This window comes from Collinsella sp. HCP28S3_B9 (assembly GCF_052066095.1).
GTDB lineage: Bacteria > Actinomycetota > Coriobacteriia > Coriobacteriales > Coriobacteriaceae > Collinsella.
Genome location: NZ_JBQHST010000005.1, coordinates 1 through 57,671, shown reverse-complemented (window position 1 = coordinate 57,671; position 57,671 = coordinate 1). Strand labels below are relative to the sequence as shown.

The following is a 57,671-nucleotide window of genomic DNA, read 5'->3' as shown; positions in this document are numbered from 1 at the left end:
GTGTAGTTCGCCTCACGGGCCGTGCCGGTCCAAGCGAGCTTATAGGTGTTCGCCGAATGGCCGACCTTGGTCTGGCTGCCGGTGACACGGAAGTCGACCGTCTCGCCGTTGACGAGGCCGGTGATAGCGCCATCGGCCGTCAGAGCCTTGCCGTTGTAGACGCGCGCGGCGCTCTCGGTCTTGATGGAGACCGGCGCCGGCTTAATGCGGTAGGTCCTCGAGACCGTGCCGGTGTAGTTGCCCTTGCCGACAACCGCCACCGTAATAGAACCAGCGTTGATAAAGTCATCGGTGTCGTAGGCGAGCGCGTAGTCCACGCCCTCCTTGAGCTCGGTACCGGCGTAGTCCTTCACCTCGGGAGCCCACTTATGGGTCTGGCCGTCATAGGTCAGGTCCGCGGGATTGCCCACCTGGAGCTTGTGGTACGACGGGTCGTTCGGGTTCACGGACTGGGGCGTAACGACGAGCTTGCCGAGCGTATCGGAAGCGATCGTGTAGTTGCCTTCCTTGGCGGTACCCCAGGCAATGGTGTAGCCGTTGTCGCTAGAGCCGACGTTGGTCTGCATGCCGTTGGTCACGACATCGGCGTGCTCGCCGGAGACCAGGCCGCGAATGGCACCGTTCTCGTTCGTGAGCTCCTCGCCGTCGTATACCTTGGTGGCGCCCTCGGTCTCGACCGTGATCTTCTTCGGGCCAACCGTGAGCGTGCCGGTCTTGACGGTGACGTTCGCGAACATGTCGGTCACGTCGTTGCCCTTGGCGTCGAGGATCTCGTAGCTCTTGACCGTGTTCTCGGAGGAGCCGGCGTCGGTCTGAGCGCCGTCCATCTCGGCCTTGACCGTAAAGCCCTCGGGCAGGCCCTCGGCCTTAATCTCATCGCTCGTCAGGGCATGGCCGCTGTAGGCGTGCAATGCAGAGCCGCTCGTAAGCGTCACGGCCTTGTTGGACGGCGTGACCTTGAGCGTACCGAGGACATCGGTCACCTTGTAGTTGGATTTCTTGGTGTCCTTCCAGTTGATCTCGTAGGTGTTGTTAGAGGAACCGACCTTGGTGCGGCTGCCGGTGGTCTTGGCAGAGACGGAGTCCTTGCCCTTGAGGCCCTCGACCTTGATGCCGTCGACGGTCAGTGCCGTGCCGTCGTACTCCTTCTCGCCGCCGTCGGTCGTAACCGTCAGCGGAGCGGGATTGACCTTGATTGTCGCAGTGCCGCGCTTGATGTTGAGCTTGGACGTAACGTCCTTGCCCTGCGCGTTCACGATGACGAGCTCGTCGACCGTGGCCTTAACCTCGCCGTCGGCAACATTGGTCGCCGTGGCCTTGGACTCGGCCTTCTTGACGGTGTAGCCCTTGGGCAGGCCGGTGACCTGGACGGTGGTGCCATGCGCGCTGCCGTCGTAGGTCGTCTCGACATTTACCGGCGTGGCCGTGATCTGGTCGGCCGTCTCGCTCACCACGAGCTTGCCGATCGTCTCGGTCTTGATGGTGTAGTTGTCCTTCTGGGCAGAACCGTCCCAGGTGATGGCATAGCCGTTGTCGCTCTCGCCGACCTCGGTCTGGGAGCCCGTGGCCTGGATCGTCGCGGTCTCCTTGTTCTTGAGGCCCTTGATGGTGGCGACGTCGTGGGTCAGCGCTTCGCCGTCATAGACCTTCGTGGCGCCCTCGGTCTCAACCGTCAGCGGGGCGGGGGTGATCTGGTAGGTGCGTTCGACGGAACCGGCGTAGTTGCCCTTGCCGGTGACGGTCACCTTGATCTCGCCCGTAACGTTCGTGAAGTCGTCCTTGCCGTAGGCGACCGTGTAGTCGGTGCCCTCGGCGAGCGTCTTCTCGCCGTCCTTGACGGTCGGCGCCCACTTATGGGCGTTGCCGTCGTACTCGACAGACTCGGGCTTGCTGACGCTCATGCCGTAGGTGGCGTCATCGATGGAGCGAGCGGTGACCTTCAGCTTGCCAACCGTCTCTTTAATGATGTAGTTGGACTTCTTGGCAGTACCGTTCCAGGCGAGCGTGTAAGCGTTCGCGATCTCGCCAACATCCGTCAGGGTACCGGTTACCTTGAACTCCGCGGTTTCGCCATTGACCAAGCCGGTCATGGAACCATCGGCGGTAAGCGCCTTACCGTCATACGGCTTCTCGGCGTTCTTGGTAGCAATGGTCAGCGTTGCTGGATCAACCGTCAGAGTCTCGGCCGCCTCGACAAAGCCGCTAAAGTTCTTCTCGCTCGAAGCGCGGACGTAAACAGTCTTGCTGCCCGCGTTCGTCAGCGCAACCTCGAAGCGATTCTCGGTCCACCTCTTATGATCGGCACTGTACTCGACCTTGATATCGTCACCCGTGGCGGCGGTAGCCTTAGCCTCGCCCGCCTCGAGGGCGTGACCGTCATAGGTCTTGGACTCGTCCTTGGTCGTAAGGACGATGTTGTCCGTTGCGGCTGCCTTCGTAACCGTCAGCTTGCCGTTCACGACCTTGACGTTGTAGTTCTTCTCGAGATCGGTGCCCTTCTTGGCGGTGTAAGTAAAGGTGTTCTCGACAGCCTTGGTCGTAACGTCCCTCACTGTGGCAAAGTTGCTATAGTCGACACCCTCGCCGGTAGCAAACCCATCGCGAGTCACGCTAACGAGCGTTTCCTGATGATCCTTGCCGTCATAGGTCCAGGTGTGATCGGCAGACGTCAACGTAACGGCGCGCTTGGTGATCTCATACTTCTTGGTAACCACACCGCTGTAGTTGCCCTTGCCGCTAATGACCACGGTGATAGTACCGGCGTTCTTGAAGTCGTCGGAAACGACATCGTCGCGCTTATAAGCAACCTCGTAGTCCTTGTCGACAGTCAGCTTGTTTCCATCGGCATCGGTAACCGTCGGAGTCCACTGGTGCTTAGAACTGTCATATATAGTCGAAGCGGGGTCATCAATCTTGATGCCCTTGTAATCCTTCTTGTCCTTCTCGTCGATAGACTGCTTAGAGACCTCAAGTTTGCCGAGCGTCTCCTTCACGGTGTAGTTCGATTCCTCAGCAGAGCCGTTCCACGCAAGCTCATAGGTGTTCGTAGACTCGCCCACTTCGGTCTGAGAACCGGTCGTCTTAAAGTCGACCGTCTCGCCCTCGACCAAGTTGGAGATAGAGCCCTCGGCCGTCAAAGCCGTGCCGTCGTAGACCTTGGAATCGCTCGGGGTATTAACCGTCACGGTACGCGGGGTCACCGCAAGGTAACCATCAGCCTTTTCGATCTTAAGCTTGGACGTTACGTCCTCACCCTCAGCATTCAGAATCACCAGGTTGTCGGCGGTAACCGCAATGCCCTGGTCGCTATCCTTGCGAGCATTCACATCCTTAACCGCAGCGTTGGACGAAGCATCGCGCACGCTGTAGCCCTCGGGCAGGTTGTAGACGTTGACCGTCGGCACGTGCGTCAAGCCATCGTACTCAAAGCGACCACCCGTCGTAGCGACCACAATGGTCTGTTCGGACTCGGTGATAGTCAGCGTACCCAGCTTCTCCGCGGCAATACGATAGTTGCCGCTCTTTGCCGTGCCGTTCCAGTTGATGTCATAGGTGTTCAAGCTCGAGCCGACGCTCTTCTGCTTGCCAGTCGTCTTAAAGTCGGCCGTCTCGCCAGCAACAAGACCCTCCAGCTTGCCGGGAGCCGTCAGTTCGTGACCGTTGTACACATGGGTCGCGGACTCCGTGACGACCGTCAGGGGGGCGCGGGTAATGTTGTACGTGCGCTCAATCGTGCCTGCGTAGTTGCCCTTACCGGTAACGGTGATCGTCACCGTTCCGACGTTCGTGGCATCTTCACTATAAGAGAGCGTGTAGTCAGTACCCTCGACCAGCGTCTTATCGCCGTCCTTGACGACTGGCTTCTGCTTTTGAACCTGACCGTTGTAAACAACATCGACCAAGTTGGAAATCTCCATACCAGACGAAATCAGGTTGCGAGGCAGCACCTTGAGCTTGCCCTCGGTGATCGTGACCTTGTAGTTAGAATCCTTATAGGAAGCGTTCTTGGTGTAGGTGATGTTATTAACCACCTCGCCCGGCTCGGTAATGGAGCCATTGGCCTTAAGGTCAGAGACCTCACCATCCACAAAGTTGTACTCACTCGTTACAACAACGGCATCGTCCTCGAGAGCTGTTCCGTTATAGCTCCTCGTGTGGCCATTGCTCACCAAGGTGACGGGGCGCTTCTCAATTTTGTACTGGATGCCAGCCGTACCGCTATAGTTGCCCTTGCCGGCGACCGTAATAGTCACCGTGCCGGCATTTACCACATCGTCGCTAAAGGACAGATCATAATCGACACCCTTGACGAGCTTCTTCGACCCATCCGTCACGATCGGCTCGAACTCTTGTTTCTTGCCGTTGTAGACCGTATCCGACGGGGCCTGAACCTTCATGTCCTTTGCCGCGACATTCTTCGGCGTAACCGTCAGCTTGCCGCAGGCGTACTCGATAACGTAGTTATTCTCGTTGAACTTCTCGCCCTTATCGAAGGTGATGGCGTTATCGACAGTACCGGGGTTCGTAATAGAACCCGTAGCGCGAATATTGGAAACCTCGCCGGACACGAACGTATCCTTGCCCGTCTCAACGACCGTCGAATCAGTCAGAGCCGAACCGTCGTAGACCTTGCTGCAAGTGTTGCTGCTCAGCTTCACCTCGCGCTTGGTAATCTCGTACTTCCTGGTAACGGTGCCGGTGTAGTTGCCCTTGCCGGTGATGGTCACCGTAATCTCACCCGTGACGTTCGTGAAGTCGTCCTTGCTGTAGGAGACGGCGTAGTCGGCACCCTCCTTAAGGGTCTTATCTCCGTCCTTTACGGTCGGAATCCACTTATGGGCGTTGCCGTCGTACTTGACGCTCTTCGGAGCGTCGACGTTCATCTTGTTGTGCTTGTCGCTCGGGTCGGGAACGATGCTCTTGGCGGTAACGGTCAGGGTTCCGTCCGCCTTGTTGATCTTGTAGTTGTCGAGGTTCGTGTTCTCGCCAGCCTTGACGGTAAAGGAGTTAGCGGTGCTGCCGACGACGGTCTGCTCGCCTGTGAACTCGTATGTGAAGCTCTCACCCTTGGCGAGCGAACCGGCGGTCACGCCGGCCTCGTGCTTGGTAAGCGCGCTGCCGTCGTAGACCTTGGAAGCCGTGGCGGAGGCAACCGTCACGGGGCGCTTGGTGACCTCGAGCGTCGCCTTGCCGGTCGAAACGTTGCCAAACTGGTCGGTGACGTCCTTGCCAGCGGCGTTCTTGATGGTATAGGACTCAACTTCGACCGTCGCGCTGCCGACGTTAGTGACGGAACCCTTGGTCTTAGCCGTAAGTGTGTAGCCAGAAGGCAGGCCGTAGGTGGTCACGCCGTCGCTCTTGAGGGCCTCGCCGTCGTAGACCTTGCTGCCGCCGTTCGGGATAACCATGACGGCGGTCATGTTCTTGGTGACCTCAAGGGTGCCAAGCTTCTCCTCGACGGTGTAGTTGGACTCCTTGGCGGTGTCGTTCCAGTCGATCTTGTAGGTATTCTTGCTCTTGCCGACTTCGGTCTGGGAACCAGTGGTGGTAAAGGACGCTGCTTCGTTATTCACAAAGCCTGTGACCTCGCCATCGGCGGTGAGCGCCTGGCCGTTGTACGCGGCCTTCGCACCGCACGTGGTGACCTTGAGGGTCGCCGGCGTGATCTCGATAGTTCCGACGCCCTTCGTGATGTTGAGCTTGGACGTGACGTCCTCGCCCTGGGCGTTAACGATGACGAGATCGTCGACCTCGGCCTTCACCTTGCCCTCAGTCACGTCGGTCGCCGTGGCGTTGGAAACGGCGGACCTGACGGTGTAGCCCTCGGGCAGGCCGGAAACCGTGACATCGACGCCGTGGGCCTTGCCGTCATAGACACCCTTGTAGCTTCCGGGCGTCGCGACGATTTCCTTGGCGGACTCGGTCACCGTGAGGGTTCCGAGATTCTCACTGACGCTGTAATTGGACTTCTTGGCGGTGCTCTCCTTGGCGCCCCAGTCGATGGCGTAGGTGTTGGTGCTGGAGCCGACCTTGGTCTGAGAGCCCGTGGTGGCGAAGGCGGCCGTCTCGCCGTTGACGAAACCGGAGACGGTGCCCTCGGCGGTCAGGGCCTTGCCGTTGTAGACCTCGGATTTGCTGGGCGTGGTGACGGTCAGCGTGGCCGGAGTGATCTGGTAGGTGCGCTCGACGGAGCCGGCGTAGTTGCCCTTGCCGGTGACGGTGATGGTCACGGTGCCGACGTTCTTGACGTCCCTGGAGAAGGAGACCTCGTAGTCGACGCCCTCCTTGAGTGCCTTGTCGCCATCCTTGACCTCGGGCTTCTGTGCCTGGTCGCGGCCGTTGTACGCAACGTCGCTCAGGGCGCCAACCTCCAGGGCGGCAACGCCCTTGGCGGTAACGGTCAGGACGCCGTCCTTCTGCGACTGAATGTAGTAGTTGCCCTCCTTGGCGGTACCCCACTCGACGTTGTCGATGTCAACCGTGTTGTCGGAGCTTCCGACCTCGGTCTGGGAGCCCTTGGTCTTGACGGTCGCCGTCTCGTCGCCCACGAGGCCCTCGATGGTGCCGCCGGCGGTCAGGGCACTGCCGTCGTAGACCTTCGAGGCGCTCTCGGCGCTAACCGTGAGGGGGGCCTTGGCAATCTTGTAAGTCTTGGTGACAGAACCGCCGTAGTTGCCCGTGCCAGTGATGGTCACAACGATCTTCTTCGCATCGATAAAGTTGTCGGTGTCGTAGGAAACCGTGTAGTCGGTGCCCTCCTTGAGCGCATTACCCTCAGCATCCTTGACCTCGGGCACCCACTTGTGCTCATTGCCGTCGTAGACGGAGTTGGAGGGACTGCTGATGGTGACGCCCTTGTAGCCGTCCGGGTTCTCCGGATCGGGAACGATAGACTGAGCGGTCACGGTCAGGGTACCCAGCTTCTCGGGCAGGATATTGTAGTTGTGAGCGACACCTTCCTTGAGCTTATAGGAGATGGTGTTATTGCTATTACCAACCTCGGTCTGAGCACCGGTTGCATGAACGTCTTCCGCAAGATCACTCTTGATAAAGCCCTCGCGCGAAACAGCAACCTGGTCGTTGACGAGCGGCGTGCCGTCGTAAATCTTAGTGGCGCTGGCACTCTTGAGCTCAACGGTGCGCTTATCAATAGTGAGCGTCTGCTCAGCGTACTTATAACCGCTGTAATTGGCGGCAGAAGCGCGGACCTCAATCACGGTTTCGCCAGCATTGACCGCAGTGATTGTTGCGGGATCGCTAGTCCAGTTGTCATCAGTGGTGCCCTTGACGCGATACTCAAGGTTCACCTTGGTGCCACTTACAGAGGCATCAGCAGTGGCGGCAGCCGCGGCGTGCTTCGTTGCGTCATACGGATAGTCGACACTATTCGGTGTAATGGTAAGACCGTTCTCGGCAGAGAGCTCAGTGATACTGAGCTTGCCCTCATTCTTGGTAATGTCGTAGTTACCCGATTTGAATGCATCGCTCTTGTCAAACTCGATGGCGTTGGCAACCTCACCCTCGGCAACCGTGGTCACGGAGCCGGTGGCGCGGATGTTGGCGACCTCGTCCTCGACGAAGCCATCGCCTGCCACGGTCACAACGGGTTTGGTAAGCGGCGTGCCGTCGTAAGGCTTCGATACCGTCTCACTGGTCAGAACCACGGAGCGCTTGGTGATCTGATAGGTCACCTCATCTTTGCCGCTATAGTTGCCCACACCGGTAACGGTAACCTTCACCGTTCCGACGTTCGTGGCATCTTCACTATAAGAGAGCGTGTAGTCAGTGCCCTCGACCAGCGTCTTATCGCCGTCCTTGACGACAGGCTTCTGCTGCTGGACTTTTCCGTTATAGGTCACATCGGCCGGCTTCTCAACCGTCATGTCCTCACTCTTAATACTCTTGGACGTAATAGAGAGCTGGCCATCGACAATCACGAACCTGACCTTAGAGAAGTTCTGATTGTTATTGGTGAAGTCGCTGGGCTTAAGTTCCATCTTGTAGGTGCCAACATTGGTGCCCTTGGCGGTGGCGTCACCGGTGAAGGTAAAATCGGTTTTCTTATAAAGCTCGTTGGAAGCCTCGAAATCGTAGCCCGAGACAGTTTTCTCGGTGCCGTCGTATTCAACGCTATCGCTATGCTCGGTTATGGTGACAACAACTTCGTTGGCGTCGGCAGTCACAATGAGCTTACCGTACCTGGGGGTCACCCAGTAATCGGCTTCAATTGTGCCTTGCTTGAATTCATAGGTAAAGGTGTTATCGCTCTCGCCCTTCTCGGTCTGGGAGCCAGTAACCTTGATGGTCACGCCCTCGCCATCGACAAAGCCGATGCCTTCGCCCTTGGGGGTTGCGGTAACAGTCTCGTTGATGAGTGCCTTGCCATCGTAAGGCTTGGTGGCACCTACGGAGGTCAGAGTCACAAGGCGCTTGCTAATCGCGATGCCCTCTGAGTCCGTGGCGTACTGGTCCTTGGCATAGTTTGATCCCGTTGCGCGCAGCATCACGCTCTTATAGCCAAAGTGGGTCAGCACAATCTCGGACGGATCACTCGTCCAAGTCTTTCCCTCATTGGCGCTGTACTCAACGTGCAGGGCGTTGCCATGCCTGTCAGTCGCGCTTGCGGTATAAGCGGCAAGCGGCGTACCGTCATAAACCTTCTGGGAGTCGTGTTTATTCCATACGACCCCTTTCTGGTCAATCTGGCCGGGCGTAATCTTGAGAGCGCCGTCTACGGTCTTGACATCAAACTGATCCGTAACATCGTTACCCTTGTCATCCTTCACCACGGCGGTGCCGGTAACGTTGTTGGCGTAGGTACCAGCATCTGTCGCTGTCGGATTCGCGGTTTCTAGACCGGAGACTTTGTACTTTTGATCATGGACCGTGAACTCGGTTTTTTCGAAGCCCTTGACGGAGTGCGGGTTGCCGTCGTAGGCAACTTCATCCGATTTGGCGGTAACCACGATCTCGTATTTGGCTTCACGTTTGGTGACGGTCAGCTCACCCTCGGCCTTGGTGATCTCGTAGTTGTCGAGGTTCGTGTTCTTACCCGCCTTGACGGTGAAGGTATTGGCGCTGGAGCCGACGAGCGTCTGGGAGCCGGTGAAGTCGTAGGTCGCGCCCTCACCCTCAACGAATCCAGTCTCGGTCACGAGCTTGGTCTCACCATTGGTGAGCGGCGTGCCGTCGTACTGCTTGGAGAGGTCGGCGGACTTAAGCGTCACTTTGCGCGCAGAAATAACAACCTTCGTCTCAGCAGTCAGCTGTGTGACTTTGCCATCGACCGTCACGTCAGCGCGCACGGAAACGGGATATTCACCAGCATCCTTGAATGCGGGCGCCGTGGTGGTCCAGTCGGAATCTCCGTACTTGTACTCCACGTCGCTGCTCAGCTTTATATGCTCTTTTGCCTGATTCTTATACTTATCCTCCAGCTCGCTGCCATCGTTGATGGCAGCATCAACTTTCACGCCGTGCGGTTTACCATCATACGTAACATTTTCACCCGTGACGGAAAGGCTCGCCCACAGGGCATCGAGGCGGTAGCCCTTATTATCACTATATATATAAGTAACTTTGTCGCCCGCCTTGCAAATTGCAGAGGCCTGATTGTCGCGGGCCTTATCAAGCCAGCCGATAAATACCTTATCTTTCGCAACGGGCACGGCAGGCGTCACGTCAAACGTGTCGTCCTTTGCAAAGCCATAGTTGTATTTATATTTGAGGTCTTTATTCCACGAAACCAGGTCGGATGGAGTGCCGCCAGACCACGTTGCGCCAGGGACAGACAGATAATAGCCGGCTTCGCCTTTTTTCGCGTTGTAGTAGAACACGATTACGTTATTCTCGCCAGCAATGGCCGTTTGGGTGTTCTTGGACCCCTCGTCGACCTCGTACCCCTTGATCTTCTTGGGACCCCTGGTAACCTCTTGCCCCTTTACCAATCCGGTCACGATCTCGGAGTCAACCACCTTGTCCGCAGCCTTGTCAACGTATTTCACAGTGACAGTTTGATCTTGCGCAACGTACTTGGCGTAGTAGTTAACATTGCTCGAGGCAGTTGCCGGGAAACTCACCGGCTTGCCCGAAATGTTCGGGTTGTCGTACCAGCTATAAAGTTTGTACTTGACCCCGTTATATTCTTTTGTCTTCTCAAGTGCCTGCGCGGTCTCGCGCACCGATACACTATCTCCATCAAGACGATAAGTTTGCGTATCGATCATCTCGTAGCCCGTGTTGCCCGGATTCCACACCCAGAAATCGGCAGTGACGGTAGATTTAGCGACGATCTCAACCGTGCAATCAAGGTGATAGTAACCCGGCTTGGAAATCTTATACGGTTTCAGGATGATGTCCTTCACGTCATCCGGATTTGTGATGCCGTACTCGGACTTATAAGCATCAAACAGCGCGCGCCAGTATTCGCTTTCGCGCGAGAGTACCAATCTGTCGGCGGACGGCTTACCCCAGTCCTTCGGCCATGACACCACACGATTTACAACGTTATCGTATAAGTTGCCAGCTGGTTGGCCATCGGTCTTCATACCAGTAATATTGATACTGCCCATGTTCCATTTCGTTTGGGCGCCGGCTGCCGGATACCAGTCGGCGGCCTGATTGGACGAAGGCAGGGAGCCCTGCCTCACAAAAAAGAAGTAAGCGTCCTGGACGCCCGTCCCCGACGCAGCTGTCACGGTGATTTCCTTAGTGGCAGTCAGCAGCTCGCCATTGGTGCCAGCCCTCTGTGCGGTAATAATCGCCTTTCCTTGCGCGATGCCCTTAACGTTGCCCTGTTGGTCAACGGTAGCGACACGGGTGTCGTCCGAGGTCCACGTGACACCGGATGCATTCGTCGTAAGCTGAATAGTTTCGAACTGCCTGACCGAACTTTCGCCCGAAATGGTGAGGCTGGTAACGACATTGTCGGAGACCACTACGGTAAAGGTCTCCGTGGCCTTCTTGTGGTCTTTATCCGTATTGTACTTCCTCTTGCAGTATTTGTGCTCGATCGTGTAGGTACCAGCACTCTTAAACGAGACCGACGCATTGCTTCCGTTACCGGTAATATCTGCATCGTTCTTGTTCTCACTGGTAACTTTCCACTCATGGGAGTAGCCACGATCGATCCACCAGTAACCGATGTTACTCGTTCCGTTCAGGGTCACCGGCTCGCCGACTTTGGCGTTAATGGTCTCTCCGGCCTTGCCGCTCACATCGCTCGCAACAGAGACATTTTCCTCATTAGCCGCAGCCGCGGCATCGTTCGACGCAGCATTGTTCGAGCCGCCATCGACGCCCTCGGCGTCCTCGATCGGGGTGGCTACCTTTGCCGGCTCGGCGGCCTTTTTCTGCTCGGTCTCGAGCGTGACGCGCGGAGACTGTGCCACGTCGGCAGCGTCTACGGTGTACAAGCCATTGGCATCGGCCTTGAGTTCGCGGTCGGTGCCGCTAACCGTGAGGGTGACCTTGCTCAGCTTGTAGCCGTTGTCCGGCTGAACGGTGAACTCAAAGCTGTCGCTCGTAGGCGCCGTCACCTTTTGGGCCGGCTGTGCAACAACCTGACCCTTGTACGTGATGGAGGCGTTGTTGAGCGTGAGGGCGATATCGGCCGTTGCCGTCTGCTGGGAGGGTTGAGCAGACGGGGCGGGCTGGTCCGACGTAGAGTTATTCTGCGCAGTGGCAGCATTGTCCTGCGAGCTGGGCTGAGCCGCTTGCTCGGACGCCGCCTGAGGCTGTTCCTGCGTATTCGACTGAGCAGTTTCCTGCTGCCCGCTGCTCGACGCACTCTGGTCCGTCGAATCTTGCGCGGCAATAACGCCTGCCTCTTGCAGACCCTCGGCAATCACCCTTGTCGGCACGCCCGAGACCAGCATTGCTACCGTCACGACCACCGTCATAGTCTTGATGCCAAAGGCCTTTGCCAGGCGTGCGGCACCGACAACGTTCAATTCCTGCTCGAATCGATCGTTCTTGCGCATAGTTCCTTACTCCAACAGGTCCCCCGTTCCCTCACACGGGATAGCGTCACCCGGCAAGCCACCGCGCCCTCACGCAGATCATGCCGCCCGAGCAGGTCACCGCGCCCTCACGCGGTCCCTGCCAACGACCAAATTGAACGCGCCGTCTGGCAGAACGACGCAAATCAACAGAATCAGACATAGTCAATATACTACAGAGATAGACCAAATTTGGACGTTAAACATCATTGCTGGGCCAGCATTTCGATAACGTCGCACAACGTACCTTTTGTCATAGGCCAAAATGGCAGCCACCCATGGCGCATGAGCGTCTATACTCAACCGAATGAGCGTTTCTTTTACACATAGGGCACGTCCCGGGGTACGCATCGTCTGTGCGGTGCTGCTGGCGCTTGTCGCGCTAACGCTCACCGCTTGCGGGGACTCGTCGGACGAAACCTCTGGGGCAGATTTCTCGACACCCAAGCATATCTCCCCGTCGGCCTTTCATGCCGATGCGGCACAATCATCCAACGGCGCCTCTATCGACACCTCGTGCGTAAACGCCGGCTACGTTGGAGCGGCGGCCGCCAACCAGCAACGACTTAAGTTTCTCGTCACCAGCGGGCAGGCTACTTACAGCTACGACCTGCCGCAGGACGGCGCGGCCATCATTTTGCCCCCTCACGTTTGGCGACGGCGCTTATAGTTTCGTGTGATGCAAAACACCTCGGGCGACAACTATGTCGAGCTGCTCAGCGCAACTGCCTCGGTAGCGTTGAGCGATGAGCGGGCGCCCTTTACCGTGCCCAACGTGTATTGCAATTACACCGATACCAGCGCATGCGTTAAAAAAGCGCGCGAACTGACCAAAGGCGCCCAAAACCAGGGCGATGCCGTAAAAGACATCTGTCAGTGGGTGGTAGATAACGTTTCCTACGACAACGACAAGGCATCCAAACTTAAGCAGGCCACGGGCTATGTCCCCAATCCCGACAAAACCCTGACAAGCAAAAAAGGCATCTGCTTTGATTACGCCAGCCTGAGAGCCGCTATGCTTCGTAGCGTGGGCATCCCCACAAAAATTGTCACCGGCTATGTATCCCCCGACCAGATCTATCATGCGTGGATCATGGTCTATATCGATGGTACCTGGAAAAGCGCGCAATTTAGCGTAGACAGAAACACGTGGTCGCGCGTGGACCTGACATTCGCCGCGAGCGGGGATAACAAAAACGTGGGGGACGGAAAGGAGTACACCGATCGTTATGTATACTGAGCAGTGTCAAATAGCTTGTACGAAAGCAGGGAGATAAATGGCGAAAAGGTTATTGGAGAGCAGCGCGGTCAGCGCTTTTTGCGACAGTATCGCCACCATGCTTTCCGCAGGCATTCAGACCGAAGAAGCCGTCTACATGCTTGCGGAAAAACGCGAGCAGTCGCACTTTAAAACAGTATGCGATGGCGTGTATGCCAAGCTCATCCATGGCGCCGGACTCGCGACCGCCATGGAAAGCACGGGCGCTTTTCCAGAATACGCCGTCGAGATGGTGCGTATTGGTGAGGCATCCGGACGCATTGAGCGCGCCCTGCGCAGCCTGGGACGCCACTACGACAGCGAGGGTCGTATCTTTAATAAATTGCGCAACGCCGTGGTCTATCCGGCAGCGCTCCTGTGCATTATGAGCTGCATCCTTATATTTACCGTAGCCTTCATTTTGCCGACGTTCACCGACGCCTATTCCAATATCTCTGGCTCTCTTACGTCTGGCTCGTTCTCCATGATCGGCGCATCCGCCGTGATTGGCTGGATCGCGCTTGTCGTGGTGCTTGTGGCCACGGCCATCGCGCTCGCTGTGGCCGTACTCGCGCGCACCGAAACCGGCCGTATCCGCGTTATCAAGATGTTCGAAAAGTTTCCGCTCACCAGGGACGCCATGTACCAGCTGGCCGTCTCGCGCTTTGCCAGTGCGCTTTCGGCCTTTGTCGCCTCGGGCGTACAAGACGGCATTGCCGTGGAGCGCGCAGCGGCGGCGGTCGATCACGGCGAGCTGAGCGCCAAGCTACAGCGGGCGCATCAGAGCATGGTCAGCTTGGACAACCCGCGCAGCCTGGGCCAGGCAATCAACGAAAACAACGTGTTTGAGCCCATCTACGGACGTATGCTCACCGTGGGCATCCACTCCGGCTCCGCTGACGAGGTGCTCGGGCAGCTGGCCGGCATCTTCTTTGACGATGCCATCTCGCAACTCGACGCCGTGGTCGATAACGTCGAGCCGGTGCTTGCCGGGTTTTTGACCGTCGCCGTGGGAGCCACGCTCATCGCCGTCATGCTGCCGCTCATCGGTATCATGGGTTCTATCGCCTAGCTGCAGAAAAGACGTTTTCGCATGTTTCACGAGATAACCGACAAAGAGCTGCGGGCACGCAAGCGGCGGAGCATTATAGCCGCCGCGGTGGCCGTGCTTCTTGTTGTCGCCATCGCCGGCGGGGCGTTTTTTATCCGCCGCGCGCAGCGCGAACAGGGAGCCGTGGCACTTCGCAATTCCATTCTTAACTCCGCACGGCAATGCTGCGCCATAGAGGGTAGCTACCCCAAGACAGTCGAGCACCTCGAAGAGCACTACGGCCTCATCATCGACCATGACGACTACGTTGTAAGCTACGAGCACCTCGCGGACAATATCGTGCCTAGCGTGGTGGTGATGCCGCGATGAGCCATGTCGACGAAACCGCAGGCAGCAACCGCATCACCGCACTGTCCAAGCTATCCGAAGCCTCTGCAAGGAGCAATACCGAGCGCAAGCATCGCAGGCTCTTCCCGCTGCTGCTGCTCTGCGTGTTCTTTATCGCACTACTGCTGGCCCTGATCGCCGGCGTCAACGTGTATCGGCACGTCTCCGACGTACAGGCCGCTAACGTTTCCCATCGCGAGGGTATCGAGCTTATCTGCAATATCGTGCGCGCCAACGACGCCAAGGGCGCCGTCGCCGTCGGAGACGGTCCCGAGGGCAAATCGCTTGTGATTGTCCAAAACCTCGATTCTGGCACCTACGAAACGCGTTTGTATCTTTACAAGGGCAGCATCGTGCAGGAATACAGCCTGGCAGGAACGGAATACACCCCCTCCAAGGCAAGCAAGATTACCGATTCATCGAGCTTTGCCTTTACGTACGACAACGGCCTTTTGACCGTTACCACCGATCAGGGCACCTGCGAAGTCGCCCTCCGCTACCTGCAGGGAGGCGAGTGGCATGTCCTTGGCGAACGCACATAACGATTCTCAACACATTAAATCGACTACGGCATTTGTAGTCGAGACGCTCATCCTGCTGGTTGCCCTTGTTTCGTCCATGGGCGTCCTGACGCAGCTATTTTCCCGATCCATCGCGGCATCTCAACAGTCCGAACGCCTATGTCAGGCGGTCAACGTGGCAGAAAACGCCGCCGAGGAGTTCGCCGCCGATCCTGCCGGCGTCGCTGCGGGTAAAAAGGTGGGACGCGGCGTCGCCTTAAAGGGCCGCGACGGCTACAAGGTCTCCTGCGAGACCGCGCAGGTCGAGCGAAGCACGGGCACGCTATGGCGCGCGCGCATCACCGTGTCCGACAGCCAGGGCAAGGTTTACTCCCTCGATACGTCCCGTTATGTTAGCGAGGTGAGGTAGATGTCCCATCAGCCAAACGAAGGCATACGCATTGGGCCTGTCAGCCTGCTCACGCTCGTCTCCGTGCTCCTGCTCGCCGTACTTGCCATGCTCTGTGCAACCACGTCCAATGCGACGCTGGAAATGTCAAAGCGCCAAGCCGCTACCTCCACGAGCTCCTACAGCATCGAATCGTGCGGCCAGGCCATGCTTGCCGTTCTGGACGACGCCGCCCACGCAAACGGGACGGATGCGGCCTCGGCTGTTTCCGGCGTCGGTGCGCAACTCGATGCCATCGAACAGGACGCAAAGGCCAACGCCGATACCACGGATTTGGACATCGACGCCTCCGTTGACGGAACGTCCGTCCTGTTTACCATCTGTGCTCGCAACGGACGAAAGCTCGATGCCCGCGTAACATTTGCCGACGACCTTTCCTATTCCATCGACGAATGGAAAGTCACCACGACCCAAAACGATCAAGCCGACTCCGACACCCTGTGGACCGGCTCCGCCGCCAACTGACACCGATAAGGAGAACTCTCATGCAGCTCAAGGAATTGCTTCAACAGATGATCGATGCAAAGGCATCGGATGTCTTTATCATTGCGGGGCTTCCCCTGTCCTATCAAAAAAGTGGCATTATGGTTCGAACCGACAGTACACCGCTCATGCCGGGCGATACCGAGGAATACATCACCGGTATTTACGAACTCGCCAATCGCGATATCGAGCTGTTCCGCGGCAACGTCAACCACGATGACGACTTTAGCTTTGCCGTGCCGGGCGTCAGCCGCTTTCGCGCAAACATCTTCCGCCAGCGCGGGTCGTTCGGCGCGGTTATCCGCGTGATCCCGTTTGGCCTTCCCAACTCTCGGGAGATGCATATCCCCGAGCAGGTACTGCGCCTGGGCGACTTTACGCGCGGCTTGGTACTGGTCACCGGACCGGCCGGCAGCGGCAAGTCCACCACCCTCGCCTGCATTCTCGACCGCATGAACCACACCCGCCAGGGGCACATCATCACCATGGAAGACCCCATCGAGTATGTGCACCGTCACGGCAGCTGCATCATTACGCAGCGCGAGATCCCCACGGATGTCGCCACGTATGCCGAGGCGCTGCGCTCGGCCATGCGCGAGAGCCCCGATGTGATCTTGCTGGGCGAGATGCGCGACACCGAAACCATCAGTACCGCCGTCTCCGCAGCCGAGCTGGCGCAGCTGGTCCTATCCACGCTGCACACCACCAGCGCCGCCGATACTGTCGAGCGCATCCTGGACGCCTTCCCGCCCAACCAGCAACGCCAGGTTCGCATCCAGCTCTCGATGGTGCTGCAGGCTACGGTCGCCCAGCGCTTGGTGCCCGCAATCGACGGTGGAACCACCCCGGTGTTTGAGGTCATGGTCATGAACACGGCCATCCGCAACCTTATCCGCGAGGAAAAGTCCCATCAGATCGATTCCGTCATTGCCGCCGGCGGCGCGCTCGGCATGCAGACCATGGACCAAGGCCTATTCAAGGCCGTAAAGGATGGCATCGTGGCCAAAGATGTCGCCTTGCAGCACGCCAACCACCCAGAGGCCCTTGCCCGCCATTTCGAAGCCGAGGGCATGTAGGAATTTAAAAGGCATCAGAGACGCAGATAGCAGGCCCGTCCCCGATACCCGGGGACGGGCCCTTTTTCTTAAGCACAGCACAAAAGGGGGCCGGACACAGCCCATTCGAGTTGCATCCGGTCCCGGCCTCGGCCCATATGTCCAAGACAGAAGCTCTTTTATGCCTCGTCTGCGACCTCGGGCGTAATCTCAGAAACGTCCTCGCCGGCGTTCTCCGCAGGCTCCTCCGCGTCTTCGCCGTCGAGCTCCTTCTTGTCGCTCTCCATGCGGGCAACGGCGCACACGCGGTCGTCATCGCTCACGGTCATCATCTTGACACCCTGCGTGGTTCGACCGGTCTGGCTGATCTCGTCGGTCTTGACGCGAATGACCGTCGCGCCCTCCGTCACGATAAACAGCTCATGCTGCGGGCCGACCGCCTTCATGGCCGCAAGGTTGCCCTTGCGCTCGGTCATTTGGATGGTGTAGACACCCTGGCCGCCGCGGTTTTGCTCCGGATAATCCGAGACCGGCGTGCGCTTGCCGTAGCCGCACTCGGTAATGACAAACAGGTCGCCCTCGCCGTTGGTGACCTCCATGCCCAGGACACTCACGCCGTCCTTCATGCCAATGCCGCGGACACCGCTGGTGTCGCGGCCGGTAGCGCGAACTTGGTCCTCGGGGAACATGATCGCCTTGCCCGCAGTGGTGGCCATGATGATCTTGTCGCCCTCGCGTACGCGGCGCACGGCGAGCAGCGCGTCGTCGTCCCTCAGGTTGATGGCGATTAGGCCATCGCGGCGGCTGCGATCATAGGCGCTCATCACGGTCTTCTTGACCATGCCGTTCTTGGTGGCAAACATCAGGTACTCATCGGCGGGGAACTCACGACAGCTAATGACGCTCGCGATCTTCTCGCCCTCCTCAAAGGGAAGCAGGTTGACGATTGCGGTGCCGCGCGCCTGGCGCGTACCAACCGGCAGCTCGTGCACCTTCAGACGGTAGACCTTGCCCTTGCTCGAGAAGAACAGCACATACTCGTGGGTGGACGCGATAAACATCTCGTCGATAACGTCGTCCTCTTTAAGGTTGACGCCCGACACGCCCTTGCCGCCGCGCTTCTGGGCGCGGTAAGCGGCCACCGGGATACGCTTCACATAGCCGGTGTGGGTGATGGTCACGACCATGTCCTCGTCGGCGATGAGGTCCTCGACGTCCAGATCCTTCTCGACCTGGCTGATCTCGGTGCGGCGCTTGTCGCCAAACTTCTTGGAGATCTCGCGCATCTCTTCCTTGATGACGCCCAGAATCTTCTCCTCGTGCGTCAGCAGGTCCTCGTAGTAGGCGATAGCACGGCGCAGGCCGTCCAGCTCTTCCTGGATCTTATCGCGCTCCAGGCCGGTCAGGCGACGCAGCTTCATCTCGAGGATGGCCGTGGTCTGCTCGGGCGTAAAGCCAAAACGCTCAATCAGGCGGCTGCTGGCCTCGGCATCGGTCTGCGAGGAGCGGATGATGCTAATGACCTCGTCGATATGGTCGAGGGCCATAAGGTAGCCCTCAAGGATATGTGCACGGGCCTGGGCCTTTTTAAGGTCAAAGTGGGTGCGGCGGGTGACTACATCGACCTGGTGGTCGATGTAGTGTTGCAGCATCTCGCGCAGGCTCAGGCATTTAGGAACGCCGTTGACGAGCGCCAGATTGTTGGCACCAAAGGTGGTCTGCAGCGAGGTGTACTTATACAGGTTGTTAAGTACGACCTGCGGGATAACGCCCTTCTTGAGCTCAATGACCAGACGGATGCCCTTTTGGTTGGACTCGTCGCGCATGTCCGAGATGCCCTCGATGCGCTTGTCGTTTACGAGCTGGGCGATTTTCTCCTGAAGGGTGCCCTTGTTGACCATGTAGGGAATCTCGGTAAAGACCAGGCGGCTGCGGCTGGTCTTGGTGGACTCCACATGGGCCTTGGCGCGCACGGTGATGGAACCGCGGCCGGTCTCGTAGCTCTGCCTAATGCCGGCGCTACCCATGATGATGGCACCGGTGGGAAAGTCCGGGCCGGGCATAATCTGCATGAGCTCGTCGACGGTGGCGTCGGGATTGTCGATCAGGTAGCAGGTGGCCTCGATCGCCTCGGTGAGGTTATGCGGGGCGATATTGGTGGCCATGCCTACAGCGATGCCTTGGCTGCCGTTAACCAGCAGGTTGGGGAAGCGTGCGGGCAGTACCACGGGCTCGGCGAGCGACTCGTCGTAGTTGGGCTGCCAGTCGACGGTATCCTTCTGCAGGTCGCGGAGCAGCTCCATGGCGGGCTTTGCCAGACGGCTCTCGGTGTAACGCATAGCTGCGGCACCGTCGCCGTCGATGTTGCCAAAGTTGCCGTGGCCGTCGATAAGCGGCGTGCGCATGGAGAACCACTGCGCCAGACGAACCATGGTCTCATAGACCGCGGAGTCGCCGTGGGGGTGGTACTTACCGATAACTTCGCCGACCGTCCAGGCCGACTTCTTGTGCGGGCGGTTGGGGTAGATGCCGCTCTCGTTCATGGCGTACAGGATGCGGCGGTGCACCGGCTTTAAGCCGTCGCGCACGTCCGGCAGGGCGCGTGCCGTAATGACCGACATCGAGTACTCGATAAACGACTGCTTCATCTCGCGGCCAAACTCCGAAATCTGGAGCTGGCCGCCGTTGATGTCCTCGCCGGCCGAGGCGCCGCGATCGACCGCGCCAAAGCTCTCCTCGAGCTCGGCGTCGTCATCCTCTTCCTCTTCATCCTCGACATCGGGGTTGTAGGAATCCGTATCGCCGTCCTCGCCCTGCTCGGCGCGGGCGAGCAGGCGCTTCAGATCATCGGGCATACCGGCGTCGCCGGCCTCGTCCATACCCTCGTTGCTGTTGATATCGTCTGCCACGTTACCTCCTCATGGTTTGCGTGGTCCATTAGTTCCCTACCACGGAGACGGCTTTTCCAGGTGCCGCAGATTCGCCCGAAAGAGGAGGGAAGCGTACTTGGGTACGCAACCGACGATTGAGGGCGAAGGTGCGGTGGCTGGGAAAGCCGAACAGGTTAGGCATCTAAGAAGCGTGCATCATGCGCGTGTTTTTCAATGTACTCGCGGCGATAGCCCACCTCGGAACCCATGAGCTCGCGTACGGCACGGTCCGCCACCACGGCATCCTCGATCGTCACGCGCTGCAAAATGCGGGTCTTGGGGTCCATCGTCGTCGAGGCAAGCTGCTTGGGGTCCATCTCACCCAGGCCCTTGTAGCGCTGGACGGTATAGCCCTTGCGCTTCTTGGTGATCTTGCCATCCTTGGCCTTGCCGTCCTCGTCGTTGTCGTCGGGGTTCAGGCCCAGGCTCTGAATGGTGTCGCGCAGAATCTCGTCTTCGGGCTGTCGGCCGTTGGGATACACGTAGTGGATCTTGTTGCGCACCTTAATGCCAAAGATGGGCGGGCAGGCAACATAGACATAGCCGGCATCGATCAGCGGACGCATGTACTTGTAGAAGAACGTCAGCAGCAGGATGCGGATATGCGCACCGTCGACATCTGCATCGGTCATGATGATGATCTTGTGGTAGCGCGCCTTGGTGATATCGAAGTCGCCGCCGTCGCCGGCGCTCGTCGTGACGCCGCAACCGATCGCGGTGATCAGCGACTGGATGGTGTCGCTCGAGAACGCACGATGGTCGCCCACGCGCTCGACGTTCAGAATCTTGCCGCGCAGGGGCAGAATCGCCTGGATGTCTCGGCGACGGCCGTCCTTGGCCGAACCGCCTGCCGAGTCGCCCTCTACGATGAAGAGCTCGGTCAGCTCGGCATCGCGCACCGAGCAGTCGGCGAGTTTGCCGGGCAGCGACGCCGTCTCGAGCAGGCTCTTGCGACGGGTCGCCTCGCGCGCCTTGCGGGCGGCGTTGCGGGCCTTGCAGGCCTGCTGCGCCTTCTTGACGATCTCGCGGGCGGGCTTGGGGTGCTCCTCGAGGTAGTCGGCAAGACCGTCGGTCACGATCTTGAGCGTAAGCGTGCGCATGTAGGAACTACCGAGCTTGGCCTTGGTCTGGCCCTCAAACTGCGGATCGGGCAGCTTGACCGAGATGACGGCCGAGAGACCCTCGCGCACGTCGTCACCGCTCAAGTTGGCCTCTTTCTCCTTAAGCAGGTTCTGCTTGCGGGCGTAATCGTTAATCACGCGGGTGAGGGCGGTGCGGAAGCCCTCGAGGTGCATGCCGCCCTCGGGGGTGTAGATGTCGTTGGCAAACGACATGACGTTCTCGCCATAACCGGCGTTCCACTGCAGGGACACCTCGACCTCGCCCATCTTGGCCACGGGCGCATCCGGGTCCGATTTACCCTCAATGTAGATGGGCTCCTTAAAGGCCTCGGGGACGTCCTTGCCGTCGTTGAGGAACTTGACGAAGTCGATGATGCCGCCCTCGTAGCAAAACTCCTCCACGCGGGGAGCCGCCTCACGCTCGTCAGTCAGCACGATCTTGAGGTTCTTGTTGAGAAACGCCGTCTCTTGCAGACGATTGTGCAGTGTATCGAAATCGTAGACGCAGGTCTCGAAGATCTCGTCGTCGGGCCAGAAGGAGACGGTGGTGCCCGTCGAATCCGAGGTGCCCACGACCTCCATCTTCTTGACGGTCTTGCCGCGCGAGAATTCCATCTCGTAGATATTGCCGTCGCGGCGCACCTGCACGACCACGCGCTTGGACAGGGCGTTGACAACGGAGATGCCCACGCCGTGCAGACCGCCGGAAACCTTATAGGCCGAGTTATCGAACTTACCGCCGGCGTGAAGGATCGTCATGACGACCTCGAGCGTCGGAATCTTTTTGACAGGGTGCTCGTCGACGGGGATGCCGCGCCCGTTATCGACGACCGTAATGGAGTTGTCGGCGTGGACCGTCACCTGAATCTCGGTGCAGAAACCGGCCATGGCCTCGTCGACGGAGTTGTCAACGATCTCCCACACCAGGTGGTGCAGACCGCTGGCGCTCGTCGAGCCGATATACATGCCCGGGCGCTTACGGACGGCTTCGAGACCCTCGAGGATCTTAATTTCGCCGCCATCGTAATCGTTTTCGTTTGCCACACGTCCTCCTTCGGTTAAGAAAATCTGTATAGCCTTACTATTTTATCGTAAAAAATACCCTCGGGGACGAGGGTATTTGCCTATACAAGGCCACCAGATGCGATTTAAGACTCTTTTTTGCTTTGCACGCCCTTGGCCCACTCGGCACTGGCCCTCATGGCGTTCTGGAGGGCCTCACGCAGTTTTTGGTCTTCGATGGGCGATACCTGGCGCTCGATCTCGGCGCGCTCGGCTTCATTCAGATCGGCATGCGGCGCGGGCGGGCGCGGGGGCGCGACCGGGCGCAGGCGCTCCTTTGCCGCGGGCGGCGTGTGGCCGGGACGGGTCGTCTTAAATACCAGGCCATCCACATGCGCGCCGGCACGCTCCATGCGTGCGCGGATTATCTCGCGCAAAAGTGTCATCTCCTGTGTCCACGAGGGCGAATCGAGATACACCAGCAGCTCGTTGGACTCGGGGAGATAACGCAGCCCCGTCACATGCCGGCCCTCGCGCGTGCCCGAGCATACCGCGTTCCAAGCACGGTAGACCGCACGCGATTCCTCGGCGGCCTCCATTTGCGCACGACGCTCGGGCGTAGCCGACGCCAAGATGCGCTGGCGCTCGGCACCCAAAAAGTCACTGAAGGCAGCCGTGCCGTTCTCACGCTCGTAATTAGCATGCCTCACCCATGCTCACCACCTTGGCTCGATCAAGCAACTCATCGGTAAAGTATCCCAAATTGGTGGTGGTTATGACTGTCTGGATGTCGTCGCCGATCAGCTGCAAAAAAGCGGCGCGGCGATCGCCGTCGAGCTCGCTCATCACGTCATCCAAAAGCAGCAGCGGGGCGGTACCCAGAATATCGCGGGCTACGGCCACCTCGGCCACCTTCCAGGCCAGAACCAACGTACGTTGCTGACCCTGACTGGCAAACGATCGGGCCGAGCGGCCGGCGACCGAAAACTCAATCTCGTCGCGGTGCGGACCCACGAGTGTCACGCCGCGGCGGATTTCCTCGTCGGCACGCTCGTCGAGCGCCGCGAGCATGCGCTCGTATGCCCAGCCCCTCAGCTCCTCGCGGTCATCGGTCTGGGGCAGCTCCCCCAACGTGGACGCATAGGCCACATCGGCCTCCTCCCCGGACGCAACCAGCCCGTAGGCATTGCGCACGTGGGCGTCCAAGCGATCGAGCAGGGCCAAGCGGTGCACCAGCAGGGCCGATCCGGCGCGGGCAATCGACTCATTCCACGCACCGAGCATCTCACGGCAGCACCATGTCTCTTTGAGCAGGGCGTTGCGCTGCGTCACGCAGCGGCCGTAGGCGCTTGCCAGATCGGCATAGCGAGCGCTCAGCTGCACGCCAAAGTCGTCGAGCGCGGCGCGACGCACGCTGGCACCACGCTTAACCATATCCAGATGATCGGGGCAGAACAAAACACTCGGCAGCACGCCGCGCACGCCAGAGGCGGCGCATCGCTTGCCGTTGCGGCTAAACGAACGCTTACCGTCCTCCACACATAGCCCCATGTCCAGCACGCGGCCATCGCCCTCGAGCCTAAGCTCGGCCTTGCACAAACCCGTGCCGTCGTGCACAAGCTCGACGGCAGTGGAATGCCTAAACGAGGCGCCGCTCGTTAGCAGCTGCAGCGCCTCTATGAGGTTGGTCTTTCCCGCCGCGTTGGGCCCCGCGAGCACCGTCACGCCATCGCTCAGTTCCAGGCGATAGCTATCGAAGCTGCGGTAGCGCGCGACGGAAAGATCGCGGGCGAACATGGCCATAGGGCGCCGCTAGATGCGCACCGGCATGACCAGGTACAGATAGTTGATCTTGTCGTAGGACTTAAAGATGCCGGCCTGCGAGTAGCTCTTGAGCTCCAGCGTGATCTCCTTCTCCTTGGACAGGGCGTTGAGACAGCCAAAGATGTAGTGGTAGTTAAAGGCAATGGTGCCCGACTCGCCCTCGGCCTCGACATCGATCGTCTCCTGCGCCAGATCCTGGTCATTGGAGATGGAGGACAGGCCCATCTGGCCGTTCTCGACATCGATCTCAAACTTGACGGCGGGGTTTGCGCTCGCGATGACCGCCACGCGCTTGAGGGCGGCATTAAAAGCCGCCACGTCGATCTTGACGCTCGTTACGCACGAATCGGGGATGAGCTGCTTGTAGTTGGGATACACACCCTCTATGCGGCGCGACACGTAGGTGGTGTTGCCGGCCTCAAAGACAACCTGGGTGTCGGTGGCACCGATCATAATGGTCGCCTGGCTCGCCATGATGCTCAGGGCGTCGTTGAAGGCATCGGCCGGCACGTTGAGCTCAAAGGAGCCCTCGAGCGTCGAGGTCTCCACCTGCGTATCGCACACGGCCAGACGGAAGGAGTCGGTCGCCACCAGGCGCACGGTGTTGTTTTCGACTCTCATATGCACACCGCCCAGGATGGGGCGGGCCTTGTCGGTCGAGGTGACGCGCCACACGCGGCTGACCATCTCGGACAGAATGTCGGTCGGGAGCTCAACGGCGCTCTCGATGGCATAGGCCGGGAACTCGGGGAAATCGTTGGCATCGAGCGTATTCAGGCGGAAGGAACTCTTCTCGCAACCGATCAGCACCTGGCGCTCCGAAAGCTCAAAGGTAACTGGGGCATCGGGAAGGGTCTTGGTGATGTTGGAGAGCATCTTGCAGGGGATTACCATCTCACCTTCCTCTTCCACATGTGCCGCGATGCGGTGACGAATCGAGATAGTGTAGTTAGAGGTTTGGAATTCCAAGATGCCGTCTTGTGCCTTGATGAGCACGCCCGACAGAATAGGGAGGGTGGATGCCGAAGCGACACCCTTCATGACGACGCCGATTGCTTGCGTAAGCGAGCTCTGGCTGACGGTGAACTTCATCTTTTAATACCTTTCTATAGATATAAATATCTTAATAATAGTAATAGTACTGACGAAACTGTTGATTACTCCCAAACATGCAGGTCAAACCCAAAAAGAGAATCGACAGTTCCCTGTGTGCAACAGGGGTCGTTTTCCACGTTCAAAACCTGCGCAAAACTTTTCATCGGAGCGGGCTGGGTTTTAGACACCTTATGCCCGCGGTTTCGACAAGTTTTCAACAGGTGTGCCTATTTCCCTACGAGCGCAGTGTAATTTTGTCTCGTAGCGATTTGAGGTCCTCGGTCACGGTCCGGTCTTCCTGGATCATCTTCTGGACTTTTTTGTAGCTCGTGCTGACGGTCGAGTGGTTGCGGTTGCCAAACTCCGCACCCACGGCGGTGGTTGTCATCTCGCACATCTCGATCGCTAGGTAGATGGCGATATGGCGCGCCTTGGCGATATTGGCATTGCGGCGCGGACCAATGAGCTCCTCATGCGTCACGCCGTACTGCTCCTCGATAACAGACTGAACTGTCTGCACGTTGATCTTTTTGGCCGACGTGTCGAAGTACTGGCTGGCGATGGCATCGATGTCGTCGAAGCTCAGCTCGCTACCCTCGCGCTCGCGGTCGCCCGCCTCCCCGGCGCAGCGCTCGCAGAAGCTCTCGAGCTCACGGATGTTGGTGCCCGATACCTCCGCCATGTGTTTAAAGTGCTCGTCGGTCAGATGTCCGCTGTCGCCACCGTAGGCCGCCAGCAGCGAGTCGTCGCCCGCCTCGGGCGCCGCCGCGATCGTGTTCTCGTAATAGCGCTGCAGAATCTTGTACTTCATCTCGTAGCTGGGCTCTGCTACCAAGCAGAGCATGCCGGCGTTAAAGCGGCTGGTCAGGCGCTCGTCCATGTTCAGGTCCTTGGGCGCACGGTCTGCGGCAATCACGACCTTCTTGTTGTTGCGGATAAACTCGTCCATGAGCTGGAAAAAGTAGTCCACGCTCGCGCGTTTGCCGATGATGTTTTGGATGTCATCGATGATGAGCACGTCCACGCCGTGGTATGCCTGCATGATGGGAGCGTTACTCTTCTTTTGGCGGTCGAATTCTGTCATCAGATCATCGATGTATGCCTGTGAGTTGGCGTATTTCACTTTGATCTCGGGCGACTTCTCGGCGAGCTCGTTTTTGATGGCGAGCAGCAGGTGGGTCTTGCCCAAGCCCGATTTGCCATAGATGAACAGGGATGTGCAAGTACCGCGTTCGTCTGCGAGTGCGGCGAATTTAAGCGCCGAACGATAGGCGTGGCTGTTTTCGGGGCCGTAGACAAAGTTTTCGAAGGTGAATTTTGAGTTGGCCACGAGGGGCGCGCCATCGGCGTTCTGCTCGCCCGGCGCAGCAGCCGCAGGCACGCTCACAGGCGATGTCGAGACTGGTTTTGCGCTCTTGGCGGGTGCCACGCCCTTCATCTGATTCATCATGCGGCGGAAATCGTCGGCCGACAGCGTGTTTTTGATCGCGACGCCCGGTTCTTCGCCCGGCGCCGCGTCGTGCGCGACGGGCATGTGTGAAACGCTGGGCGCGGTTGCTACCGGCACGGCTGTTGCGTGGGGCATGGTTTCACGGGAAACATCGCTCGCATTGGTCTCCGGAGCCGCCACGGGGGCGACGGTCGTCAAAGGGGGAGTGACGGGTGCCGCCCCTGTGGCGCCTGTCGTGGGACCCTGCGGGGCCACGATGTTGAGCGCGATCGGCGCAAAGGCAATCTCTTCTAGGTAGTGCTCGATAGTCGGCTGGTGCTTTTTGAGCTGCGCAATGGCAAAGCGCGACGGTGCCTCGATGGTCAAGGTGTCCTCGGTCAGGCTCACGGCACGCGATTGCCCCAACATGTTGATGAGGCGTGCATCTTGGCCGTCGCGCTGGCAAAAGGCGATGGCATCCTCCAGGATGATGCTTGCTTCCTCGTCCACTGTCTCTCCCGTTCCTTAACTTTGGGCACGCACGCGAGCGCTGCCGAGTTCGGTCAGATGGTATTTCTGACCGTGTTTGATTACCAAGCCGGCCTGCGCCAAGTCATTGAGTGTGCGTGACCACGTGGGCGCGGAGTTTCCAAATGCTCGCGCCAGGTCGGTGGCGCCGCACTCTTGGTTTTGAGCCAGATATCCCAGCGCCGCGTTGCCGCGCTCGCTCACAAATACGTCCGGTTGCGGCTGTGCGTATTGATTCGCCGCATTAGGATACATCATTTGAGCTGCTGGTTGTTGAGAACTCTGCATGGTTGGCATCGGCTGTTGAAAACTTTGCGGCCACTGTTGGTATGGCTGCGGCGGCATCTGCTGGGCCCAGGGATTGTACGGCTGCGGCATCTGCTGATACGGCTGCTGATAGCCCTGGGGATACTGCTGCATATATTGCTGGGAGTATCCCTGCTGCGGCATATATTGTCCCGGATATGCCTGCGGGTACGGTTGGAAGCCCATCTGCCGAGCTCCTTGCATGCCCGTCACCTGCTGCATCGCGGCTGCATCCGAATCGGCCGGGACCATGGACTCCGCCGAGCCTTGAGTTGTCGTCTGTCCCGCGGGCTGGGGGTCCTGCATGGGCGGCATGCCGGGTTGATGCATCTGCTGCGAAACCATGGGCTGTTGTAGTGGGGACGCGGCCATGGTTTGCTGCGGAGTCATCATTGCTTGCTGTGGAAATGCTCCCGGCAGTGGGTATTCCGACCCCTGGGCCTCGGGGCGCACGGCTGCCCCGCGCCCTCCCGCGCGCTCAATTTCCTGCACGCGCTTGGGGTCGAGGCTCACCGTGACGACGGTGCCGTTGCCCATGTTATCTTCGATGGAGACTGCCCCGCCGGCGTTTTCCAGGTATTCCTGCACCATGGGAAAACCTGCCCCGGTGCCGCGTATATACCGCTTCATCTTGCTGTTTGCGCTGGTGACGCCAAAGTCGAAGGCGCGCTCTTTGTCGTCGATGCCCGGACCTTGGTCGGCAAAGCGGATAGTTTCCCCGCCGTCCAGGATCGAGATAATGGGCTCGGCAAAGTGGGCGTGGATAAAGTTTTCGACAATCTCGCGGATAACCATGAGTGAGATGTGTCCGCCTTGCTCTTTCATGCACTGGTAGACGGTGTTAGTCGTCTCTTCCAGATACGTGCGGATGTCTTGCGGCTCGATGACGATCACGCGCGGGGTCGAAAGCATGTCGTCATAGACGGCGATGCGCGCCGCATACATGGTTTTCGGTGTCTGTTTCGATGTCTGCTCGCCCTCTTTGCGCTCTTCGCGTACGCCGTTGATGTGCTCGTTGTCGGGTGCCGGGTCACCGGAATCGACCATGGTGTAAAAGTCGTCAGACATGCCGCTCGCAATCTTTCAAAAGGTTTCGGATAAATAGTAGCTCACCGCGCAATGTTTCTCATCTTTCGACAAGTTTTCAAAACATGTTGAAAACTTTGGAAAATGGGCGAAAAGTTCTCAACATTGCCAACATGACCTGTCGAAAACTCGGTGAAATATCGTGAAAAGTTGGAGTCATACTCAAAAACTCATCCGGCTTATGGCGGAACCGTGTGAACTGCGCAACCTTTTACCTTTGATTTCTTGACATTTGAACATTGATTTCCCTACAATCTTCAAGCTCACGTGTCTATATCTGCGTCCGCGCCCTCGCGGACACTCGAAATGCAGCAGGAGGAACTTAAGATGAAGCGTACGTATCAGCCTAATAAGCGTAAGCGTGCCAAGACCCATGGCTTCCGTGCCCGTATGGCCACCAAGGGTGGTCGTGCCGTGCTCGCCCGTCGCCGCGCCAAGGGCCGCAAGCGTCTCACTGTCTAGCAGCGATACACACATCTCGCATGAAGACTATTAAGTCTCGGCAAGATTTCGAGCATGTGTTCAGTCAGGGGCGTCGTTTCAATCATCCTCTGATTCGAATGACCATATGTGAATCGGTTGGCGAAGGCGACTCTGGAAGGGTCGCCTTCGTTGGTGCTAAACGACTCGGTTGCGCAGTTGTGCGCAATCGTTCTAAGCGTGTGATGCGCGAGGCCGCCCGCAGCTGCGGATTTCCCGTTGCGGGTTATGACATCATCTTGTTCGCGACCCCCAAGACGAGGATCTCGTCGCCGGAGGAGATGAACGAGGCATTGCGTTCGCTTGTGATACGCGCCGGCGTTGCCGGGGAGGAGCGATGAGCAATCACGTTTTGCGACGTGTTGCCATCGCTCCTATTCGCATATATCAACAGGTTATTTCGCCCTTATTGCCTGACGCCTGCATTTATTATCCAACGTGTTCTCATTACGCCGTCCAGGCTATCGAGAAATACGGTGTTTGTAGAGGCTGCTGGCTTGCCGTGAGGCGCATCGCTCGCTGCAATCCCCTGCACGTCGGCGGTTATGACCCTGTGCCCTAGCGGGCACTCGCTATCGGAGGAAAAATTACATGTGGGATTGGATCGTTAACATCCTTTTCGAGCTGCTCAAGCTCATCCAGACCTTTGCGGTCGACTGGGGCCTGTCCATCATTATCCTGGTGGTCATCGTCCGTCTGCTGCTGACGCCGCTCATGCTCAAGTCGACCAAGTCGACGGCCCGTATGCAGGTGCTGCAGCCCAAGATGCTCGAGATCCAGGAGCGCTACGCCGACGATCCCCAACGTCAGGCCGAGGAGATGCAGAAGTTCTACAGCGAGAACAAGTTCAATCCGCTGTCCGGCTGCCTGCCGCTTCTGATTCAGATGCCTATCCTCATCGCCCTGTTTACGCTTCTGCGCAACCTGCCGCAGTACTTTAACGAGGGCACCTTCTCGTTCTTCAACATTCTGCCCGATCTGACTACCACGCCGAGTGCCTCTTTTGCCGATGGCTTTATGGTCGCACTGCCTGCGCTGGTTTGCCTGATTCTGTTTGCTGTCCTGACCCTGATTCCGCAGCTGTACATGTCGCGCAATCAGACTGGTCAGCAGGCCCAGAGCATGCGCATGATGGCCGTCGTCATGACCGTCATGATGCTCTGGATGGGTTGGAGCCTGCCCGTCGGTGTTCTTTTGTACTACGACGTGTCTTCTGCCTGGCAGGTCATCCAGCAGATCTTTGTGACGCAGAAGGTTATCGAGAAGGCTAAGGCCGAAGAGGAGGAGCGTCTTAAGAACGCCCCGCTGCAGGTTGAGGTCACGCGTCGCGAGAAGAAGCCGCGCCCGCACAAGAAGAAGTAGCGGTATAGTAATCTTATTTAGGTACCTAACTTTTGGAGTACGTTATGTCTGAAGAGATCGTCGAGGATATGCTTGAGGAGGTTGCCCCGCAGGCCGCGGGCGATTATCTCGAGATTGCACAGCGCTACAAGGCTGGTGAAGAGCTTACGGATGAAGAGCTTGACACCATTGCCGATGTTGCGATTTCTATTCTTCGTTCCATCCTTTCGCATTTCGACGCCGCCAACTCTCCTATCGATGAGTATGAGGGCGACGAGGGCGAACTGATTCTTGATGTAACGGCTCCCGACCTTGCCGTCCTAATTGGTCGTCATGGTCGCACCCTTGATGCCCTTCAGGTTATGTTCTCGCTGTTGGTGAGCCGCAAGCTTGGCTTTAGGTATCCGGTTGTCGTCGACGTCGAGGGATATAAGAGCCGCCGCCAGGACAAGGTTGCCTCTATGGCTCAGTCTGCTGCCGAGCGGGCAGTTCGCACTCACAAAAGTGTTTCGCTTCCTCCCATGAATGCCTATGAGCGCCGTCTGGTTCATATTGCTCTTCGCGGCAACGATGCCGTCGACACGCATTCTGAGGGTTCTGACCCCGATCGTCATGTTGTGATTGTTGCTCGATAACCTAAACGAGCTTATCTTAAGGGGGCGTGGTTTCCACGTCCCCTTTTTTTGTCAAAAGTTCTTGATACACTGATTTTTGTCAGATAGGAGTTTGTCTTGTTTGTACTAACCGATGAGCAGACAAGCCAGATGCTTAGTCGTCTAATTTCGTATTGCGAAGACTATTCTCTGAAGGTCTCCCATGATGCCCTACGCTCCTGTATTGAGCATCTTGATCTTGTTTTGGAGGCTAATAAGACCACCAATCTTACGCGCATCCTAAATATCGAAGATGCGGCTGTTCTTCATATTCTTGATTCGCTTGTGTTGCTTCCCTATATAGACATAGCTCCAGAAGGCGCTTTGTTAGACATGGGTACTGGTGCTGGGTTTCCTGGTATCCCTTTGACAATTGCTTGTGGACGTAAGGCTACCTATATCGATTCGGTTGGCAAGAAGGTTGATGCCGTCAACTCATTTGTTGAGGCTCTCGGTCTCAAGCATGCTCACGCGGTTCATGATCGTCTTGAAGAATATGCCCGAAGCCATAAGAAACAGTTTGCTGTTGTCACTGCTCGTGCACTTGCACCGTTACCAGTTCTCGTCGAGTATGCTTCACCATTTCTAATAGATAGTGGTCTCTTTGTTATTACTAAGGGAAACCCGTCAGACGTCGAACTTCAGTCTGGTCTAACTGCCGCTAGCATATGCGGGTTCACCACACTTTTGACAGATGATTTAGATTTGCCAAATGGCTTGGGTCATCGCGAGTTTATCATTCTAAAAAAATCTCGTCCGGCAGCTATTTCGCTTCCACGTGCTAATGGCATGGCGAAGAAGAATCCGCTTGCCTAGATGTTTCACGTGAAACATAATGGATAGTAATTACTTGTTATGTTTCACGTGAAACATAACAGATGATGAATCGGAATGTTTCACGTGAAACATCCTCCGTTTAACAGCTTAAAATACACCAGGAGGGACCGTGGGATTTCGCGACGTTAAGCGTTCAAAGAGCGCAAAAGACACGCGTATCATTGCAATCATCAATCAAAAGGGTGGTGTGGGTAAGTCCACCACAGCAGTAAACCTTGCAGCAGCACTGGGTGAACAGGGTAGAAAGACGCTGATTGTCGATTTTGATCCACAGGGTAATAGCACGAGCGGCTTTGGAATCGAAAAAGAAGAACTCGATAACTGCATCTATGATGCATTGCTGAATGATGTTCCGGCAGAATCGCTTGTTCTGGATACAAATTGCAGTAAGGTATTTGTAATTCCGGCTACTATCCAGCTTGCAGGAGCCGAAATTGAGCTTGTAAGCGCAATTGCACGAGAAACACGCTTGAAGGATCTGCTTGAGCCTGTTAAGGATGAGTTTGACTTTATTTTTATCGACTGTCCGCCTTCACTTGGCTTGTTGACCATTAATGCGTTGACGGCGGCGGACAGTGTTCTGATTCCGATTCAGTGTGAGTATTACGCACTCGAAGGTGTCACCAAGCTGCTTGAGTCGATGAAGATGGTCAAAACACGCCTAAATAAGAGCCTTGATACCTATGGCGTGCTTATGACGATGTATGATTCGCGAACATCGCTCTCAAATCAGGTTGTCGAAGAAGTGCAGTCGTACTTTGGCGATAAGGCATTTAAGACCTTGATTCCGCGTACGGTTAAAATATCAGAAGCACCGTCGTTCGGTGAGCCGGTAATTACATATGCGCCGCAAAATAAGGGTGCAAAGGCGTATATGAACCTTGCCAAAGAGGTGATCAAGCGTGCCTAGTCCTAGGAAGCGTGGCGGTTTGGGTCGCGGACTCAATGCATTGGTCTCCGAAGCAGAATATGAGACCGGTGGATCTGCGACGTCCGCATCCAATACTGCTTCGGAAACTAAACTTCCAATCGAAGATATCGTTCCGAATCCCAACCAACCCAGAATTCATTTTAATGAGACCGAGCTTCGAGAGTTGAGTGAGTCGATTCAGGAGCATGGTGTTCTTCAGCCACTTCTTGTACGCAAGCACGGTAATGGCTATGAGATTATCGCAGGTGAGCGCCGTTATCAGGCTTCTAAGCTCGCTGGACTTGAGGAAGTTCCTGTCATCATAAAAGATGTTGATGATGAACAGATGCTTGCGCTTGCATTGATTGAAAATCTGCAACGCTCTGATCTCAATCCCGTCGAAGAGGCTAAGGGATATCGACAGCTCATCGATGCGAGTGGTATGACTCAAGAGGCCTTGTCGAAGGCTGTTAGCAAGTCTCGCTCTGCAATCACCAATTCGCTGCGCCTACTTGATCTTCCGGAGGTTGTTCAGCAGATGATCTTTGAAGGTAAACTAACTGCTGGCCATGCTCGTGCAATTCTTGCAGTTCCATACGAAGATGCACGCATTAAGTTAGCTGATAAGGTTGTTGCGGAAGGATTGTCCGTCCGCGCGACAGAAAATCTTGCTCCGTTGTTTTCTGCCGGAGAGACACCAAAAACGCCTCGAACCGCAACGCCTCAGTCTTTTAAGAAGGCGGCACGCGTTCTGCGTCAGGTATTTAACACGAACGTTCGCGTAAAGAGCTCGCGCGGCAAGAACAAGATCGAGATTGAATTTAAGGATGAAGAGGAACTCTCTCGCATTCTTGACGAAATCATTCAGTTTGATCAAGGAGGTCAGGATGAGGAATAAAGTTCTGACTGCTGTCGCTTTGGCTGCTACTGTTGCAGTTGGCGCTTTTGCCGGTTATAAGATTGCGACAGATGATGAATTGCGTGGTCGTTTACTTCGCGGAGCGCAGGATATCGTTGATACCTCAAAAAAGAAAATGGATGTTATGACCGAGGACGTTGCCATGCGTACGGCTCAGATGACTAAGAATCCCAAGATCAACCAAGATTGGGTTAATCATCAATGGGAAAATGTAGGCTTTTAGGTACCTAACAATGACTCATCTATTCTGAAGGGTTCCTTGTCTGATCACCAGTACAGGGATCCCTAATATCGTCCTAAATAATACTGGACAATCGTATGATGCAGATAATCGATGAATATGAAACAGCCCCGGTTGCAATTAAGCAACCGGGGCTTTCTGATGTTTCACATGAAACGTTTAGGCTAGTCTCCCCTACGCGTTCTTCTGAACTTTGAAACGCTGCTTGAGTTGGCCACAAGCCGCATCGATATCGTTGCCACGAGAGTTGCGGATCGTGGTCTCGATACCACGGGACTCAAGACGGCGTTGAAGGTCTTCTACCTTATGGATCGGTGACGGCTTGAGCGGGCTGCCCTCAATATCGTTGAGCTGAATCAGGTTGACGTGGCACAGCGTGCCCTCACAGAAGTCGCAGAGCGCCTGCATTTCGGGGCTGGTGTCGTTGACGCCCTCGATCATGGCATATTCGTACGTCGGACGGCGGCCGGTCTTCTCGGTGTAGAGCTGCAGTGCCTCGTGAAGGCGCAGGAGTGTGTATTTCTTGACACCGGGCATGAGCTTATTGCGTGTGGACTGGATGGCGGAGTGCAGCGAGACAGCTAGGGTGAACTGCTCGGGAATGTCGGCAAACTTACGGATGCCAGGAATAACACCGCTGGTAGACACGGTGAGATGGCGCGCTCCAATGCCGATACCGTCGGGGTCATTAAGGGTGCGCAGCGCCTTAAGAACCTCATCGTAGTTGGCAAAAGGCTCGCCCTGGCCCATGAACACTACGCTTGTCGCGCGCTCGCCAAAGTCATTGGAAACGTGAAGTACCTGGTCGACGATTTCCTGGGCGGTCAGCGAGCGCCTGAGGCCGTTGAGACCGGTAGCGCAAAAAGCACAGCCCATTCCGCATCCGGCTTGGGTGGATACGCAGACAGAGAGCTTGTTACGACGGGGCATGCCGACGGTCTCGACAGAAATGCCATCGTGGTACTCGAGTAGGTATTTACGAGAGCCGTCTTTGGACACCTGCTTGGTGAGCTCGGTCGGCGTGTCGAAGGCAAATGCCTCCTTTAACTGCTCGCGGAAAGCCTTGGGAAGGTTGGTCATATCGTCAAACGAACAAACGTTCTTCTCAAAAACCCATTCAATGAGCTGCTTCGCGCGGAAAGCGGGCTGGCCGAGTTCGGCCACGAGCTCGCGAATATCGTTTTGGCTCAAGTCGCGAATGTCCTGAGATTTAGTCCTGGGATTCATGGAAGCCTTTCGATTTTGGGGAAACGTAAGGGGTATCGCTACAATATGGTATCAGCTGCAGAAATCATAGAGGAGGAGTCTGCCCATGCCGGGTAAAAGCCTAGAGAACATGCACGTAGCGGTCTTGGCGGGCGGCCATTCCGCCGAGCGCGAGATTTCGCTCAATTCGGGAAAGAACGTCGTGGTGGCCCTAAAGGAGGCTGGCTACACTTCGGTGGAGCTGCTCGATACGGCTGCCGATGATTTTATGGTGACTATGGCAACTGGCGATTTTGACGTGGCGTTTATCGCCATGCACGGCGCCGGCGGCGAGGATGGCGCCATGCAGGGAGCCATGGAGACGCTGGGTATCCCCTATACGGCGTCGGGTGTGCTCGCCAGCGCGTGTGGCGCCGATAAAGAGGTTTCAAAGCTTCTGTATGCCAAGGCAGGCATCCCCATTGCCCCCGGTTTGGCGCTTGAGGCGGGCGACGAGGTTGATATCGATCGCATCGTTGAGATTTGCGGCGAGCGTTGCTTTGTAAAGCCCGCCGTCAACGGCTCCAGCTACGGCATCTCCCTGGTACACGAGCCCTCTGAGCTGCCTGCCGCCATCGCCAAGGCCTTTGAGTACGGCGATAAGGTGCTGGTCGAAAAGTGCATCGAGGGAACCGAGATTACCGTAGGCGTCTACGGCGAGGATGACGTGCGCGCCCTGCCGATCGTCGAGATTCGCAAGCCTGAGGACTGTGAGTTCTACGACCTGGATGTGAAGTACGTCGATCCCACGGATATCCACCGTATTCCGGCGCAGATTTCGCCCGAAAACTATGCTCGTGCCCAGGAACTAGCCTGTGCGGCCCACAAAGCCCTCGGCTGTCTGGGCATTTCGCGCAGCGATTTTATCGTGAGCGAGGACGGCCCCGTCATCCTCGAGACCAATACGATTCCCGGTATGACCGATACGTCGCTGTATCCGGACGAGATTCGTCATACCAAAGACATGACCTTCCCGCAGGTCTGTGACAGTCTGATTCGCATGGGTCTCCGTCGAGCGGGCATTGCATGCTAATCGAGGACGCTGTATCTCCTGGAACGCCGCAGTTTGTCATTGATTCCTATGCAACGCTCGCCGAGCGTGCCCGCACACAATCATTTGGCCTTATCGAGGAGGATGTTATCGTCCTCGATACCGAGACCACGGGTCTTTCGGTCCAGGACAACGAGCTTATCGAGATTTCCGCGGCCCGTCTTTCGGGCCGCGAGGTCGTTGACCGCTTTGACACGTTTGTGCATCCCAAGCAGCTGATCCCTGCCGAAATCACTAAGCTCACAAGCATCACAAACGCCGATGTGGCCGATGCCCCCTCGGCTGTAGAGGCCGTGGCAGCGCTCGCCGATTTTGTGGGCGGGTGCCCGGTTATCGCGCACAATGCCACGTTTGACCGATCGTTCATCGAATCGGTCAAGGGCGGTGTCAACGTCAGCGACATCTGGATTGATTCGCTGGCACTGTCCCGTATCGCGCTGCCGCGCCTGGCATCGCACAAGTTGTCCTTTATGGCCGATCTGTTTGGCTGCGACTCCGTGTCGCACCGTGCAAATGCCGATGTCGATGCCCTGTGTGGGGTGTGGCGCGTGCTGCTGGTTGCCCTTACGGACTTGCCGCAGGGCCTTATGGCGCGTCTGGCGGATATGCACGCGGATGTTCCTTGGTCCTATCGTCCCATTTTCTCGTATTTGGCAGGTCAAAACCCCGGCTCGATTTTCTCGCTTGCCGCCGCCCGCGCCGACGTGCTCAAGGCCGATCGCGCCGATGATCGCGTGGATGCCGACGAGCTGCCGGTTCTTAACATGCCGAGTCGCGAAGAGATTGAGGCGGATTATGCCCCTGGTGGCCTAGTCAACCGCATGTATCCCACATATGAGCCGCGCGACGAGCAGATTGCCATGGCGCTCGAGGTGCGCGACGCGTTGGTTACGGATACGCATCGCGTGATAGAGGCCGGTACGGGCGTCGGTAAATCGATGGCGTATCTCGTGCCCTTTGCCGAGGCCGCCCGCCGAAACAACATTACCGTTGGCATTGCGACCAAATCGAATAATCTTGCCGATCAGCTTATGTACCACGAGCTGCCAAAACTCGCCGAACAGCTGGACGGAGGCTTGTCATTCCGTGCGCTCAAGGGATATGACCACTATCCGTGCCTGCGCAAACTCGAGCGCATGAGCCGAAGTCAGGCCGAGATTACCACCAAGCGCGATCCTGCCGACACGCTCACAGCGGTTGCGGTGATCATGGCGTATGTGTGCCAATCTGCCGATGGTGACCTCGATTCGCTCGGCATTCGCTGGCGCAGCGTCAACCGTCCCGACTTTACGACGGCCTCACGCGAATGCGCTCGTCGCCTGTGTCCGTTCTTCCCCGATAAATGCCTCGTCCACGGTGCCCGTCGTCGCGCGGCGCATGCCGATATCGTGGTCACAAATCATTCCCTGCTGTTTCGCAACGTTGCGGCCGAAGGGAGAATTTTGCCTCCCATCCGCCACTGGGTAATCGACGAGGCCCATTCCATCGAGCGCGAGGCGCGCCGCCAGTGGGCGCGCGTGGTCTCGGCAGACGAATCTCGTGTGCTATTTGAGCGCCTTGGCAGGTCGAGCTCCGGTGCATTGAGCCAGGTATCTCGTGATTTGGCGATATCCGAAGGCTCCACGCTTTATCTGGGGCTCACCGCGAAGGCGACGTCTACGGTCGCACGCGCGAGCATGGCACTCGCCGAGGTGTTTGACGGCGTGCGTGAGCTCGGCCGTCGCGCTCGCGGTGGCTACGACAGCGCAAATCTGTGGATTGGCCCCGAGTTGCGCGAGTCGGATGACTGGCATGACTTCTTGCAGTCTGCCAGCGCTGCTATCGATGCCCTGGAGCAGGCGGATAAAAATGTTGCCGCGTTGGTGCAGGCTGTCGCTGCCGATAAACCCGAGGTCGTCGTCGACCTGGGCGATATTTCGCGCCGTCTGCACGAGCTGGCCGAGAACCTCAAGCTCATCATTGACGGCACCGACGAGCATTATGTGTACTCCCTGCAGGTCAACCGCCGCCTACGTGCGGGCGGAGAATCCATGACCGCCGAGCGCATCGACATCGGCGAGGCCCTGGCGAACGAGTGGCTGCCCGAGGTGCATACGGCCATCTTTGCCTCGGCAACCATGACGGTGTCCAAGAGCTTTGAGCACTTTAACCATGCCGTAGGCCTCGATCGCATTGGCGCTTCGGCATCCTCGTCACTACATCTGGATTCGAGCTATGACTTCGATTCGAACATGGCCGTAGTCGTGGCGGGGGACATTCCCGACCCTCGCGACCGCGAGGGCTACCTGTCCGCGCTCGAGCGCGTGCTGGTCGATGCCCATCTTGCCATGGGCGGGTCGGTGCTCACGCTGTTCACCAATCGCCGCGATATGGAAGACCTGTACGCTCGGGTTGAGCCCAAGCTGGCGCGTGCCGGCCTGGAACTCAATTGTCAGCAGCGCAATTCGTCTCCCCGTCGCTTGCGCGATCGCTTTATCAACGAGTCGACCTCGTCGCTCTTTGCTCTCAAAGCATTTTGGGAGGGCTTCGATGCCAGCGGCGAGACGCTGAGATGCGTCATTATCCCCAAGCTGCCATTCTCGAGCCCCACCGATCCTCTCTCGTGCGAGCGCAATCTGCGCGAGGACCGCGCCTGGGTACGCTACTCGCTGCCCGAGGCGGTTCTCGAGGTCAAGCAGGCGGCCGGTCGCCTGATTCGTTCATCGACCGATTGCGGCGTGTTGATTTTGGCCGACCCGCGTCTGGTGACGAAGGGTTACGGCAAGAAATTTCTGACATCGCTGCCTACGAGCTCGTATCAGCGCATCGAAACGGCGCAGATCGGCCACTATCTTCAGTTATGGCGCCAAGCGCACGAACGCCATCGCTAAGAACGGAAGGCCAGTGCCTCGGCGGCATCACATAGGCGCTTTGAAAGGGCGGGGTCGTCTGCGATGCGGATGGCTCCGCCCGCTGCGATAATCTGGCTAAACAGCCAGTTTTCGGAGCTATAGCAAACGGTCACGCTTGCCGTACCCTCCCCATCGGCTTTAATTGACCTGATACCTGCCCACCTCACGCGTTCTGCCATATCGAGCGGCATCAGGAGCTTAACGCTCTGGCTTGCCTGTGCAAGGGAATCGTGCAGGGACGTGGTTTCGGTCGTGTGACGCACGACGGAGTCTTCCGTCAGCAGAAGCTCCTCGATCTTGTCCATACGGTAGGAGCGCTGCCCGTCTGCCTCGACATCCCAGGCAATCAGGTACGTTTGGTCGCCGTTGGTCGTGATCTTTAGGGGGTCGATCAATCGCCTGCGTGGATGCTGGTCGTCCAGGGAGCGGTAGGTGACGAGGCATCGCACACCATCCTGAATTGCACAGCAGAGTTGCTGCCAATAAGATCCGCGGGCGACGGTATCGACAACGCGTTGGTTGTATCCGAGTTCCGCCGGAAGGAGTGCGCGCCGGATGCGCGCCGCCGCGCACTCTTCGATTCCGAGCGACTCCAATTCATGGTTGAGTACGGCGCCCTCGGCGGCACTCAGGCGAAGCGGCAGCACACGGCCCGCATCGCCGATGAGAACCACACGTTCATCGCGGCATTCGCAAATGATGCGCGCGCCCGATTCGCGGTCTGCGAGCGTCGAGATGATGCCGATGATCTCGTCGAGCGAAGCTCCGGAGATATCGAAGCGACTGCAGATTTCGTCTCGCGTCATGCCCGCCTCGCCGGCGGCATAGAGTGCCTCCATAATGTCAATGGAGCGCGAGAGCCTTTGTTCGCTGGTGAGCTTACGCACGGCCATGAGCGCTCACTGTCCTTTCGATGAGGCGGTTCCACGCCTGCTTGAGTTCGTTGGGCGCTACGGGCCTCATACCGTCAACACTGTGTTCCATGCAAAATGACGCCGCCGCATTCAGGTCGCGAACGTCAACGGTCCAGGTCCAGCCGTCTTTGGCGTGCTCGAGCCTTCCTCGCCCACGTGTGAGGCCGTGGACCATGTCGGATTGAGCCTGCGGAGCAAACGAGAAAGTTGCCGTGACGGGCTGGCAATCGGAGAAATCGAATTCAAAGAAGAGGTAATCGTTGAGATTGAAGTCTGCGGGAATGGCGTAGGCCCGCGATGGACGCCACGCACGAACGATGCGATCGCAGCGAAAGGTTCTGATTTTTCCGGTGGCGTCATCTAGGCCGCAAAAGTAGGCCGTTCCTTCGCGCTCGAACATGCCGTAGACGCAAACAGTGCGTTGTCGTTGCTCACCCCGTCCGTTTTGATACAAAAAACGCAGCGCGCATCGGTCGGCAAACGCGCTCCATACCGCATCGACCGTCGGCGAGTGAACAACGGGGGGCTCGGCCGTATTCGTCTCGCCGGTAAGATAGGCAATTTTGGAGCGTATGTCGGCGAGCGGGGTCGCAAAGGCCGAAGAGCCCGTGGTGAGGGTCTGATCGATAGCGTTTAGCAGAATGTCGGCATCGTCTGCGGTGATCAAGCCGCCCGCGGCAAACGTATGCTCACGGTCGATTGTCCAGGCGCTCTCCTCGGTCTCCTGGGCACCCGCGGCGCGAACTTCCTTGATCACAATGCCCCGCTCGAGCAGCTTGTCGCGGTCGCGGCGAAATTTTCGCTTATCCGAGTCGACGTTGCCCGATCCGTAGCCTAGGTCAGAATCCAGCACGATCTGCTCGGTAGTTAAGGGCTCGGGGGAACTGTTGAGGACAAAGAAAAGGTTGAGGATACGCTGGGCGGTTTTGTCGAAACCGGGTTCTGGCGCATTTGTTTTGTTTGTCGCGGTCATATCGCTTACCGTCATAGAATCCTCGCATGGGAAGGTTATTTGATGCCATGATTTTAATCCGATATGGAGATTAGGCTATATCCTTGTCCGCTCAGTGCGTTAAGATGCCCAGATTTCGGCCGATTGCGTTCGCTCGGGGTATACTTTCGACTATATACGGTTCTAATGTGCAAGCATTGGGCCTATTTGTCGGATTATGGATGTGGAGCGCACATGGCGAACACCCAGAACTATATCAATCACCTGCTGCAGGGCACGGGCATCACGCCGGCGTGCAGCGAAGAAGAGCGTTTGGCTGCCGAGGATATCGCCCAGATCTTCCGCAATCATGGCTTTGATCCCGAAGTCCAGGAATTTAACGCTCCTGCACCCAGCAGGCTGGCATTTGCCGTCACAGGCATTCTGTCTTTTGCCGGTGCCCTGCTTATGGGTATTGGCGGCAGCATCGGTTTAATCGGTGTTCTGCTGGCCATCGTCGGTGCCGTGTTGTATGTGCTCGAGCGTACCGGTCGCCCTGTTATCTCTCGCCTGGGCAAGACGGGCGTGAGTCAAAATGTCATTGCCTATCACAAGGCCACAGGTCCGCTTGCATCTCCGCGCAACCGTCCGGTGGTTGTTGTCGCCCATTACGATTCTCCGCGTGCCGAGCTCCTCGCTCGCGAACCGTACGCGCCGTATCGCGCGCTCATCGCCAAGATGCTGCCGGTCGCCACGATTGTCCCCGCTGCCGTCGCCATTCTGCGTATACTGCCGCTCCCCGGCGCTCTGAAGGTTCTGCTTTGGATCGTTGCGATCCTCGCCTCTCTTGTGGCGCTCGCCAACGCGGCCAATATCATTGCCAACCGTTTTGTTCTTCCCTATACGTCCGGTGCGGTCTGCAATAAGTCTTCTGTAGCCGCGATGCTCGGTGTCATGGATAACGTTGCCCCTTACCAGGGCGAAAACGAGTTCCCCAACGACATTCCGTTTGATGACTATTTTGGTGAGCAAAAGCGTCGTGCCGAGGAGATGGCGCGCGCGGCGGCTGAGTATGCCGCTGCCCAGCAGCAAAACGACTACGGTAACACGATCGAGTATGAAGAGCCCTCCTACACCGAGGACGAGTTTGGCCAGCCGATCGCTCCCGAATCCGAGCAGGGCGAAGTTTTTGACGAGCAGATCGATGGCTTTGAGGGTGCCTCAGCTGACGAAACCCTGATTGGTGTCATTGCTCCCGAGGCTCAGGCTGAAGCCGAGGTTGCTGCCGAGCCGGTCGCGGATGAGGATGTCGTCGAGTCGATTGGGGCGCCCGCTGTCGCTGGGCCGAGCGAGCCCGAGCCCAAGCTGTATCGCAATGCTGCCGGTAATATTCGCTTTGGTTCTGATGCCATTCGTGCCTTGGGGATGCTTCCCGAGTCGTGCACGCTTGATTACGAAGAGGGCGAGGAGCCGACGATCGATCCCGCGCCTGCTTCGGTTGAACCTGTCGCCGCGCCCGCCGACGAGCCCGTCGTCGATACCGAGCCCGAGACGGAACCCGAGCCCAGCCCTGCACCCGAGCCGGACACCGCTGCACCCGCTCCGGTGGTTCAGGATGTGTACGACGATTCCGCCAGCGATTACGATGAGTATCCGCAGCGCGTTTCCTATGAGAGCGATACCGATTTTTCGGCCGATCTACCGGTCGCGACGCCCCATGCCGATATAGCATCTGCGTTCTCTTCGATTGGAGCCAGCGCTTCAAGCTTCTTTAAGGGCGCACTCGCTAAGGGTAAAAAACTTGTCGACGACCTTGAGGAAAAGCGTGCCGCTGCGCGCGAGGTGGCAGAGCAGGAGGCTATTGCCCACCAGCAGGCTGCCGAGGCCGAGCGTGAGCGTGCGGCGCGGGAATTTGAACAGCATGAGGCTGAGCAGCCTGCCGCGACGGAGGTCGCCGAGGCTACGACGTCCTTTGAGGCCCAGCAGCCAATCGACGCCACCGAGACGCTCGATGCCGCGAAGTTCGATGCCACGATAACGTTCGAGAAGCAGGGTACTGCCATCGCCGATCCCCTTTCTGTTTCCGATGAGTCCCAGGATGCTGCAGATGAGATCGAGGCGCCCGAAGCCGAGCCGGCTGAGAGTTTCGATGCCGAGCAGGTTGAGAACGTTGACGCCGAGACGAACACCGCCGACGAGATTGAAGCCGACGCGACGGTCGTCGTTGAGCAAGAAGAGACCCCGGTGATTTCTAACGCCGATGAGTCCAGGCCGTACTCTACGCAGATCTTTACCATGCCTGCCCCGAGCGATCCCGGCTCCACGGTTGCCAACCCCGCATCGGCGCAGGTCGAGACGGTTGATTCGCTCATGGCGCAGATTTCGTCCAAGGCCGCACCGCGTCCGCAGATGAATATCCCCGATCCCGCTTCTGCTCCGGTGCCCACACCTTCTTCTTCGCCGCTTGCCTCGGTCCCCGATCCATCGCTGCCCTCGATGCAGCAGGCCAACGTCGCATCCCGCACATCCCTCTTCGATCTCCCCGACCCCTCGGCTCAGGCCGACGATCCTTTCGCGACGGCTCAGGGGCCCGAGCCCACGTCGGCGCCGGTTGCCCCCTCCATGCCCGTTTCTTCGGGCGCTCAGCCCATCGAAACCATCTCGGCTCCCGTCGTCAAGGAGGCAAAGCCTCAGAAGCGCGGTCTGGGCGGCTTGTTCGGACGCAAAAAGAAGAATGAGCAGAACAGCATGAGCGACTGGCTGGGCGTCGAGGATGACTACGATGCCAAGAAGTCTGGCCGCGGTATCGGCTCTTGGGATAACTTTGAGGACGATGATAATGGCTGGAAGGGCGGTGCCACCTCTTCTGACGGCGCTTCTGCCGAGGACATGCTTTCGGCTGTTGCCTCCATGGGTGATGACGAGCTGCTTGGTCACGATATCTGGTTTGTGGCAACGGGTGCCTCGGATTGTGACGGCGCCGGTATGAAGGCGTTCCTCGAAGCCCATCGCGATAAGCTGCGTGGTGTGTTCTTTATCAATCTTGAGTCCATTGGAGCCGGTAGGCTTTCGGTCGTGACGGTCGAAGGCGAGCAACAGTTGCTCAAGGGTGATCGCCGCATCATGAATCTGGTCAGCAAGGTGTGCAAGTCGTTCCACGTTGATTGTGGCGCGTTTGAGATGCCCTATGCCAAGACCGATGCCTATGCCGCGCTCGAGGCGAGCCGTCGCGCCCTCACAATTGCCGGTGTCGATGGCCCGCGTCTTGCCTGCGCGCGCACCGAAGACGATTTGCCGTACAACGTCAACCCGACGAACATCGCTACGGTGTCCGAGGTTGTCACCGAGGTCATCCGCCGTTCGTAGCGGACCTCTAAGGAGTTAGCGTGTTTTCATACATCAAACGCCATTGGCCCGTCTATGTGGTTCTGTTTTTGATCGCCATCGCTATGGGTCTGGGGGCCGCATATATCGTGGGCGCTAAGGGGTCGACGCCCAGGTCCACGATGAGCGAAGAGGTGGAGCAAGAGCAGAGTTTGGGTGCCGACGGCATTTCGGATGGCGATCTGGAACTTGTTGACGGCGGGTCTGCGTCTACGGAATAGCCTTTGGTTACATACGCCAGATAACGGGCGAGCCGGCATATCGGCTCGCCCGTTATTTCTACCTACTCCTCTTTTGATGCCGAGCTTAGCCAAGTGAGCCAAATTGCTGTGCCACCGGCGGTCAATAATGCGGTGAGAAAAGAGATGATGGGTGCATTGCCCGTATTTGGAAGATCCTGCGGAATGGCGCATTTTTGAACAACACGATCTTTATCGTGCGACTCGAGTTTTTCGCCTCCTCCGTTGCGGCAAAGGTCAACACGGGCACTGTTGGCGAGTGCGGTTTGGGGCGTATAGGATGAGGTTGCACACATCCGGATGATTGCTCCGTGTAAATCCGATTTGAGGGATGCCGTCGCGTCGTCAAGGTCGTCATGCTCGTCTTTAAGCCCATTGCGACTCCAAGAATCGTTGTCGCGCCGGGTCGTAAAGTCTGCGGAAACCGAGCCATACTCAAAGCGAATCCCTGTGATAACAGCGTCGTCCGAAAGCGTAAGGTCCTTTACTTCGAGGGTGGAAGACTCTGTGGTCGAGACATCGGCTTTCCAAAGACTCCAGCCATCGTAATCGACAATCCGCACATCCTCGCCCAGCCGCTCTTCGACTTCGGCTGTCTCGAGCCACGGGTTGGTGTGTTCATCGTCAAGTGTGGCGTTGGCCTTTTCCTTTATGCCCAACTTGTCTGCCGGTGACGTTCGATACCAAACATTGCAGAGCCCATTTAAGTCGCCGACGGCGATCGGGGTTTTAATGGCGACAAGTTTGGCCGTGCCGTCTTTGGCACATTCGAGATCGTCGGTGACGGTGAACTCGTCGACCCAGGTGCTCGATTCGTTTTGAGCGTCGATGGTGTAGGAATAGGAGCCCTTTCTGTCGGGTTGCGTCGCCGCCCGGTTTTTACCGTCGCCGTTCGCCACTGTTCCCTTTGCGGTTGGCCGCGCGATTTCTTGTCGCTTGTCGACGCTCCCCTTAATCTCAATCGGTGCATCCGTCATGGTTACGGCCTGGATCTTCCCCGTATCCTCGACTTCAAAGGATACGTCTTCAGCGAGGTCATAGGAGCGCGGGGACATTGTTTCGCGTAGGGTATAAGAACCGGGTTCAAGGTGCTCCACGCGATGGGGCTGCTCGGATGATATCCAAGAATCAATTTCTGTTCCATCGGCGTCGCATAAGACCAGTCGGGCGCCTTTAACTTCATGCTTGCCTGTCATATCGACCTTGGAGAAATCGACCTTGGTGTAATCATTAGACAATTCGATCTGCGACTCGACCACGGGGACCTTCTGGTCGATATAAGCAAGCTCAACGATATGTGCTGTCCGATCAAGTAGATAGCCGTCGGGAGACTGGGTTTCAACGACTTCGTATCGTGCCGTTCCGCAACCCAGCGAAAGGTTGTCTACGCGAGCTTTACCCTGTTCATCAGTTGTGACGGCGGCAACGGCTTCACCGGCAAGGGCGGCAATGTGGCCATCGGGGCAAACGATATCGTCGGCAGCGCGAATTTCAAACTTGGCACCAGATAGGGCACTGCCGTCTACTGCGTCAGCCTTCGCGATCTCGATGCTTCCGGTTGCCGCGCTGTTGAAATACGAGACGGCGGCGATAGGTGTGAGATCTGCATCGGCAGGAATCGTCACCTTCAGTTCGTCGCCCACAAGGTAGGGCGCTTTGGCTGCGACTTCTCGTACGTAATATGTGCCCGGCTTGAGCGATTCTGGCAACGTGACGGTGCCGGTCGCATTGGTGGTAAAGGTGTTCATAACGTTGTGCGTCGGATACCAGCATGTTTGAGAGATGGGTTCACGGTTGCTGTTGAGCAGCTGAAAACTAAAGCCGGCAAGGGGGACGGAAGCTCCCGTCTGGGCATCGCGTTTGATGATTTGGAGGTGTGTCGAAAGGGTGTGATTGTCCACTATGTACTGAAGCTTGGCTCCGTCGGCGATTTGCTCGGGCGCGATGGTCCAATCCTCTGCCCGCTTGAAGCCTGCGGGAACAGTTTCCGGGACCTCGCGAACGGTATACCCCTCACGATCGTAGGGGATGGCGCCATGGACGCCGTCCGGTCGTGTGCCCGCGCCAAACCAGGCCTTGGTCTGGTCTTTGGTGGATGCGAAGCCATAGATATTTGTCGTCAATGTGCCTACGACCTGCTTAGAGCTGTTGCTGACGATTTCAAAGACGACGCCTTCCGCTGGCTGTTCTAATCCCGATTGCTCGCCGTTCCCGTAATCCTTGAACTTGGAAATCTCGAGGTCAAACGCAATATGAGTATTGGGGATGCGGCGTTCGAGCTCAACGACGCCCATGTCGTTTAGTTGATTGGGGCCGACCGTATAGGTCCAGCTGTCATGGGGGAGCAGGTAGCCCTCTGGTGCTTTCGATTCGTAGAGGGTAAAGGTTCCCAGGGGAATGCCGCTTAAGGTCGCCTGGCCATCGCCTTCGGTCGTGAAGGTACGCGTCCACCCAGGGGTAGATTGCGAGACACAGGTAAATTCGGCTTTGGCGAGCGAGGTTCCCGCCTGCGCTCCGGCATTCGTGGCGGCATCGGTTTTGACGACACGCAGCGTGATAGAACCTGGCTGCTCGTTGATTGTGACATGTCCGCCGCTTTTTCCGGTGGTAAAGTCAATGCGATCGCGTCGGGACAGATAGCCTGTCGGCGCTTTGGTTTCGATTAGGTAATATGCCGTGTTGGGCAAAAGTGTTGCCCGTGCACGACCGTTGCCGTCCATTTTGATGCTGCCGACGTGTTTGTCCGTGTTTTTCTCAAAGATGTTAAACGTCGCCCCACCTAACTGATACGTATCGTTCCCGCTGGTAATGACAGTGTTTGCAGATCTTTTTTCAAAGGATACGTTGATGGTGGGCAAAACGTAGAGCATATCCTGGTGCCGGCCTTCGTTAGAGACGGGTCCGTGATAGCGTCTGGCGCGATGCGGGTCGGCCTTAATATTTCCGGCTTTTGCGTTGTCGTAGAGCCAGCGCGCCGCCGCGACAACCTCGGCGTCTTGATCGAACTTGCCGCTTTTGGCAACGCCGGCGTTGTTTGTATACGCAAAAGAGCCATCGGGGCGCGTGGTTCCTTTGAGCATCCACACGGCAATCTGGGTTGCGGCGCGGGCGCGTTCGGCCGTTAGGTTATGGCCGCCAAATGATGTGGCGGAAGGGTATCCATGGCAGATGACGGCGGCAAACTCGTTATCGAGCCATGTCCAACCCTGATTGTAGGTCCGCCAGGGTCCTCCTGGGCTGCTGGGGCCGGGGCAGTCTTGGTTCATGCAGTAAGAAATCGAGGCGTCTTGTGCCTCGTACTTGCCAATGCCAAACGGTCCGCACATATCGCTGATGGTGCGAAAACTAAGCGTATCGTTTCCATCGACGGCGCAGGCGGTACCAGGCGTGGCGCAGGCTAGAAACAACAAGAGGAATAGGAGCAGCGGTGCTGTTGCGATTGCGCTGTGGACAGAGTGCGTGGGTGCATTGGACATGGCTGCTCCTTATCCTTTGTGCGCCGCGCTGGGAGATTGCGGCGCGTGGGATGAGATTAGCGCCGGGGGTCATACGGGTAAGTACCGCGAGCTGACCAAGAACTTGCCAAGTTCCCAACAGATGGAGACCGGTTTTAGATAATCAAACAAAAGAGCAGGTAGAAGACGGTGTAAAACAGGTTACTCGAGTCCCTGTTTTCGCAATTCGAGCAACAAGAAGATGATTTTCCATGCGTAAAACAAGGGTTAGTGCCCTTGTATCAAACAAGACAACCGCGTTATACTATCCCCCACATATGCGGGCATCGCCAAGTGGTAAGGCATCAGCTTCCCAAGCTGACACTCGCGGGTTCGAGTCCCGTTGCCCGCTCCAGTTAAAAGTACAAGCACGGCACCATCACGGTGTCGTGCTTTTTTCAATAAAGTGCCGGGACTCGAACCCGACAGGGTGTGAACGTTAGGCAAATGGCAAAATGTTAGGTTAATACCTGCTGCCTATACTTGCACCTGCGCACGGTACAATGGTTGAGTTACGACCAACGTGCCAATAACCAAAAAGGAGCCGCTATGATCGATCGCTATACCCGCCCGGAGATGGGACACATCTTCTCCCTCGAGAACAAGTACGCCATTTGGCAGGAGATTGAGGTTCTGGCCTGCGATGCCCAGGCGGAGCTCGGCAAGATCGGTATTTCTAAAGAAGAAGCTCAGTGGATTCGCGACCACGCCAACTTTGAGAAGGCGAAGGTCGACGAGATCGAAGAAGTCACGCGCCATGACGTCATTGCCTTCCTGACCAATATGAAGGAGTATATCGACGCCGATGTTCCCGAGGGCGAGCCTAAGCCCAGCCGTTGGGTTCACTATGGCATGACCAGCTCTGACTTGGGCGATACGGCCCTGTGCTATCAGCTTACCCAGGCCTGCGACCTAATTATCGAGGACGTCAAGAAACTCGGCGAGATCTGCAAACGTCGCGCTTTCGAGGAGCGTAACACGCTCTGCGCCGGTCGCACTCACGGCATCCACGCCGAGCCTATGACCTTTGGTATGAAGTTTGGCTCTTGGGCCTGGGAGCTCAAGCGCGATCTGGATCGCCTTGAGGACGCTCGCAAGAACGTCGCCTTCGGTGCCATCTCGGGTGCCGTTGGCACCTACAGCTCCATCGAGCCGTTTGTCGAGGAGTATGTCTGCGAGCACTTGGGTTTGGTTCACGACCCGCTGTCCACGCAGGTTATCAGCCGCGACCATCATGCCTACCTCGCCGGCGTCCTTGCCACCACGGCGGCCACCTGCGAGCGTATCGCTACCGAGGTTCGCAATCTGCAGAAGACCGATACGCTCGAGGCCGAGGAGCCGTTCCGCAAGGGTCAAAAGGGCAGCTCCGCCATGCCGCACAAGCGTAACCCCATCACCATGGAGAAGGTCTGCGGCCTGTCGCGCGTCGTGAAGTCCAACGCCCAGGTCGCCTTCGACAACGTCGCCCTGTGGCATGAGCGTGACATTTCGCACTCTTCTGCCGAGCGCGTCGCCCAGGCCGATAGCTTTATCGCGCTTGACCACATGTTCCAGTGCCTTATCCGCGTTATCGATGGCCTCCAGCTGTATCCGGCTCGCATGATGGCCAACCTCAACAAGACCCGCGGTCTCATCTTCTCCTCCAAGGTTCTGTTGGCCCTCGTCGATACGGGCATTACCCGTGAGGACGCCTACGCAATCGTGCAGGAAAACGCCATGGCGACCTGGCATGAGGTGCAGGACTGCGTTTCCGGCCCCACCTTCAAGGAGCGCCTCGAGGCCGATCCGCGCTGCACCGTCAGCCAGGAGAAGCTCGACGAGATCTTTGATCCGTGGGACTTCCTCACCCGCATCGATACGGTCTTCGATCGTCTGGAGCAGCTGAGCTTCGAGTAGGTTCGGGCATAACGTTAGCTTTTTAGGGCGCTTTGCTGGTAATGTGTGTTGCCGGTAAAGCGCCTCGTTGCATTTATGGAAAGACGGGGATAATAGTCGTCTCGAATGACATTCTGAGAAGGAGATCGCATGATTTCGTTTGATTACAAGCCCCAGGGCGTGTGTACTCGCAATATTCACCTCAATCTCTCCGATGACGGCAGCAAAGTGCTGGGCGTTGAGTTTACCGGCGGCTGCAACGGCAACCTCAAGGCCATCTCTAAATTGGTCGAAGGTGTTTCTTCCGATCGTGTGATTGAGGTGTTGGCCGGCAATACGTGCGGCACGAAAAAGACCTCCTGTGCCGACCAACTTACGCGTGCCATCGAGGCCGCGCGTGCCGAGATTGCCTAATGAGTATTTTTGATCGCGTTAAGAATGGGGTAACGCGCCGAGGATTTGTGTTGGGTGGTGCTGCCGCGAGTGCTGCCACGCTGCTTGCGGGGTGCTCGAAAAAAACGGGCACCAGCGATGATGCTGCCGGTGAGCCGCAGGTTATCAAAGATGATTCCAAGATCGTCTCGATTACCGAAGAGTATGAGGCCGTCGACATTGATCTTAAGCCGACGGCGTCGTGGACGTTGCCATTGGGGACGCTGCTGTACTACTGCGATGGCGGTTGCGCTGCGGCGATGATGGCGCCCGCATCTGCGCTGCATGCCAACACGCTTGGCGTGTTCAACATGGGGGACGGCTCACTCACCACGTTGATTGACGATCCTGTCGAGGGTTCCGGTTATGCGTTTTACGACGTTCGCGCCACCGATAGCGTGTTTGCGTGGGTTGAGATGAACTACGCGAATTCGTCGTGGAAGCTCTATGCGCAAACCCTGTCGGGCGCGGCGCTTACTGGTAATGCCGTTGAGCTTGATCGCGGCGGTGAGGATTACGACCCTCCGCTGTTTACCGCCTTTGACTCGTCGGTCATCTGGTACAAGATGCCTTCGACCGGTGGCAATAAGACCGACAGCGATTCATATTGCTACCGCCGTTCGCTCGATGAATCTAAAGCGGAGGCAATCTGGAAGTCGACAGGCCGCTTTGCGTCTGCACCGCGCGTGAGCGATGGCATCCTGACTATCTCACCCCGCGTGCGCAATGACGAGGGCGTCTATTACGGCATGACGGCGATCGACCTGACGGACGGCAACAATACCAAGAGGGCTCAGCTGGTCCTTCCTTCGTCGGTGTCACCTTTCGAGGCCGTATATATGGGCGATACGTTTGTGTTCTCCATTGAGGCGACCTATGCCGACGTGGGCGGCCTGGGCAATATGGGTACCTACATTGGTAACGAGGGCGGCCCGTATCAATTTCTATCGCGCGAACCGCTTGCGTGCGCCGCCGGCAGGAAGGGCAAATATCTGGTTAAGGTTCAGGCATCGCATTTTCTGATCGATACCTCCGCTAAAACCTATGGTTCGCTGCTGTCGCCCGACCGCGCTCTCGAATATGGCGATTATCCAGCTACGGCGGGAAAATCGAATACGTTTTTAACCTATGCCACGGTGCGTAATAGCCAAGGAATTCCCGAGACGGTTACCGCTCGCCTGTTCTCTCTTTAGCGCCGAGGGGTTAAAAAGGCGCCAACGGGGGAATAAGCCCATTGTAACCGTGAGTACCGCCCGCCGAGCTGTCGCGCCCATGCGATGCCCGGTGGGCTCAGGTGCGTTAAAATGGGCTTGTTCTTAGCTAATTGAGACAGGGGGGCCGTGTTATGGCTTCAGATGCAAAAAAGATTCTGCTGGTCGAGGACGAGAAGGCGATCCGTGACGCTGTCGCTGCCTATCTCGAGCGCGAGGGCTACTGGGTTGTTGGCGTTGGCGATGGCCAGTCTGCGATCGAGGAGTTTGAGAAGCACCAGTTCGACCTGGTTGTGCTCGACCTTATGCTCCCCAAGATCCCCGGCGAGCGCGTTTGCCGCACTATCCGCGATACCTCGGATGTGCCCATCATCATGCTTACCGCCAAGGGCGAGATCGAGGATCGCATCATCGGTCTCGAGCTTGGTGCCGACGACTACCTGATCAAGCCGTTCTCGCCGCGCGAGCTCGTCGCCCGCGTTCGCGCCCTGTTCCGTCGTGCTCACCAGGCAGACGAGCCCGCCGTTGAGGTGCTCGACTTTGGCGATCTGGTCATCGATATCTCGGGCCACAAGATCTTGGTCGAGGGCAAGGAAGTTGATTTGACCGCTTCCGAGTTTAAGCTGCTCACCACGCTTGCTCGCCATCCCGGTCGCGTCTATAACCGTATGGAGCTGGTCGAGAAGGTGCTCGGCTACGACTTTGAGGGCTACGAGCGCACCATCGACAGCCACGTGAAGAACCTTCGCGCCAAGCTGGGCGACGACCCCAAGAAGCCTAAGTGGCTCTATACCGTTCACGGCGTCGGTTATCGCTTCGAGGCTCCGGCCAAGACCGATAAGTCGGACGAGAAATAGGTAAATCACATATGACACCTGCGCGCTTTGAAATCGGACAAAAGCACAAGCAGGAGAACGAGGCGGGTTCCAAGGCAAGTTGGAACACGCCTCGTTCCGATTCACGGCCGGCGATGAGCTATCCCTCGCGTATGGCTTTGGCTTTTGCCCTGACATCGCTCATGACGGTATTGGTGCTGGTGGGCGTTGTCTCCGTTGTGTGGGGCACCGTCTTTTCGGATTACACGCGCTCCAATATCGTCGAGATCGCCAATTCTGCTGCCGAAAAGCTTGCGACGTCGTATGAGGAAAACGGCAATTGGACTGCGGGCGAGCTGCGCACGGTCGCGACATCGAGCTTGGTGTCCGACGACCTGGGTATGCAGGTCGTCAACAAAAAGGGCGTTGTCGTTTATGACGACTCATGGCCTTCGGCAAGTGCGACCGCCGATGTGCGCGAGAGCGAATTGCCGTCGAGCAGCTCGAGCGGTAAAAAGGCCTCGCATAGCCCGGTCTCGTCAGCGCCCACCGACTCCGATAGCGTTGCCAACGTCGAAATCGTTACGTCCTCTGGCGAGCATGTCGGACAGGTAAAGCTATGGGCTATCGGCTCCGACGCTCTGCTCACTAAGGCAGATTCTGCGTTTAGGGAGAAGACCTTTAACGCCATGGCTCTTGCCGCGGTTGTTGCAATCTGCATCTCGGTCGTTATCGGATCGCTCGTGTCGCGCATGCTTACCAAGCCGATTCATCGTATTACGAGCACAGCCAAGCAAATTCGCGACGGCGATCTGTCTGCTCGTACGGGCTTGCGCGGCGATGACGAAATCGACCAGCTGGGTGAGACCTTTGACGAGATGGCCACCTCGCTCGAGAAAGATATGAAGCACGAAAAGCGCCTGACCTCGGATGTCGCACACGAGCTTCGTACACCGCTCATGGCCATGCTTGCAACGGTCGAGGCCATGCAAGACGGCGTGTACCCCACCGACGACGAGCATCTGGAGACGGTCGCTTCCGAGACGCGTCGCCTGGCTCGTTTGGTGCAGCAGATGCTCGACCTATCGCGTATGGAAAACAGCACGGCTCCGCTCAATCTCGAACCGGTGGACATGGTTCCGTTCGTGCGATCGATTGTGAACGGCCAGGAGCGTCTGTTTGCCGACCGTGACCTTCGCCTTCGCTTTGCAGATGAAACCCAGGGGCACGACGATGTCGTCGAGGCCGATCCCGACATGATCACGCAATGCGTCATCAACCTCATGAGCAACGCCATGCGCTACACCCCCGAGGGCGGTTGGGTCGTAGTGTCGGTGCTCAGTGACCGCAAGCATGTCAGTATTGCCGTTTCGGATACCGGTATCGGTATTGCCAAGGACGATCTGTCGCGTATCTTCGGACGATTTTGGCGCGCCGATGCCAGCCGCGCCCGCGAAGCTGGCGGCCTGGGCGTCGGCCTCGCCGTAACTAAACAGATCGTCGAGCGTCACCATGGCTACATATCCGTGGAGTCGGAGCTTGGAAAGGGTACGACTTTTACGATTCATCTGCCCCGCGAGCACACGGCGGACGCGGCATCTACTACAATGGAGCACTAGCTTTTCGCTATTCGGTGAAGGAGGGACCGCGTCCCTGCCGCTCCGAGTTTGCGAAAACGTGCGGTAAAGAACCCGCATTTCTGTCGTATTTAGGTAAGGAGTGACTCACGTGACAACGATGGAGCGTCGTCCGGATTCCCGTGGCAAGGTTCGTGATATCTACGATGCCGGCGAAAACCTGTTGATGGTCGCCACCGATCGCATTTCTGCGTTCGACTTTATTCTTCCCGACGAAATTCCGTTTAAGGGAGAGGTGCTCAACCGTATCTCGGCGTTCTGGTTCGACAAGTTTGCCGATATCGTCCCCAATCACCTCGTCTCCATCGATCCGGCGGATTTCCCCAAGGAGTTTGCCGAGTATCGTGACTATCTCGCAGGCCGCGCCATGCTGGTGAAGAAGGCCCAGACGATTCCTATCGAGTGCATCGTCCGCGGCTATCTGACCGGTTCGGGCAAGAAGACCTACGACGAGAACGGCACCGTCTGCGGCATCCAGCTGCCTGAGGGCCTGACCGAGGCCTCTAAGCTCCCCGAGCCGCTGTTCACCCCGTCCACGAAGGCCGAGATCGGTGATCACGACGAGAATATCTCGTTTGAGCGTTGCTGCGAGATCGTTGGCGAGGACATCGCCACGCAGATCCGCGATCTATCTCTTAAGATCTACAAGGCTGCCGCCGAGTATGCAGCGACCCGTGGCATCATCATTGCCGACACCAAGTTTGAGTTTGGTGTCATCGATGGCAAGGTCACGCTGATCGACGAGTGCCTCACGCCCGACTCCAGCCGTTTCTGGCCTGCCGCCAGCTACGAGGAGGGTAAGATTCAGCCTAGCTACGACAAGCAATTCGTCCGCAATTGGCTCAAGGCCAACTGGGATATGACGGGGGAGACCCCGCATCTGCCCGCCGAGGTCATCGATGGCACGTCCGAGCGCTATCGCGAGGCCTTCCAGATCATCACGGGCTCCCAGTTTACAAGCATGAAGGAGAACGCGTAAGTGAGTACCCGCAGCGCCACGAACAAGCGCACGCAATCCCACGAGGTTACCGGGGTTGCGCGCAAGTCCGCCGCATCCGCCAAGCCAGCTCGTCAGGCAGCGAGTTCTGTTCGCGTCGTGCCGGCATCATCCAAGGCACGCCGCAAGGAGCTCGAGAAGGGCGAGAGCCTCGAGGGCCTCTCTAAAGAGGAGAAGCGCGCCCGCAAGGCTAAGCGGCGCGCCAAGGAGGACCGCATCTACACGGTGTCGAGTATCCTTCTCAAGCAGGATGAGGACTACACCAAGCGCCGTCGCATCTGGTGGGCCGTGCTTACTATCGGCATGGTGCTCGTCGTGGCCATTTGGTCTTCGCTGTACTTCGCTCCCGCTGGCATGGTGTCCAGCCCCGTCCAGATGGCCGGCATTGTTTTGTCCTACATCGTCATTCTGGGTGACTTCATCTACGACTTCGTGCGCATCCGTCCCTTGCGTAATATGTATCGCGCGCAGGCCGAGGGCATGTCCGATAACAAGCTCAACGCTATTATCGAGCGCTCGGCTGCCAAAGAGGACAAGAAGGCCTCCAAGAAGAAGTAGTAGCGTTACAACCTATAGATATCGCTAAGATATAAGGCGCGTCGTTTTTTGCGGCGTGCCTTTTTACTGTCCTGTAGATAGATGGAGTGGCACATGATTCGAGCTGCCCTGACGGTCGAAGAGGCTCTGGAGGGTATGAAGTCCCTGGAGCCCAAGATTAAAAATTATGCGCGTCTCGTTGTCCGCAAGGGCGTCAACGTTAAGCCCGGTCAGGAGGTCGTCGTTCAGTCTCCCGTCGAGTGCGCGTCATTTGCGCGCGTGGTGGTTGCGGAGGCTTATGACGCCGGTGCCGGTCACGTGACGGTCATCTGGGCTGACGATGCCGTGACGAGGCTTACCTACGAGCATGTCGAGAAAAGCTATTTTGAGCAGACTCCCGAGTGGAAGCGCATGCAGCTGGATTCGTTGGCTCAGGACGGAGCCTGCTTTATCTTTATTGAGGGCACGGACCCTGCTGCCCTCAAGGGCATCGATCCCGCTAAGCCTGCCGCAGCTTCTAAGGCGAGGAACATGCAGTGTAAGGTCTTCCGCCGTGGACTGGACTACAACATTAACCCGTGGTGCATCGCCGGCGCTCCGGTCGCTGCTTGGGCGCGCGAGGTATTCCCGGGAGACGCCGATGAGGTTGCAGTCTATAAGCTGTGGAATGCGATTCTGCACACCGCTCGTGCTGATGGCCAGGACCCGGAGAGCGACTGGGAGCTCCATGACGCCACATTCGAAAAGAACCTGCGCTTCCTAAACGATAATCAATTTGATTGCCTGCACTACACCGCTTCGAATGGAACTGATCTGACGATTGGAATGACGAAAGGCCATGAGTGGGCCGGCGGCAAGGGAAAAACTCCCGACGGTCACCCTTTCTTCCCCAACATTCCCACCGAGGAGGTCTTCACCTCGCCCGATCGTATGCGCACCGACGGCATCGTGTACTCGGCTATGCCGCTCATTCACCACGGCAATAAGGTTGACGATTTTTGGATTAAGTTCGAGAACGGCCGCGTAGTGGACTATGACGCTCGCGTGGGTAAGGCAACGCTTGCGAGCATTATTGAAACCGATGAAGGTGCTGCTCATCTGGGCGAGGTCGCGCTTATTTCCAAGAACACACCGATTCGTGAAAGCGGCATTCTGTTCTACGACACACTCTATGACGAGAATGCCAGCTGTCACCTTGCGTTGGGTGTCGGTTTTCCCGAGTGCATCGAAAGCGGGTATGACATGTCCAAAGAGGAACTTCTGGAGCATGGCGTCAACGTTTCGAGCACGCACGTTGACTTTATGATTGGCACGGACGACATCGATATTACGGGCATTACACCTGATGGACGTGAAATTGTGATTTTCCAGAACGGCCAATGGAGTTGGGAATAGTCTCAGACCGTGGTACAATGCCATCCGCGGGCCGTTAGCTCAGCTGGCAGAGCAGGGGACTTTTAATCCCAAGGTCCAGGGTTCGAACCCCTGACGGCCCACCATAGAATAGAAAAGCGACTGGCGGATGCCGGCCGCTTTTTTGTTGCCGGTGCACGGGTTCGAACCCGATCTTCTCTATATATAAGGACGCCTGGCGGCCAAAACCAGCCTTTTACCGACAGGAAACCAAAACCAGATGCCGTTAGAGTAAAGTAGCGCACCAGAGATGACCGATACCTCAACACCTATAAACCAGCTGGTCATCGCCAATACCGGAAGCCGATGCTTCAGATATGACTTCAGTGGAACAGCTGAAGGATCAATTTATTTGTGAACAAAATATGGAGTGCGTGATTCCCGCCCCGCGGGCCCCTCCGGTCTGGCAATATATCTCCTTGCCGCGCGGCCCGGTCGGACCGGATGAGACGCGCAGGCGTGCACCTTGAGAACCGGATACTGCGAGGATGGACACACCAGATGTGTCGCATCCGGGCAGACATCGAACCATTTGAAATGGTCTGACTTGGATTCGTTTTTCGCAAGGCCGCCGAGAGGCGGCCCCGAGGAATTCCTTTTCCTATCAAACAGAACCATATGAATCGAACGGAACCGATCAGCGATGACTGAGAGGACCGGACGGGCTCGAGGCCCAATACATTTTGGACGGAGAGTTCGAT

40 protein-coding genes and 2 tRNA genes (1 of these 42 running past the window's edge) are annotated in these 57,671 nt (G+C 57.5%); 30 read left to right on the top strand and 12 right to left on the bottom strand.

Annotated elements, in window-relative coordinates:
• Positions 1–11,981 carry the 5' portion of an MBG domain-containing protein gene (locus tag ACTNBB_RS02315; RefSeq protein WP_441056448.1) on the bottom strand. 1,405 nt of this gene lie to the left of the window's left edge, so the window shows 11,981 of its 13,386 coding nt (coding positions 1–11,981); it begins with the start codon at positions 11,979–11,981; its stop codon lies beyond the left edge, outside the window.
• 697 nt (positions 11,982–12,678) lie between these two features.
• Here ACTNBB_RS02315 and ACTNBB_RS02310 point away from each other — a divergent pair.
• The 7 genes from ACTNBB_RS02310 to ACTNBB_RS02280 are packed head-to-tail and all read left to right on the top strand — an operon-like array spanning position 12,679 to position 17,223.
• Positions 12,679–13,239 (top strand): transglutaminase-like domain-containing protein, encoded by a 561-nt coding sequence (locus ACTNBB_RS02310; RefSeq protein WP_441056450.1) that lies wholly within the window; start codon positions 12,679–12,681, stop codon positions 13,237–13,239.
• A 37-nt stretch (positions 13,240–13,276) separates the two neighbouring features.
• Positions 13,277–14,329, top strand: a complete 1,053-nt coding sequence (locus tag ACTNBB_RS02305) for a type II secretion system F family protein (RefSeq protein ID WP_441056451.1) — start codon at positions 13,277–13,279, stop codon at positions 14,327–14,329.
• 21 nt (positions 14,330–14,350) lie between these two features.
• Positions 14,351–14,677, top strand: a complete 327-nt coding sequence (locus ACTNBB_RS02300) for a hypothetical protein (protein ID WP_441071013.1) — start codon at positions 14,351–14,353, stop codon at positions 14,675–14,677.
• Positions 14,674–15,237 (top strand): DUF4860 domain-containing protein, encoded by a 564-nt coding sequence (locus ACTNBB_RS02295; protein WP_441056453.1) that lies wholly within the window; start codon positions 14,674–14,676, stop codon positions 15,235–15,237. The genes ACTNBB_RS02300 and ACTNBB_RS02295 overlap by 4 nt, the downstream gene beginning before the upstream one ends.
• Positions 15,215–15,625 carry a hypothetical protein gene (locus tag ACTNBB_RS02290; RefSeq protein ID WP_441056454.1) on the top strand — a complete coding sequence of 137 codons (411 nt, stop codon included), beginning with the start codon at positions 15,215–15,217 and terminating at the stop codon, positions 15,623–15,625. The genes ACTNBB_RS02295 and ACTNBB_RS02290 overlap by 23 nt, the downstream gene beginning before the upstream one ends.
• Complete coding sequence (locus tag ACTNBB_RS02285; RefSeq protein ID WP_441056455.1) at positions 15,626–16,129, top strand: hypothetical protein; 504 nt, start codon at positions 15,626–15,628, stop codon at positions 16,127–16,129.
• Positions 16,130–16,149: 20 nt separating this feature from the next.
• Positions 16,150–17,223, top strand: a complete 1,074-nt coding sequence (locus tag ACTNBB_RS02280) for a type IV pilus twitching motility protein PilT (protein WP_441056456.1) — start codon at positions 16,150–16,152, stop codon at positions 17,221–17,223.
• A 158-nt stretch (positions 17,224–17,381) separates the two neighbouring features.
• Here ACTNBB_RS02280 and gyrA read toward each other — a convergent pair whose 3' ends face one another.
• The 7 genes from gyrA to ACTNBB_RS02245 all read right to left on the bottom strand — a co-directional run bounded on the left by gyrA (position 17,382) and on the right by ACTNBB_RS02245 (position 28,505).
• On the bottom strand, positions 17,382–20,081 hold the full coding sequence (gene gyrA, locus ACTNBB_RS02275; protein ID WP_441056472.1) for a DNA gyrase subunit A: 2,700 nt from the start codon (positions 20,079–20,081) through the stop codon (positions 17,382–17,384).
• Positions 20,082–20,266: 185 nt separating this feature from the next.
• The gene (gene gyrB, locus ACTNBB_RS02270; protein WP_427748157.1) at positions 20,267–22,297 is read right to left on the bottom strand and encodes a DNA topoisomerase (ATP-hydrolyzing) subunit B; all 2,031 of its coding nucleotides are present in this window, start codon (positions 22,295–22,297) and stop codon (positions 20,267–20,269) included.
• A 104-nt stretch (positions 22,298–22,401) separates the two neighbouring features.
• The gene (locus ACTNBB_RS02265) at positions 22,402–22,965 is read right to left on the bottom strand and encodes a DciA family protein (RefSeq protein ID WP_441056457.1); all 564 of its coding nucleotides are present in this window, start codon (positions 22,963–22,965) and stop codon (positions 22,402–22,404) included.
• A complete protein-coding gene (gene recF, locus ACTNBB_RS02260) occupies positions 22,952–24,058 on the bottom strand; it encodes a DNA replication/repair protein RecF (RefSeq protein WP_427729030.1) in 1,107 nt (368 codons plus the stop codon). Before recF ends, ACTNBB_RS02265 begins: the two co-directional genes overlap by 14 nt.
• A 9-nt stretch (positions 24,059–24,067) precedes the next feature.
• On the bottom strand, positions 24,068–25,171 hold the full coding sequence (gene dnaN, locus ACTNBB_RS02255) for a DNA polymerase III subunit beta (protein WP_427748154.1): 1,104 nt from the start codon (positions 25,169–25,171) through the stop codon (positions 24,068–24,070).
• A 238-nt stretch (positions 25,172–25,409) separates the two neighbouring features.
• Complete coding sequence (locus tag ACTNBB_RS02250; protein ID WP_441056458.1) at positions 25,410–27,113, bottom strand: DnaA ATPase domain-containing protein; 1,704 nt, start codon at positions 27,111–27,113, stop codon at positions 25,410–25,412.
• Positions 27,114–27,128: 15 nt separating this feature from the next.
• Positions 27,129–28,505, bottom strand: a complete 1,377-nt coding sequence (locus tag ACTNBB_RS02245) for an ATP-binding protein (RefSeq protein ID WP_441056459.1) — start codon at positions 28,503–28,505, stop codon at positions 27,129–27,131.
• A 345-nt stretch (positions 28,506–28,850) separates the two neighbouring features.
• On the opposite strand from ACTNBB_RS02245, the gene rpmH reads away from it, so the two are divergent.
• From rpmH to ACTNBB_RS02200, 9 genes are all read left to right on the top strand, one after another.
• A complete protein-coding gene (rpmH, locus tag ACTNBB_RS02240) occupies positions 28,851–28,985 on the top strand; it encodes a 50S ribosomal protein L34 (RefSeq protein ID WP_019127408.1) in 135 nt (44 codons plus the stop codon).
• Between the two features lie 20 nt (positions 28,986–29,005).
• Complete coding sequence (rnpA, locus tag ACTNBB_RS02235; protein ID WP_154516785.1) at positions 29,006–29,344, top strand: ribonuclease P protein component; 339 nt, start codon at positions 29,006–29,008, stop codon at positions 29,342–29,344.
• Positions 29,341–29,565 (top strand): membrane protein insertion efficiency factor YidD, encoded by a 225-nt coding sequence (yidD, locus tag ACTNBB_RS02230; protein ID WP_154516787.1) that lies wholly within the window; start codon positions 29,341–29,343, stop codon positions 29,563–29,565. The genes rnpA and yidD overlap by 4 nt, the downstream gene beginning before the upstream one ends.
• A 29-nt stretch (positions 29,566–29,594) precedes the next feature.
• Positions 29,595–30,365: a YidC/Oxa1 family membrane protein insertase gene (locus tag ACTNBB_RS02225; RefSeq protein ID WP_441056460.1), complete on the top strand. Its 771-nt coding sequence runs from the start codon at positions 29,595–29,597 to the stop codon at positions 30,363–30,365.
• Positions 30,366–30,409: 44 nt separating this feature from the next.
• Entirely contained in the window at positions 30,410–30,979 is a 570-nt protein-coding gene (locus ACTNBB_RS02220; RefSeq protein WP_154516793.1) for a Jag family protein, read from the top strand.
• Between the two features lie 96 nt (positions 30,980–31,075).
• The gene (gene rsmG, locus ACTNBB_RS02215) at positions 31,076–31,813 is read left to right on the top strand and encodes a 16S rRNA (guanine(527)-N(7))-methyltransferase RsmG (protein WP_441056461.1); all 738 of its coding nucleotides are present in this window, start codon (positions 31,076–31,078) and stop codon (positions 31,811–31,813) included.
• A gap of 130 nt (positions 31,814–31,943) precedes the next feature.
• Positions 31,944–32,744, top strand: coding sequence for a ParA family protein (locus tag ACTNBB_RS02210; RefSeq protein WP_427729019.1), 801 nt, complete (start codon positions 31,944–31,946; stop codon positions 32,742–32,744).
• Positions 32,745–32,763: 19 nt separating this feature from the next.
• Positions 32,764–33,642: a ParB/RepB/Spo0J family partition protein gene (locus ACTNBB_RS02205; RefSeq protein ID WP_441056462.1), complete on the top strand. Its 879-nt coding sequence runs from the start codon at positions 32,764–32,766 to the stop codon at positions 33,640–33,642.
• Positions 33,632–33,886: a hypothetical protein gene (locus ACTNBB_RS02200; RefSeq protein ID WP_154516796.1), complete on the top strand. Its 255-nt coding sequence runs from the start codon at positions 33,632–33,634 to the stop codon at positions 33,884–33,886. Before ACTNBB_RS02205 ends, ACTNBB_RS02200 begins: the two co-directional genes overlap by 11 nt.
• A 192-nt stretch (positions 33,887–34,078) precedes the next feature.
• On the opposite strand, the gene rlmN is transcribed toward ACTNBB_RS02200, so the two are convergent.
• Positions 34,079–35,131 carry a 23S rRNA (adenine(2503)-C(2))-methyltransferase RlmN gene (gene rlmN / locus ACTNBB_RS02195; protein ID WP_441056463.1) on the bottom strand — a complete coding sequence of 351 codons (1,053 nt, stop codon included), beginning with the start codon at positions 35,129–35,131 and terminating at the stop codon, positions 34,079–34,081.
• 85 nt (positions 35,132–35,216) lie between these two features.
• On the opposite strand from rlmN, the gene ACTNBB_RS02190 reads away from it, so the two are divergent.
• Together ACTNBB_RS02190 and ACTNBB_RS02185 are read left to right on the top strand one after the other, a co-directional pair.
• Positions 35,217–36,182 carry a D-alanine--D-alanine ligase family protein gene (locus tag ACTNBB_RS02190; protein WP_427748142.1) on the top strand — a complete coding sequence of 322 codons (966 nt, stop codon included), beginning with the start codon at positions 35,217–35,219 and terminating at the stop codon, positions 36,180–36,182.
• Positions 36,176–39,070 carry a helicase C-terminal domain-containing protein gene (locus ACTNBB_RS02185; protein WP_441056464.1) on the top strand — a complete coding sequence of 965 codons (2,895 nt, stop codon included), beginning with the start codon at positions 36,176–36,178 and terminating at the stop codon, positions 39,068–39,070. The genes ACTNBB_RS02190 and ACTNBB_RS02185 overlap by 7 nt, the downstream gene beginning before the upstream one ends.
• Here ACTNBB_RS02185 and ACTNBB_RS02180 read toward each other — a convergent pair.
• Together ACTNBB_RS02180 and ACTNBB_RS02175 are read right to left on the bottom strand one after the other, a co-directional pair.
• A complete protein-coding gene (locus ACTNBB_RS02180) occupies positions 39,067–39,984 on the bottom strand; it encodes a helix-turn-helix transcriptional regulator (protein WP_441056465.1) in 918 nt (305 codons plus the stop codon). The genes ACTNBB_RS02185 and ACTNBB_RS02180 overlap by 4 nt on opposite strands.
• Positions 39,971–40,993, bottom strand: coding sequence for a helix-turn-helix transcriptional regulator (locus tag ACTNBB_RS02175; RefSeq protein ID WP_154516810.1), 1,023 nt, complete (start codon positions 40,991–40,993; stop codon positions 39,971–39,973). Before ACTNBB_RS02175 ends, ACTNBB_RS02180 begins: the two co-directional genes overlap by 14 nt.
• Before the next feature lie 198 nt (positions 40,994–41,191).
• Between ACTNBB_RS02175 and ACTNBB_RS02170 the strand changes: the two genes are divergently transcribed.
• Both ACTNBB_RS02170 and ACTNBB_RS02165 read left to right on the top strand, forming a co-directional pair.
• A complete protein-coding gene (locus ACTNBB_RS02170; RefSeq protein WP_441056466.1) occupies positions 41,192–44,302 on the top strand; it encodes a hypothetical protein in 3,111 nt (1,036 codons plus the stop codon).
• 20 nt (positions 44,303–44,322) lie between these two features.
• Positions 44,323–44,541, top strand: a complete 219-nt coding sequence (locus ACTNBB_RS02165; protein WP_427729007.1) for a hypothetical protein — start codon at positions 44,323–44,325, stop codon at positions 44,539–44,541.
• A gap of 62 nt (positions 44,542–44,603) precedes the next feature.
• Here the strand turns inward: ACTNBB_RS02165 and ACTNBB_RS02160 are convergent, their stop codons facing one another.
• Positions 44,604–48,035: a SpaA isopeptide-forming pilin-related protein gene (locus ACTNBB_RS02160; protein WP_441056467.1), complete on the bottom strand. Its 3,432-nt coding sequence runs from the start codon at positions 48,033–48,035 to the stop codon at positions 44,604–44,606.
• Positions 48,036–48,333: 298 nt separating this feature from the next.
• Between ACTNBB_RS02160 and ACTNBB_RS02155 the strand changes: the two genes are divergently transcribed.
• The 10 genes from ACTNBB_RS02155 (at position 48,334) to ACTNBB_RS02110 (ending at position 57,056) form a co-directional block, all read left to right on the top strand.
• Positions 48,334–48,408, top strand: a tRNA-Gly gene (locus ACTNBB_RS02155).
• Between the two features lie 194 nt (positions 48,409–48,602).
• Entirely contained in the window at positions 48,603–49,949 is a 1,347-nt protein-coding gene (gene purB, locus ACTNBB_RS02150) for an adenylosuccinate lyase (RefSeq protein ID WP_441056468.1), read from the top strand.
• Positions 49,950–50,078: 129 nt separating this feature from the next.
• A complete protein-coding gene (locus ACTNBB_RS02145; protein WP_427717875.1) occupies positions 50,079–50,342 on the top strand; it encodes a TIGR03905 family TSCPD domain-containing protein in 264 nt (87 codons plus the stop codon).
• Positions 50,342–51,553, top strand: a complete 1,212-nt coding sequence (locus tag ACTNBB_RS02140) for a hypothetical protein (RefSeq protein WP_441056469.1) — start codon at positions 50,342–50,344, stop codon at positions 51,551–51,553. Before ACTNBB_RS02145 ends, ACTNBB_RS02140 begins: the two co-directional genes overlap by 1 nt.
• A 152-nt stretch (positions 51,554–51,705) precedes the next feature.
• On the top strand, positions 51,706–52,428 hold the full coding sequence (locus tag ACTNBB_RS02135) for a response regulator transcription factor (RefSeq protein ID WP_006236208.1): 723 nt from the start codon (positions 51,706–51,708) through the stop codon (positions 52,426–52,428).
• Between the two features lie 11 nt (positions 52,429–52,439).
• Positions 52,440–54,005: a sensor histidine kinase gene (locus ACTNBB_RS02130; protein ID WP_154516828.1), complete on the top strand. Its 1,566-nt coding sequence runs from the start codon at positions 52,440–52,442 to the stop codon at positions 54,003–54,005.
• 118 nt (positions 54,006–54,123) lie between these two features.
• Positions 54,124–55,002 (top strand): phosphoribosylaminoimidazolesuccinocarboxamide synthase, encoded by an 879-nt coding sequence (locus ACTNBB_RS02125; RefSeq protein WP_154516897.1) that lies wholly within the window; start codon positions 54,124–54,126, stop codon positions 55,000–55,002.
• Complete coding sequence (locus ACTNBB_RS02120) at positions 55,003–55,578, top strand: hypothetical protein (protein WP_427717870.1); 576 nt, start codon at positions 55,003–55,005, stop codon at positions 55,576–55,578.
• 93 nt (positions 55,579–55,671) lie between these two features.
• On the top strand, positions 55,672–56,952 hold the full coding sequence (locus ACTNBB_RS02115) for an aminopeptidase (protein ID WP_441056470.1): 1,281 nt from the start codon (positions 55,672–55,674) through the stop codon (positions 56,950–56,952).
• Between the two features lie 28 nt (positions 56,953–56,980).
• A tRNA-Lys gene (locus ACTNBB_RS02110) sits at positions 56,981–57,056 on the top strand.
• Positions 57,057–57,671: the final 615 nt, after the last annotated feature.

Bases quoted from the DNA above. Each gene is read 5' to 3' on its own strand.
- ACTNBB_RS02160 (WP_441056467.1), bottom strand. From the start codon at position 48,035: ATGTCCAATGCACCCACGCACTCTGTCCACAGCGCAATCGCAACAGCA.
- ACTNBB_RS02225 (WP_441056460.1), top strand. From the start codon at position 29,595: ATGTGGGATTGGATCGTTAACATCCTTTTCGAGCTGCTCAAGCTCATC.
- ACTNBB_RS02140 (WP_441056469.1), top strand. From the start codon at position 50,342: ATGAGTATTTTTGATCGCGTTAAGAATGGGGTAACGCGCCGAGGATTT.
- ACTNBB_RS02170 (WP_441056466.1), top strand. From the start codon at position 41,192: ATGGCGAACACCCAGAACTATATCAATCACCTGCTGCAGGGCACGGGC.
- ACTNBB_RS02290 (WP_441056454.1), top strand. From the start codon at position 15,215: ATGTCCTTGGCGAACGCACATAACGATTCTCAACACATTAAATCGACT.
- rnpA (WP_154516785.1), top strand. From the start codon at position 29,006: ATGAAGACTATTAAGTCTCGGCAAGATTTCGAGCATGTGTTCAGTCAG.
- dnaN (WP_427748154.1), bottom strand. From the start codon at position 25,171: ATGAAGTTCACCGTCAGCCAGAGCTCGCTTACGCAAGCAATCGGCGTC.
- ACTNBB_RS02175 (WP_154516810.1), bottom strand. From the start codon at position 40,993: ATGACGGTAAGCGATATGACCGCGACAAACAAAACAAATGCGCCAGAA.
- rpmH (WP_019127408.1), top strand. From the start codon at position 28,851: ATGAAGCGTACGTATCAGCCTAATAAGCGTAAGCGTGCCAAGACCCAT.
- ACTNBB_RS02300 (WP_441071013.1), top strand. From the start codon at position 14,351: ATGTTTCACGAGATAACCGACAAAGAGCTGCGGGCACGCAAGCGGCGG.
- purB (WP_441056468.1), top strand. From the start codon at position 48,603: ATGATCGATCGCTATACCCGCCCGGAGATGGGACACATCTTCTCCCTC.
- ACTNBB_RS02295 (WP_441056453.1), top strand. From the start codon at position 14,674: ATGAGCCATGTCGACGAAACCGCAGGCAGCAACCGCATCACCGCACTG.
- ACTNBB_RS02220 (WP_154516793.1), top strand. From the start codon at position 30,410: ATGTCTGAAGAGATCGTCGAGGATATGCTTGAGGAGGTTGCCCCGCAG.
- ACTNBB_RS02245 (WP_441056459.1), bottom strand. From the start codon at position 28,505: ATGTCTGACGACTTTTACACCATGGTCGATTCCGGTGACCCGGCACCC.
- ACTNBB_RS02180 (WP_441056465.1), bottom strand. From the start codon at position 39,984: ATGGCCGTGCGTAAGCTCACCAGCGAACAAAGGCTCTCGCGCTCCATT.
- ACTNBB_RS02145 (WP_427717875.1), top strand. From the start codon at position 50,079: ATGATTTCGTTTGATTACAAGCCCCAGGGCGTGTGTACTCGCAATATT.
- ACTNBB_RS02190 (WP_427748142.1), top strand. From the start codon at position 35,217: ATGCCGGGTAAAAGCCTAGAGAACATGCACGTAGCGGTCTTGGCGGGC.
- ACTNBB_RS02185 (WP_441056464.1), top strand. From the start codon at position 36,176: ATGCTAATCGAGGACGCTGTATCTCCTGGAACGCCGCAGTTTGTCATT.
- ACTNBB_RS02125 (WP_154516897.1), top strand. From the start codon at position 54,124: ATGGAGCGTCGTCCGGATTCCCGTGGCAAGGTTCGTGATATCTACGAT.
- ACTNBB_RS02280 (WP_441056456.1), top strand. From the start codon at position 16,150: ATGCAGCTCAAGGAATTGCTTCAACAGATGATCGATGCAAAGGCATCG.
- ACTNBB_RS02135 (WP_006236208.1), top strand. From the start codon at position 51,706: ATGGCTTCAGATGCAAAAAAGATTCTGCTGGTCGAGGACGAGAAGGCG.
- ACTNBB_RS02310 (WP_441056450.1), top strand. From the start codon at position 12,679: ATGCAAAACACCTCGGGCGACAACTATGTCGAGCTGCTCAGCGCAACT.
- yidD (WP_154516787.1), top strand. From the start codon at position 29,341: ATGAGCAATCACGTTTTGCGACGTGTTGCCATCGCTCCTATTCGCATA.
- recF (WP_427729030.1), bottom strand. From the start codon at position 24,058: ATGGCCATGTTCGCCCGCGATCTTTCCGTCGCGCGCTACCGCAGCTTC.
- ACTNBB_RS02285 (WP_441056455.1), top strand. From the start codon at position 15,626: ATGTCCCATCAGCCAAACGAAGGCATACGCATTGGGCCTGTCAGCCTG.
- gyrA (WP_441056472.1), bottom strand. From the start codon at position 20,081: ATGGACGAGGCCGGCGACGCCGGTATGCCCGATGATCTGAAGCGCCTG.
- ACTNBB_RS02305 (WP_441056451.1), top strand. From the start codon at position 13,277: ATGGCGAAAAGGTTATTGGAGAGCAGCGCGGTCAGCGCTTTTTGCGAC.
- rlmN (WP_441056463.1), bottom strand. From the start codon at position 35,131: ATGAATCCCAGGACTAAATCTCAGGACATTCGCGACTTGAGCCAAAAC.
- ACTNBB_RS02115 (WP_441056470.1), top strand. From the start codon at position 55,672: ATGATTCGAGCTGCCCTGACGGTCGAAGAGGCTCTGGAGGGTATGAAG.
- ACTNBB_RS02130 (WP_154516828.1), top strand. From the start codon at position 52,440: ATGACACCTGCGCGCTTTGAAATCGGACAAAAGCACAAGCAGGAGAAC.
- ACTNBB_RS02200 (WP_154516796.1), top strand. From the start codon at position 33,632: ATGAGGAATAAAGTTCTGACTGCTGTCGCTTTGGCTGCTACTGTTGCA.